Origin of the sequence: Streptomyces sp. R-07 (assembly GCF_049913175.1) — a bacterium.
Taxonomy (GTDB): Bacteria; Actinomycetota; Actinomycetes; order Streptomycetales; family Streptomycetaceae; genus Streptomyces.
This window is the reverse complement of sequence record NZ_CP183978.1, coordinates 4,917,869-4,972,839: the sequence shown is the minus strand read 5'-3', so window position 1 is coordinate 4,972,839 and position 54,971 is coordinate 4,917,869. Positions and strand designations below refer to the sequence as shown.

53 protein-coding genes and 3 pseudogenes (2 of these 56 running past the window's edge) are annotated in these 54,971 nt (G+C 71.8%); 23 read left to right on the top strand and 33 right to left on the bottom strand.

Translation table 11 applies throughout. The annotated features are described in order from the left end of the window. The 3 genes from ACN9M0_RS22880 to ACN9M0_RS22870 all read left to right on the top strand — a co-directional run. On the top strand, positions 1 to 257 hold the end of the coding sequence (locus tag ACN9M0_RS22880) for an MFS transporter (RefSeq protein ID WP_426404113.1). It extends 1,000 nt beyond the left edge of the window; the window shows 257 of its 1,257 coding nt (coding positions 1,001-1,257); its start codon lies off the left edge, out of view; its stop codon occupies positions 255 to 257. 90 nt (positions 258 to 347) lie between these two features. Then, a complete protein-coding gene (locus tag ACN9M0_RS22875; RefSeq protein ID WP_366040886.1) occupies positions 348 to 1,055 on the top strand; it encodes a L,D-transpeptidase family protein in 708 nt (235 codons plus the stop codon). Positions 1,056 to 1,139: 84 nt separating this feature from the next. Then, the gene (locus ACN9M0_RS22870) at positions 1,140 to 2,111 is read left to right on the top strand and encodes a sigma-70 family RNA polymerase sigma factor (protein ID WP_366040885.1); all 972 of its coding nucleotides are present in this window, start codon (positions 1,140 to 1,142) and stop codon (positions 2,109 to 2,111) included. Here the strand turns inward: ACN9M0_RS22870 and ACN9M0_RS22865 are convergent. Continuing rightward, positions 2,108 to 2,434, bottom strand: a complete 327-nt coding sequence (locus ACN9M0_RS22865) for an STAS domain-containing protein (protein ID WP_366040884.1) — start codon at positions 2,432 to 2,434, stop codon at positions 2,108 to 2,110. The two genes, ACN9M0_RS22870 and ACN9M0_RS22865, sit on opposite strands and share 4 nt — an antisense overlap. Between ACN9M0_RS22865 and ACN9M0_RS22860 the strand changes: the two genes are divergently transcribed. Beyond that, positions 2,433 to 3,083: an HAD family hydrolase gene (locus tag ACN9M0_RS22860; RefSeq protein ID WP_399695910.1), complete on the top strand. Its 651-nt coding sequence runs from the start codon at positions 2,433 to 2,435 to the stop codon at positions 3,081 to 3,083. The two genes, ACN9M0_RS22865 and ACN9M0_RS22860, sit on opposite strands and share 2 nt — an antisense overlap. Here the strand turns inward: ACN9M0_RS22860 and ACN9M0_RS22855 are convergent. The 13 genes from ACN9M0_RS22855 to ACN9M0_RS22795 all read right to left on the bottom strand — a co-directional run bounded on the left by ACN9M0_RS22855 (position 3,076) and on the right by ACN9M0_RS22795 (position 17,001). Further along, the gene (locus tag ACN9M0_RS22855) at positions 3,076 to 3,507 is read right to left on the bottom strand and encodes a Uma2 family endonuclease (RefSeq protein WP_426405320.1); all 432 of its coding nucleotides are present in this window, start codon (positions 3,505 to 3,507) and stop codon (positions 3,076 to 3,078) included. The two genes, ACN9M0_RS22860 and ACN9M0_RS22855, sit on opposite strands and share 8 nt — an antisense overlap. After that, positions 3,497 to 3,664 carry a hypothetical protein gene (locus ACN9M0_RS22850; RefSeq protein ID WP_399695907.1) on the bottom strand — a complete coding sequence of 56 codons (168 nt, stop codon included), beginning with the start codon at positions 3,662 to 3,664 and terminating at the stop codon, positions 3,497 to 3,499. Before ACN9M0_RS22850 ends, ACN9M0_RS22855 begins: the two co-directional genes overlap by 11 nt. Positions 3,665 to 3,769: 105 nt before the next feature. Further along, positions 3,770 to 5,047, bottom strand: a complete 1,278-nt coding sequence (locus ACN9M0_RS22845; RefSeq protein ID WP_366040880.1) for a thymidine phosphorylase — start codon at positions 5,045 to 5,047, stop codon at positions 3,770 to 3,772. A gap of 80 nt (positions 5,048 to 5,127) precedes the next feature. Next, complete coding sequence (locus tag ACN9M0_RS22840; protein WP_366040879.1) at positions 5,128 to 5,523, bottom strand: cytidine deaminase; 396 nt, start codon at positions 5,521 to 5,523, stop codon at positions 5,128 to 5,130. Then, positions 5,520 to 6,782, bottom strand: coding sequence for an ABC transporter permease (locus tag ACN9M0_RS22835; RefSeq protein WP_366040878.1), 1,263 nt, complete (start codon positions 6,780 to 6,782; stop codon positions 5,520 to 5,522). The genes ACN9M0_RS22840 and ACN9M0_RS22835 overlap by 4 nt, the downstream gene beginning before the upstream one ends. Continuing rightward, positions 6,779 to 7,894, bottom strand: coding sequence for an ABC transporter permease (locus ACN9M0_RS22830; RefSeq protein ID WP_366040877.1), 1,116 nt, complete (start codon positions 7,892 to 7,894; stop codon positions 6,779 to 6,781). Before ACN9M0_RS22830 ends, ACN9M0_RS22835 begins: the two co-directional genes overlap by 4 nt. Continuing rightward, entirely contained in the window at positions 7,891 to 9,603 is a 1,713-nt protein-coding gene (locus ACN9M0_RS22825) for an ABC transporter ATP-binding protein (RefSeq protein ID WP_366040876.1), read from the bottom strand. The genes ACN9M0_RS22830 and ACN9M0_RS22825 overlap by 4 nt, the downstream gene beginning before the upstream one ends. 117 nt (positions 9,604 to 9,720) lie before the next feature. Beyond that, complete coding sequence (locus ACN9M0_RS22820) at positions 9,721 to 10,782, bottom strand: BMP family lipoprotein (RefSeq protein WP_366040875.1); 1,062 nt, start codon at positions 10,780 to 10,782, stop codon at positions 9,721 to 9,723. Positions 10,783 to 11,119: 337 nt separating this feature from the next. Then, positions 11,120 to 12,340, bottom strand: coding sequence for an amidohydrolase (locus tag ACN9M0_RS22815; protein ID WP_399695906.1), 1,221 nt, complete (start codon positions 12,338 to 12,340; stop codon positions 11,120 to 11,122). Positions 12,341 to 12,456: 116 nt separating this feature from the next. Continuing rightward, positions 12,457 to 13,578, bottom strand: a complete 1,122-nt coding sequence (locus tag ACN9M0_RS22810; protein WP_366040873.1) for a hypothetical protein — start codon at positions 13,576 to 13,578, stop codon at positions 12,457 to 12,459. Further along, positions 13,575 to 14,468, bottom strand: a complete 894-nt coding sequence (locus tag ACN9M0_RS22805) for an N-acetylneuraminate synthase family protein (protein ID WP_366040872.1) — start codon at positions 14,466 to 14,468, stop codon at positions 13,575 to 13,577. Before ACN9M0_RS22805 ends, ACN9M0_RS22810 begins: the two co-directional genes overlap by 4 nt. Positions 14,469 to 14,476: 8 nt before the next feature. Beyond that, positions 14,477 to 15,712 (bottom strand): cytidylyltransferase domain-containing protein, encoded by a 1,236-nt coding sequence (locus ACN9M0_RS22800; protein WP_426404112.1) that lies wholly within the window; start codon positions 15,710 to 15,712, stop codon positions 14,477 to 14,479. After that, positions 15,712 to 17,001, bottom strand: coding sequence for a DUF6716 putative glycosyltransferase (locus tag ACN9M0_RS22795; protein WP_366040870.1), 1,290 nt, complete (start codon positions 16,999 to 17,001; stop codon positions 15,712 to 15,714). The genes ACN9M0_RS22800 and ACN9M0_RS22795 overlap by 1 nt, the downstream gene beginning before the upstream one ends. 219 nt (positions 17,002 to 17,220) lie before the next feature. Between ACN9M0_RS22795 and ACN9M0_RS22790 the strand changes: the two genes are divergently transcribed. Both ACN9M0_RS22790 and ACN9M0_RS22785 read left to right on the top strand, forming a co-directional pair. Next, positions 17,221 to 18,240 carry a glycosyltransferase family 2 protein gene (locus ACN9M0_RS22790; RefSeq protein ID WP_426404111.1) on the top strand — a complete coding sequence of 340 codons (1,020 nt, stop codon included), beginning with the start codon at positions 17,221 to 17,223 and terminating at the stop codon, positions 18,238 to 18,240. Then, positions 18,237 to 19,553 (top strand): polysialyltransferase family glycosyltransferase, encoded by a 1,317-nt coding sequence (locus ACN9M0_RS22785; RefSeq protein ID WP_366040868.1) that lies wholly within the window; start codon positions 18,237 to 18,239, stop codon positions 19,551 to 19,553. Before ACN9M0_RS22790 ends, ACN9M0_RS22785 begins: the two co-directional genes overlap by 4 nt. A gap of 74 nt (positions 19,554 to 19,627) precedes the next feature. Here the strand turns inward: ACN9M0_RS22785 and ACN9M0_RS22780 are convergent, their stop codons facing one another. From ACN9M0_RS22780 to ACN9M0_RS22770, 3 genes are read right to left on the bottom strand one after another with little or no spacing between them, the layout of a single operon-like run. Beyond that, entirely contained in the window at positions 19,628 to 20,449 is an 822-nt protein-coding gene (locus ACN9M0_RS22780; protein ID WP_366040867.1) for a MerR family transcriptional regulator, read from the bottom strand. Positions 20,450 to 20,501: 52 nt separating this feature from the next. Further along, a complete protein-coding gene (leuE, locus tag ACN9M0_RS22775; protein ID WP_426404110.1) occupies positions 20,502 to 21,158 on the bottom strand; it encodes a leucine efflux protein LeuE in 657 nt (218 codons plus the stop codon). A 60-nt stretch (positions 21,159 to 21,218) separates the two neighbouring features. Further along, positions 21,219 to 22,799: a methylmalonyl-CoA mutase gene (locus ACN9M0_RS22770; protein ID WP_399695900.1), complete on the bottom strand. Its 1,581-nt coding sequence runs from the start codon at positions 22,797 to 22,799 to the stop codon at positions 21,219 to 21,221. A 187-nt stretch (positions 22,800 to 22,986) separates the two neighbouring features. Between ACN9M0_RS22770 and ACN9M0_RS22765 the strand changes: the two genes are divergently transcribed. After that, on the top strand, positions 22,987 to 23,850 hold the full coding sequence (locus ACN9M0_RS22765) for a L,D-transpeptidase family protein (protein ID WP_366040864.1): 864 nt from the start codon (positions 22,987 to 22,989) through the stop codon (positions 23,848 to 23,850). A gap of 153 nt (positions 23,851 to 24,003) precedes the next feature. Here the strand turns inward: ACN9M0_RS22765 and ACN9M0_RS22760 are convergent, their stop codons facing one another. Continuing rightward, on the bottom strand, positions 24,004 to 25,173 hold the full coding sequence (locus ACN9M0_RS22760) for a hypothetical protein (protein WP_426404109.1): 1,170 nt from the start codon (positions 25,171 to 25,173) through the stop codon (positions 24,004 to 24,006). Then, a complete protein-coding gene (locus ACN9M0_RS22755; protein WP_366040862.1) occupies positions 25,173 to 25,838 on the bottom strand; it encodes an RNA polymerase sigma factor in 666 nt (221 codons plus the stop codon). The genes ACN9M0_RS22760 and ACN9M0_RS22755 overlap by 1 nt, the downstream gene beginning before the upstream one ends. Positions 25,839 to 26,230: 392 nt before the next feature. On the opposite strand from ACN9M0_RS22755, the gene ACN9M0_RS22750 reads away from it, so the two are divergent. Then, on the top strand, positions 26,231 to 26,968 hold the full coding sequence (locus ACN9M0_RS22750) for a Clp protease N-terminal domain-containing protein (protein ID WP_366040861.1): 738 nt from the start codon (positions 26,231 to 26,233) through the stop codon (positions 26,966 to 26,968). Positions 26,969 to 27,021: 53 nt separating this feature from the next. On the opposite strand, the gene ACN9M0_RS22745 is transcribed toward ACN9M0_RS22750, so the two are convergent. The 3 genes from ACN9M0_RS22745 to ACN9M0_RS22735 form a co-directional block, all read right to left on the bottom strand. Continuing rightward, complete coding sequence (locus tag ACN9M0_RS22745; protein ID WP_366040860.1) at positions 27,022 to 27,552, bottom strand: hypothetical protein; 531 nt, start codon at positions 27,550 to 27,552, stop codon at positions 27,022 to 27,024. Positions 27,553 to 27,618: 66 nt separating this feature from the next. Then, complete coding sequence (locus ACN9M0_RS22740; RefSeq protein WP_426404108.1) at positions 27,619 to 28,260, bottom strand: DUF4328 domain-containing protein; 642 nt, start codon at positions 28,258 to 28,260, stop codon at positions 27,619 to 27,621. A gap of 92 nt (positions 28,261 to 28,352) precedes the next feature. Further along, entirely contained in the window at positions 28,353 to 29,972 is a 1,620-nt protein-coding gene (locus tag ACN9M0_RS22735; protein WP_426404107.1) for a beta-N-acetylhexosaminidase, read from the bottom strand. 328 nt (positions 29,973 to 30,300) lie between these two features. Here ACN9M0_RS22735 and ACN9M0_RS22730 point away from each other — a divergent pair, with 328 nt between their 5' ends. From ACN9M0_RS22730 to ACN9M0_RS22705, 6 genes are all read left to right on the top strand, one after another. Beyond that, positions 30,301 to 30,741 carry a 2-oxo-4-hydroxy-4-carboxy-5-ureidoimidazoline decarboxylase gene (locus ACN9M0_RS22730; protein ID WP_366040857.1) on the top strand — a complete coding sequence of 147 codons (441 nt, stop codon included), beginning with the start codon at positions 30,301 to 30,303 and terminating at the stop codon, positions 30,739 to 30,741. Positions 30,742 to 30,933: 192 nt separating this feature from the next. Then, complete coding sequence (gene sdhC / locus ACN9M0_RS22725; RefSeq protein WP_015035721.1) at positions 30,934 to 31,314, top strand: succinate dehydrogenase, cytochrome b556 subunit; 381 nt, start codon at positions 30,934 to 30,936, stop codon at positions 31,312 to 31,314. A gap of 8 nt (positions 31,315 to 31,322) precedes the next feature. After that, entirely contained in the window at positions 31,323 to 31,802 is a 480-nt protein-coding gene (locus ACN9M0_RS22720; protein WP_366040856.1) for a succinate dehydrogenase hydrophobic membrane anchor subunit, read from the top strand. Between the two features lie 24 nt (positions 31,803 to 31,826). Further along, the gene (sdhA, locus tag ACN9M0_RS22715) at positions 31,827 to 33,581 is read left to right on the top strand and encodes a succinate dehydrogenase flavoprotein subunit (RefSeq protein ID WP_426404106.1); all 1,755 of its coding nucleotides are present in this window, start codon (positions 31,827 to 31,829) and stop codon (positions 33,579 to 33,581) included. Beyond that, on the top strand, positions 33,581 to 34,339 hold the full coding sequence (locus ACN9M0_RS22710; protein ID WP_041130880.1) for a succinate dehydrogenase iron-sulfur subunit: 759 nt from the start codon (positions 33,581 to 33,583) through the stop codon (positions 34,337 to 34,339). The genes sdhA and ACN9M0_RS22710 overlap by 1 nt, the downstream gene beginning before the upstream one ends. 241 nt (positions 34,340 to 34,580) lie before the next feature. Continuing rightward, the gene (locus ACN9M0_RS22705; RefSeq protein WP_366040855.1) at positions 34,581 to 35,123 is read left to right on the top strand and encodes a hypothetical protein; all 543 of its coding nucleotides are present in this window, start codon (positions 34,581 to 34,583) and stop codon (positions 35,121 to 35,123) included. A 43-nt stretch (positions 35,124 to 35,166) separates the two neighbouring features. On the opposite strand, the gene ACN9M0_RS22700 is transcribed toward ACN9M0_RS22705, so the two are convergent. Then, positions 35,167 to 35,712, bottom strand: a complete 546-nt coding sequence (locus tag ACN9M0_RS22700; RefSeq protein WP_366040854.1) for a MarR family winged helix-turn-helix transcriptional regulator — start codon at positions 35,710 to 35,712, stop codon at positions 35,167 to 35,169. 85 nt (positions 35,713 to 35,797) lie between these two features. On the opposite strand from ACN9M0_RS22700, the gene ACN9M0_RS22695 reads away from it, so the two are divergent. Both ACN9M0_RS22695 and ACN9M0_RS22690 read left to right on the top strand, forming a co-directional pair. Continuing rightward, entirely contained in the window at positions 35,798 to 37,021 is a 1,224-nt protein-coding gene (locus ACN9M0_RS22695; RefSeq protein ID WP_399695898.1) for an MFS transporter, read from the top strand. Positions 37,022 to 37,053: 32 nt separating this feature from the next. Then, positions 37,054 to 39,621 carry a DUF4132 domain-containing protein gene (locus ACN9M0_RS22690; protein WP_426404105.1) on the top strand — a complete coding sequence of 856 codons (2,568 nt, stop codon included), beginning with the start codon at positions 37,054 to 37,056 and terminating at the stop codon, positions 39,619 to 39,621. On the opposite strand, the gene ACN9M0_RS22685 is transcribed toward ACN9M0_RS22690, so the two are convergent. Then, complete coding sequence (locus tag ACN9M0_RS22685) at positions 39,596 to 40,390, bottom strand: alpha/beta fold hydrolase (RefSeq protein ID WP_426404104.1); 795 nt, start codon at positions 40,388 to 40,390, stop codon at positions 39,596 to 39,598. The genes ACN9M0_RS22690 and ACN9M0_RS22685 overlap by 26 nt on opposite strands. Positions 40,391 to 40,514: 124 nt before the next feature. Here ACN9M0_RS22685 and ACN9M0_RS22680 point away from each other — a divergent pair, with 124 nt between their 5' ends. Genes ACN9M0_RS22680 through ACN9M0_RS22670 form a run of 3 tightly spaced genes read left to right on the top strand, consistent with a single transcriptional unit; the run spans position 40,515 to position 42,196 of the window. Then, positions 40,515 to 40,949, top strand: a complete 435-nt coding sequence (locus ACN9M0_RS22680) for a hypothetical protein (RefSeq protein ID WP_366039868.1) — start codon at positions 40,515 to 40,517, stop codon at positions 40,947 to 40,949. Between the two features lie 7 nt (positions 40,950 to 40,956). Further along, positions 40,957 to 41,403 (top strand): thiol-disulfide oxidoreductase DCC family protein, encoded by a 447-nt coding sequence (locus ACN9M0_RS22675; protein WP_366039869.1) that lies wholly within the window; start codon positions 40,957 to 40,959, stop codon positions 41,401 to 41,403. Between the two features lie 10 nt (positions 41,404 to 41,413). Next, the gene (locus ACN9M0_RS22670) at positions 41,414 to 42,196 is read left to right on the top strand and encodes a TetR/AcrR family transcriptional regulator (RefSeq protein WP_366039870.1); all 783 of its coding nucleotides are present in this window, start codon (positions 41,414 to 41,416) and stop codon (positions 42,194 to 42,196) included. Positions 42,197 to 42,251: 55 nt separating this feature from the next. On the opposite strand, the gene ACN9M0_RS22665 is transcribed toward ACN9M0_RS22670, so the two are convergent. Both ACN9M0_RS22665 and ACN9M0_RS22660 read right to left on the bottom strand, forming a co-directional pair. Continuing rightward, positions 42,252 to 43,805, bottom strand: coding sequence for an ABC transporter substrate-binding protein (locus ACN9M0_RS22665; RefSeq protein WP_366039871.1), 1,554 nt, complete (start codon positions 43,803 to 43,805; stop codon positions 42,252 to 42,254). Positions 43,806 to 44,000: 195 nt separating this feature from the next. Continuing rightward, positions 44,001 to 45,296 carry a metallophosphoesterase gene (locus tag ACN9M0_RS22660; protein ID WP_426404103.1) on the bottom strand — a complete coding sequence of 432 codons (1,296 nt, stop codon included), beginning with the start codon at positions 45,294 to 45,296 and terminating at the stop codon, positions 44,001 to 44,003. A 237-nt stretch (positions 45,297 to 45,533) separates the two neighbouring features. Between ACN9M0_RS22660 and ACN9M0_RS22655 the strand changes: the two genes are divergently transcribed. Next, on the top strand, positions 45,534 to 45,770 hold the full coding sequence (locus ACN9M0_RS22655; protein ID WP_366039873.1) for an SCO4848 family membrane protein: 237 nt from the start codon (positions 45,534 to 45,536) through the stop codon (positions 45,768 to 45,770). Positions 45,771 to 46,146: 376 nt separating this feature from the next. Here the strand turns inward: ACN9M0_RS22655 and ACN9M0_RS22650 are convergent. Further along, positions 46,147 to 46,221 (bottom strand): annotated as a pseudogene (locus tag ACN9M0_RS22650) (SCO4848 family membrane protein); the annotation flags it as partial. Here ACN9M0_RS22650 and ACN9M0_RS22645 point away from each other — a divergent pair. Next, positions 46,220 to 47,182: pseudogene (locus tag ACN9M0_RS22645) on the top strand (D-alanyl-D-alanine carboxypeptidase family protein); the annotation flags it as partial. The pseudogenes ACN9M0_RS22650 and ACN9M0_RS22645 sit on opposite strands and share 2 nt — an antisense overlap. Positions 47,183 to 47,525: 343 nt before the next feature. Here the strand turns inward: ACN9M0_RS22645 and ACN9M0_RS22640 are convergent. The 3 genes and pseudogenes from ACN9M0_RS22640 to ACN9M0_RS22630 form a co-directional block, all read right to left on the bottom strand. Beyond that, on the bottom strand, positions 47,526 to 48,554 hold the full coding sequence (locus ACN9M0_RS22640; RefSeq protein WP_426404102.1) for a YihY/virulence factor BrkB family protein: 1,029 nt from the start codon (positions 48,552 to 48,554) through the stop codon (positions 47,526 to 47,528). Between the two features lie 60 nt (positions 48,555 to 48,614). Continuing rightward, positions 48,615 to 49,538: a decaprenyl-phosphate phosphoribosyltransferase gene (locus ACN9M0_RS22635; RefSeq protein ID WP_399695960.1), complete on the bottom strand. Its 924-nt coding sequence runs from the start codon at positions 49,536 to 49,538 to the stop codon at positions 48,615 to 48,617. Positions 49,539 to 49,750: 212 nt separating this feature from the next. Continuing rightward, a pseudogene (locus ACN9M0_RS22630) lies at positions 49,751 to 50,260 on the bottom strand (phosphatase PAP2 family protein); the annotation flags it as partial. Positions 50,261 to 50,782: 522 nt separating this feature from the next. Between ACN9M0_RS22630 and ACN9M0_RS22625 the strand changes: the two are divergent. Together ACN9M0_RS22625 and ACN9M0_RS22620 are read left to right on the top strand one after the other, a co-directional pair. Beyond that, the gene (locus tag ACN9M0_RS22625; protein WP_366039875.1) at positions 50,783 to 52,159 is read left to right on the top strand and encodes an FAD-binding oxidoreductase; all 1,377 of its coding nucleotides are present in this window, start codon (positions 50,783 to 50,785) and stop codon (positions 52,157 to 52,159) included. A gap of 16 nt (positions 52,160 to 52,175) precedes the next feature. Then, complete coding sequence (locus tag ACN9M0_RS22620; RefSeq protein ID WP_399695894.1) at positions 52,176 to 52,931, top strand: decaprenylphospho-beta-D-erythro-pentofuranosid-2-ulose 2-reductase; 756 nt, start codon at positions 52,176 to 52,178, stop codon at positions 52,929 to 52,931. 198 nt (positions 52,932 to 53,129) lie between these two features. Here the strand turns inward: ACN9M0_RS22620 and ACN9M0_RS22615 are convergent, their stop codons facing one another. The 3 genes from ACN9M0_RS22615 to glyA all read right to left on the bottom strand — a co-directional run. After that, positions 53,130 to 53,720: a 2'-5' RNA ligase family protein gene (locus ACN9M0_RS22615; RefSeq protein ID WP_366039877.1), complete on the bottom strand. Its 591-nt coding sequence runs from the start codon at positions 53,718 to 53,720 to the stop codon at positions 53,130 to 53,132. A gap of 102 nt (positions 53,721 to 53,822) precedes the next feature. Further along, positions 53,823 to 54,836, bottom strand: coding sequence for a tryptophan--tRNA ligase (trpS, locus tag ACN9M0_RS22610; RefSeq protein WP_366039878.1), 1,014 nt, complete (start codon positions 54,834 to 54,836; stop codon positions 53,823 to 53,825). Between the two features lie 128 nt (positions 54,837 to 54,964). Next, positions 54,965 to 54,971: the final stretch of a serine hydroxymethyltransferase gene (gene glyA, locus ACN9M0_RS22605; protein ID WP_399695893.1), read on the bottom strand. It continues 1,277 nt past the right edge of the window; the window shows 7 of its 1,284 coding nt (coding positions 1,278-1,284); the start codon falls outside the window, past its right edge; the stop codon is at positions 54,965 to 54,967.

The window sequence follows — 54,971 nt, the reverse complement described above, 5'->3', positions numbered from 1 at the left end:
CGGGCCACGCGGTCGCCTCCTCCTCGGTGAGCCGCACGGCGAAGACGGGCCGCGCGCAGGCCTCGGCGCTGTACCAGTCCGCGTACTACCTGGGCAGCAGCGCGGGCGGCACGCTCGGCGCGATCGCCTTCCACGCGGGCGGCTGGGCGGGCACGGTCCTGATCGGCCTGGTCGCGGTCCTCGGTGTCGTCTCGGTCACCCTGTACGGCTCGCACAGCGCGCGCGTCGCGGCGCGGCGCCTGCACCTGGCGGCCTGACCGGATTCGCCCTCTCCCGTAGAGGCGCTGCAACCGTCACACTCCCCCGTACGTCCTCAAATACAGGGACTCGAGGGGGAGTTGACGATCATGAAAAGAATCGCGCGACGCATAGGGAGAAGGGCGGGCATCGCCGCCGGGATCACGTCGCTCGTGGTGCCGATGACGATCGCGCTCGGTACGGCCCCGGCGCAGGCTGCGTCCTGCAACGTGACGACGGGGCCGTACCAGAAGCAGGTCGAGAAGTTCCTCGGACGGCCGGTCGACGGGCGCCAGTCGCTCGCCGACTGTCAGGCCATCCGGGCCTTCCAGGCGAAGCACGGCATCACCCCGACCGCCGGGTACGCCGGGCCGATCACCTGGCGCACCATGAACACGATGCTCCAGCAGCGGGCGGCCGGCACCAACCCCAACCGCGCGGGCACCTGCCCGACCAACCGGGGCCGGATCGCCTGCGTCGACCTGACCCGCCAGCTGAGCTGGATCCAGGACGGCGCGCGCCTCAAGTACGGACCGGTGCCGGTGCGCACGGGCAAGGACGGCACCGAGACCCGTACCGGCTCGAAGAAGATCTACTGGCGGAACATCAACCACTGGTCGACGATCTACCACGTCTCCATGCCGTACTCGCAGTTCTTCGACGGCGGCCAGGCCTTCCACTCGACCACCAAGTCCATGTGGAACCCGCCGGGTTCGGGCGGCTGCGTCAACATGCGGCCGGCGGACGCGAAGGCGTACTGGAACCTGCTCAGGAACGGTGACGACGTCTTCGTCTACGGACGCAAGCCGGGAACCTGACCCCGGCTGTCAGTCCGCTGCGGTAGCTTCCCTCTCACCGGCACCGAACGGGTGCCGGTGAGGGGTGAGTGGGGTGTGGACCCGATGAGCGACGCCGCGACCGCGACGACCGACGAACTCGACAAGTACCGCAGGGAGCTGACCGGTTACTGCTACCGGATGCTCGGATCCTCCTTCGAGGCGGAGGACGCGGTGCAGGACACGATGGTGCGCGCCTGGAAGGCCATCGACTCCTTCGAGGGCCGCTCCTCGCTGCGGTCCTGGCTGTACCGGATCGCCACCAACGTCTGCCTGGACGCGCTGAACGCCGGCAACCGGAGGGCGCGGCCGATGGATCTGACCTCCCCGACGCCGGTGGCGCAGGCGCAGCTCGTCAAGCAGCCGGAGGTCACCTGGCTGGAGCCGATGCCCGACGGGCGGGTGCTGCCCTCGGCCGGGGACCCGGCGGAGACGGCGCTGTCCCGGGAGTCCGTACGGCTCGCGTTCGTGGCCGCGCTCCAGCACCTGCCGCCCAAGCAGCGGGCCGTGCTCATCCTGCGGGAGGTGCTCGCCTGGAAGGCGAGCGAGGTCGCCGAGCTCCTCGACACCTCCGTCGCCTCGGTCAACAGCGCCCTCCAGCGGGCCCGCGCGACCCTCGCCGAGCAGGCGCCGGCCGCCTCCGACACGGCGAACCCGCTGGACGAGGAGCAGAAGGCGCTCCTGGAGCGCTATGTCGCGGCCTTCGAGGGCTACGACATGAAGGCGCTGACGGCGCTCCTCCACGAGGACGCGACGATGTCCATGCCGCCGTACGACCTGTGGCTCCAGGGCCACGACGACATCGTGGGCTGGATGCTGGGCGTCGGCGACGTGTGCCGGGGCTCGAAGCTGGTCGCGACCGTGGCGAACGGCTCGCCGGCCTTCGCCCACTACCACCCGGATCCGGCGGGCGGCTTCAGTCCGTGGGCGCTGATCGTCCTGGAGCTTCGGGACGGGAAGGTCGGCGGGATGGACTTCTTCCTGGACACCGAGCGCTGGTTCCCGCTGTTCGACCTGCCGGCGCGGCTGGAGGCCTAGCCTCCCAGGGTTGCGTCCAGGCCGGTGAGGAGGAGCAGGGCCCGGAGCTCGGGGCCTGCTCCGTGGAACCGGATCCGGTGACCGCTGCGCCCCGCGGCGAGCTTCAGCCGGGCGAGGGCGTCGACGGCGGCGAGATCGGCGTGCGCGAGGGCGCCGACCTCGCAGACGACCTGGCCGGGCGGGGCCGCGGCGATCTCGGCGGAGAGCCGGGCGACGTCCTCCCGGCCGGGCCGGGCGGGCAGGGTCACGACGAGCGGTTGACTGGTGTCCACGTCCGTACGACCGGCCGGGCGCCCGGAACTCATCGCTAGGCTCTCGATCATGACTCACGAGCCTGTCGAACTGGTGATCTTCGACTGTGACGGTGTTCTGGTGGACAGCGAGCGGATCTACTGCCGGGTGGACCGCGAGGTGTTCGCCTCCCTGGGGGCGGAGTTCACCGAGGCGGAGGTGGTCGAGCACTTCGTCGGCTCCTCCCACGAGATGCTCACCGCGATCGTGGAGGAGCGGCGCGGCCGCCCCCTGGAGCCCGGCTGGCAGGCTCCCTTCAAGCAGCGGTACGAGGACGCGCTGGACGCGGAGCTGACGGCCGTGGAGGGCGTCACGGACGTCCTGGACGCCGTGTCCGTCCCGTACTGCCTCGCCTCCAACGGCAGCCACACCAGCATCCGCAAGAACCTCGGCCGCGCCGGGCTGCTCGACCGCTTCGAGGGCCGGATGTTCAGCGCGCGTGACGTCGCCCGGGGCAAGCCGGCCCCGGACCTCTTCCTGCACGCGGCCGCCACGATGGGCGTCGCGCCGGAGCGCTGCGCGGTCGTCGAGGACAGCCCGTACGGCGTCCAGGCCGCCCGCACGGCCGGCATGCGTGCCTTCGGCTACTGCGGCGGCCTGACCCGCGCGGACCGCCTGATGGGCCCGCGGACGGTGGTCTTCGACCACATGCGGGAGCTGCCGGGGTTGCTGCTCAGCTGACGGGGAACTCGGCGGTGTCGAGGATGAGGTCGAAGGGGGCGGGGAGGTGGATCTCCCGGCCGAACTCGACCACGTCGAGGACGCGGTAGAGGCCGTTCTCCGGCTCACCGTAGAGGGTGACGGTGGGGCGGCCAGCGTGCCAGCGGTCGATGAGCAGGTAGAACGGCACTCCAGCAGTCGCATGTCCCTGGAGCTTCACGACCCTGTCGTGGTTCGCGTTCCCCTGCGAGGTGATCTCGACAACGAGTTCGGCCTCCGCGGCCGCAAGGCCGTGGCCAGCCTCACGCACGGACTTCTTGGGCGCCACAAGGACGTCCGGAACGAACATTCCCTGGCGCGGGGGAACAGCGACGGGCTGTGTCCGGTAGACGCCCCAGTCCCGCGGAATCACCGGGTACAGCGCCCGAATGATGTCATCGGCGATGTCGTTGTGGATGCCGGACGGCGACGGTGCCGCGGTGACGATCCCCGATGATCTCCACCTTGCAGCCCTCGGGCCAGTCCATCGACTTCCAGCGACGGACCAGGTCCTCCCAGCCATCGCCCTGGTCGGGCTGGGGCTCGGCAGCGAGTGCGCTCACGGCGTGCTCCCCAATCGGTCGTCACCGATCCCAGCACGCCGAACGGGACCGGTGGGGGTCCACCGGCCCCGTTCACCCGAAGGTGTCGTAGGCATATGCCTCGGCTCAGGCGATGCGGTCCAGGACGATCGGGTTCGGGGTGAACTCCGTGCCCGGGGCCGCGATGTCCCAGGCACCCGTCAGGGACGACAGCGCGTAGTCGAACTTCTCCGGGGTGTCCGTGTGGAGGGTGAGCAGCGGCTGGCCCGCCGTCACCGTGTCGCCCGGCTTCGCGTGGAGCTCGACGCCCGCGCCCGCCTGCACCGGGTCCTCCTTGCGGGCGCGGCCCGCGCCCAGGCGCCAGGCGGCGATGCCGATGTCGTACGCGTCCAGGCGGGTGAGGACACCCGTGGACGGGGCCGTGACGACGTGCTGCTCGCGGGCGACCGGGAGGGTCGCGTCCGGGTCGCCGCCCTGGGCCGCGATCATCCGGCGCCAGACGTCCATCGCCGAGCCGTCCGCGAGGGCCTTCGCCGGGTCGGCGTCCTTGATGCCGGCCGCGGTCAGCATCTCGGCCGCCAGGGCGATCGTCAGATCGACGACGTCCTTCGGGCCGCCGCCGGCCAGGACCTCGACGGACTCGCGGACTTCGAGCGCGTTGCCGGCGGTCAGGCCGAGCGGGGTGGACATGTCGGTGAGGAGGGCGACCGTCTTCACGCCGCTGTCCGTGCCGAGGCCCACCATCGTCCGCGCCAGCTCGCGCGCGTCCTCGATGTTCTTCATGAAGGCGCCGGTGCCGACCTTGACGTCCAGGACCAGGGAGCCGGTGCCCTCGGCGATCTTCTTCGACATGATGGACGAGGCGATCAGCGGGATCGCCTCGACCGTGCCCGTCACGTCGCGGAGCGCGTACAGCTTCTTGTCCGCGGGGGCCAGGCCGTCGCCCGCCGCGCAGATCACCGCGCCCGTGGTGTCGAGGACGTGCAGCATCTCCTCGTTGGAGAGCAGCGCGCGCCAGCCCGGGATCGACTCCAGCTTGTCGAGCGTGCCACCGGTGTGGCCGAGGCCGCGGCCGGAGAGCTGCGGGACGGCCGCGCCGCAGGCGGCGACGAGCGGGGCGAGCGGGAGGGTGATCTTGTCGCCGACGCCGCCGGTGGAGTGCTTGTCGGCGGTGGGGCGGGACAGCGCGTCGAAGTTCATGCGCTCGCCGGAGGCGATCATGGCCGCGGTCCAGCGGGCGATCTCCGTGCGGTTCATGCCGTTCAGCAGGATGGCCATGGCCAGGGCGGACATCTGCTCGTCGGCGACCACACCGCGGGTGTAGGCGTCGATGACCCAGTCGATCTGCTCGGGGCTCAGCTCGCCCTTGTCCCGCTTGGTGCGGATGACGGAGATGACGTCCATGGTGGTGCCTCTTTCTACGCGCATAGAGGGGGAAAGGGGGAGCGACCCTTCCATGGTGGCGGAAGGGCCGCTCGGAGGTGCTACTTGGCGAGGTGGTCCGGGCCGAAGGCCTGCGGGAGCATCTCGGCCAGGGTCAGGAACCCCGCCGGGGTCTCCAGGACGAGTTCGGGGCCCCCGAACTCGTACAGGAGCTGCCGGCAGCGCCCGCACGGGACCAGGGACTCGCCGCGGCCGTCCACGCACACGAAGTGGGTCAGCCGGCCGCCGCCCGTCGCCTGGAGCTGCGAGACGAGCCCGCACTCGGCGCACAGGCTGAGGCCGAAGGAGGCGTTCTCCACGTTGCAGCCGGAGATCACCCGCCCGTCGTCCACGAGGGCCGCCGCGCCGACCGAGAAGCCCGAGTACGGGGCGTACGCGTGCGACATCGCCTCGCGGGCGGTCTCCCGGAGGAGGTCCCAGTCGGGCGCCGTCGTCACTTGCCCTGGCCCTTCCGGTACGGCAGGCCGTCCGCCTTGGGCATCCGCAGGCGCTGCGCCGACAGGGCGAGCACCAGCAGGGTGGTGATGTACGGGGCGGCGTCGACGAACTGGCTCGGGACCTCGTCGGTGAGGAAGTACCAGAGGAAGAACGCGGCGGAGAAGGCGGCGGAGATCGCCGCGGCCACGTACTTCTTCTTGTACAGCTGCCACAGCGCGGCAAGCACCAGGAGCAGCGCGACGAGCAGCAGCAGCGCGTGGACGTTCTCGGCGCCGCCGCGGATCTTGAGGCTGTCGGTGAAGCCGAAGAGGCTCGCACCGAGCGCCATGCCGCCGGGCATCCAGTTGCCGAAGATCATCGCGGCGAGACCGATGTAACCGCGGCCGCCGGTCTGGCCCTCCTGGTAGATGCCGGTGGAAACGATCGCCAGGAACGCGCCGCCGAGGCCGGCGAGGCCGCCGGAGACGACGACGGCGATGTACTTGTACTTGTAGACGTTGACGCCCAGGGACTCGGCCGCGACCGGGTTCTCACCGCAGGAGCGCAGGCGCAGGCCGAAGGACGTGCGCCAGAGCAGCCACCAGGTGGCCGGGATGAGCAGGGCGGCCACGATCGTCAGCAGCGACAGATGGGTGACCACGCCGCCGAGGATGCCGGCGATGTCCGAGATCAGGAACCAGTGCTTCTGCTGGAGGTCGATCAGCCAGTCCGAGAGTCCCGGGATGGTGATGTCGGTGATCGGGTCGATGCGCGGGGACTGCTTGGAGGAGCCGCCCTCGGCCTCGGCGAAGGTGAAGTTCGACAGGTACTGGGTGAAGCCGACCGCCAGGATGTTGATGGCCACACCGGAGACGATGTGGTTCACGTTGAACGTGACGGTGATGATCGCGTGCAGCAGGCCGCCGATCGCGCCGCCGAGGATGCCGACGACGACACCCGTCCACGGGCCCCACTGGTAGCCGGCCCAGGCGCCGAACCAGGTGCCGAGGATCATCATGCCTTCGAGGCCGATGTTGACGACGCCCGCGCGCTCGGCCCACAGGCCGCCGAGACCGGCCATGGCGATCGGCACGGCGAGCTGGAGCGCACCGGAGATCTGGCCGACGGAGGTGAGGTCGTCGGCCCCGGAGACGACGCGGACGAGCGAGAAGAGGACGAGGCCGGCCGCGACGATCAGCAGGATCCAGGGCCAGGTCAGCTTGCGACGTCCGGCCTTCTTGGGCGCGGCGCTCGGCTTGGCAACGGTGCCGGTGCTCATGCCGTCACCTCCTTGTCGGTCTTGATGGCGCCGCCGGCGGCGAGCTCCTCGCCGACCTTCTGCTGCTGGCGGCGGAGGCCGTAACGGCGGACGAGCTCGTAGGAGACGACCACGGCGATCACGATGATGCCCTGCATGATCTGCGTGATCTCCTTCGGGTACCCCGCGATGTCCAGGCTGGAGGACGCCTTTTCGAGGAACGCGAAGAGGAGGGCGGCGAAGAGGATGCCGACCGGGTGGTTGCGGCCGAGCAGCGCGACGGTGATGGCGGTGAAGCCGACGCCGACCGGGAAGGCGAGGCTGTACGTGTGCGACTCGCCGAGCAGGATCGGCATGCCGGCCAGACCGGCGAGGCCGCCCGAGATCAGCATCGCGGTGATGATCATCTTCTTGGCGTCGACGCCGCTGGCCTGGGCCGCGGACTCGCTCTCACCGGTGGCGCGCAGGTCGAAGCCGAAGCGCGTGCGGTTGATGACGAACCAGTAGACGACGCCGAGCGCGAGGGCGACGAAGGTGAAGCCGTAGATCTGGCCGCCCTCGCCCATGTCGATGCCGGGGAACCAGCCGGACTCGGGGATCTGACCGGTGGTGAGGTCGTTGGAGCCCGCGGGCTGGACGCCGAAGTTCTTCGGCAGGATCAGCCAGGCCACCAGGGAGGTGGTGATGGCGTTGAGCATGATCGTGGAGACGACCTCGGAGACACCCCGGGTGGTCTTCAGGATGCCCGCGATGCCGGCCCAGAGGGCGCCGGTCGCGATGGCGACGAGCACGATGACCAGGATGTGCAGCGGACCGGGCAGGTCGACGGCCGCGCCGACCAGCGCCGAGACCATCGCGGCGAGGCGGTACTGGCCCTCGACGCCGATGTTGAAGAGGTTCATCCGGAAGCCGACGGACACGCCCAGGGCCGCCAGATAGAGGATCGCGGTGTAGTTGATGATCAGGACCTGGACGTCGGAGTACCCGGCGTTGTCGATCATCAGCCGGATCGGCTCGATCGGGTCGAGGCCCGTCGCGAGCAGCACCAGGACGGTGAGCACGAAGGACGAGACCAGCGCGAGCACGGGGCCTGCGGCCCCGATGATCAGCTTGTCCTTGTCGATTTTCTTCATCGGGCGTCACCGTCTTCGGGCTGCTCTTCGGTGCCTTCGAGCCGGCCGGTGGCCGCGCCGGTCATGGCGGAGCCCAGCTGCTCGGGCGTGATGGTGGCGGGGTCGGCGTCGGCGACCAGCTTGCCCCGGTACATGACCCGGAGGGTGTCGGACAGGCCGATCAGCTCGTCGAGGTCGGCGGAGATCAGCAGCACCGCGAGGCCCGCTCGGCGGGCGTCCCGGATCGCGTCCCAGATCTGCGCCTGCGCGCCGACGTCCACACCGCGGGTGGGGTGGGCGGCGATCAGGAACTTGGGGTTGTGGCTCATCTCGCGGCCGACGATCAGCTTCTGCTGGTTGCCGCCGGAGAGGGAGGACGCGGTGACCTCGATGCCGGGCGTGCGGACGTCGTACTCGCGCACGATCCGCTCGGTGTCCTTGCGGGCGGCCTTCGGGTCGAGGATGCCGCGCTTGGAGTTGGGGGCCTCGGTGACGTGGCCGAGGATGCGGTTCTCCCAGAGGGGGGCCTCCAGGAGCAGGCCGTGACGGTGGCGGTCCTCGGGGATGTAGCCGATGCCGCCCTCGCGGCGCCTGCGCACGGAGACCTTGGAGATGTCCTCGCCGTCGAGCCTGATGACGCCCCTGTCGGGGGTGGCCATGCCCATCAGCGCGTCGATGAGCTCGGTCTGGCCGTTGCCCTCGACACCGGCGATGCCGAGGATCTCGCCCTTGTGGATGGTGAGCGAGATGTCGTCGAGGAGCTTGCGCCCGGTGGCGACCTCCTCGTACACGGTGACCGCGGCGGAGGGGTCTGCGGGGGCTGCCGTGGTCAGCGGGGCGACGGCGGCGCCGCTCTCGACCAGGCTCAGGTTCTCGACCTGGAGCATCGGGACGTCGGTGACCGTCGACTCGCGGGTCTCCGGCGAGGGCAGCTCGCTGCCGACCATCAGCTCGGCGAGCTGCTTGGTGGTGGCGGTCTTCGGGTCGGCGGTGCCGACCGTGGTGCCCCGGCGGATGACGGTGATGTCGTCGGCGACCTTCAGGACCTCGCCCAGCTTGTGCGAGATGAAGATGACCGTGAGGCCCTCGGACTTGAGCTCGCGCAGGTTGTCGAAGAGCGCGTCGACCTCCTGCGGGACGAGGACGGCGGTCGGCTCGTCGAGGATGAGGATCCTGGCGCCGCGGTAGAGCACCTTGAGGATCTCCACGCGCTGCCGGTCGGCGACGCCGAGGTCCTCGACGAGGACGTCGGGGCGTACCCCGAGGCCGTACGCGTCGGAGATCTCCTTGATCTTCTTCCGCGCCTTGGCGCCGATGCCGTAGAGCTTCTCGCCGCCGAGGACGACGTTCTCCAGGACGGTGAGGTTGTCGGCGAGCATGAAGTGCTGGTGCACCATGCCGATGCCGCGGGCGATGGCGTCACCGGGGCTCGAGAAGGTGACCTGCTCGCCGTCGACCGCGATGGTGCCCTCGTCCGGCTTCTGCATGCCGTAGAGGATCTTCATGAGGGTCGACTTGCCGGCACCGTTCTCGCCGATGAGGGCGTGCACGGTGCCCTTGCGGACCGTGATGGCGATGTCCTTGTTGGCGACGACGCCGGGGAATCGCTTGGTGATGCCGTGCAGTTCTACGGCGGGGGGGCTGGACGCGTTGATGACGCACTCTCCTTGGCCGGAAGGAGTGGGAGCGGGAGGGCAGGGCGGGGCGAAGTTATCGTGCCAGGGAGACATCTACACGCGTAGCGCTGCCGAAAAATGAAAACCCGTACGGGAATGGGGCCGGGGCCCGGGTCCGGTGGGGGTGCCACCGGACGCCGGGCCCGGGCTCAGGTCGTGACCTGGGTGTCCTTACGGAGCGGTCTTGACCGTGATCTTGCCGTCGACGATGTTCTTCTTCGCCGCGTCGACCGCGGCGATGAGGTCCGTCATCTTCGTGTACGCCGGGTTGGAGTCGGCCAGGCCGACGCCGTTCGCGGCGAGACCGTAGCGGATCTCACCGGTCTGCGGCTTGCCGTCCTTGACCGACTTGATCACGTTGAAGACCGAGCCGGAGACGTCCTTGGTGACCGAGGTCAGGATGTGGTCCTTGTACGAGGCCAGACCCGCCTGGTTGTACTGGTCGGAGTCGACGCCGATGGCCCACTTGCCCGCGGTCGCGGCGGCCTCGATCGAGCCCGAGCCGGCCAGACCGGCGGCGGCGTAGATCACGTCGGCGCCCTTGTCGATCTGACCCTGCGCGGCGGCCTTGCCGAGGTCCGGCTTCGAGAAGCCGTCGAAGTTCGGCGGCTGGGTCAGGTACTGGACGAGCACCTTCGTCTTGGGGTTGGTGTCCTTGACGCCCTGGGCGAAGCCCGCCTCGAACTTCTTGATCAGCGGGACCTCGACACCACCGATGAAGCCGACCGTGCCGGTCTTGGACGCCTTGGCGGCGGCGACGCCGGCCAGGTAGGAGCCCTGCTCCTCGTTGAAGACCAGGTTGGCGATGTTCGGGGCGGTCACCGAGGTGTCGTCGATGAGGCCGAACGTGGTCTTCGGGAAGGACTTGGCGACCTTCGCGATGGCCGGGGCGTAGGAGAAGCCGACGCCGATGACCGGGTTGTTGCCGGCGCGGGCCAGCGAGGTGAGGCGCGCGACCTTGTCGGCGTCGCTCTCGCCCTGCGAGGGCTCGGCCTCGGAGCCCTTGACGCCGAGCTCGTCCTCGGCCTTCTTCAGGCCGGCGTAGGCGGCGTCGTTGAACGACTGGTCGCCGCGACCGCCGATGTCGTACGCGATGGCGACCTTGGCCGCCGAGCCCGAGGTCGAGCTGGAGCTCGAGCCCGTGTCGTTGGACGACTTGCCGCACGCGGTGGCGGACAGGGCGAGCGCCGCGGAGGCAATGCCCACGGTCGCGATCCTGGTGATCCGGCGCAAGAGGAGGGTCCCTTCAAGACTGACCGAAAGCGCCTCTTCCGGCGCTGGTTTCGCGGCGATCGTAACGCGCGTAGATGTCAGTTAAAGACCCGTTCATGAGTCGTTATCGGATCGTCGCGAACCGGCCAGCCGAGGCGACCGGGGGCGTTCGGCCCGGTACCGCCGGTTATACAGCCCGGTAAGGGCGTTGGGGAGGCCCCGGAACGAAGACACGCCGAACTCTCGGCCGGACGGCCGAGTGTGCCGTCCGGCCGGATTTCAACGCTTTCGGCGTGGCGTTGATCACCGCCGGGGCGTGGCGATGATCACTCGCCGCCACTCCCGGACGTGACCCCCGTCAGGGCTTCGGCGTGGCGTCGAGCAGGGCCGCGGCCGTGAAGAGCTCCACGCCGGCCTCGATGCACCGCTCGTCCACGTCGAAGTCGCCGGCGTGCAGGTCGCGCACCCGGCTGTCGCCGGGGGTGCGGACGCCGAGGCGGGCCATGGCGCCGGGCACGTGCTCCAGGTACCAGGAGAAGTCCTCGCCGCCGAGGCTCTGCTCGGTGTCCTCGATCGCGTGCGGTCCGCGACGGGCCGTCATGGCGTCGCGGAGCAGTTCGGTGACGCCCGGGTCGTTGACGACCGGGGGGACGCCGCGGACGTACGTGACCGTCGACTTGGCCCGGTGCAGGGAGGCGACCTCGTCGATCGCCGCGTGGACCAGGTCGGGGGCGTCCCGCCAGGCGGGCAGGTCGAGGCAGCGGACGGTGCCGGAGAGCTCGGCGTGCTGCGGGATGACGTTGGGGGCGTGGCCGGCCTCGATGCGGCCCCAGGTGACCGAGAGGCCCGAGCGGGCGTCGACGCGGCGGGCGAGGACGGCGGGGACGTCGGTGGCGACCCGGGCGGCGGCGGTGACGAGGTCGGTGGTGAGGTGCGGGCGGGCGGTGTGGCCGCCGGGGCCGTCGAGGGTGATCTCGAGGCGGTCGCAGGCGGAGGTGATGGGGCCCACCCGGAGGCCGATCTTCCCGGCGTCGACCCGGGGGTCGCAGTGGACGGCGATGATCCGGCCGACGCCCTCCAGGACCCCGGCCTCGACCGCGTCGGCGGCACCGCCGGGCAGGACCTCCTCGGCGGGCTGGAAGATCAGCCGCACGGCGTTCGGCAGGAGGCCCTGGCGGTCGAGCTCGGCGAGGACCAGTCCGGCGCCGAGGACGGTGGTGGTGTGGACATCGTGTCCGCAGGCGTGGGCGCGGTTGGCCACGGTGGAGCGGTAGGCGACGGTCTTGACGTCGGGGATGGGCAGCGCGTCGAGGTCGCCGCGGATCGCCAGCACGGGCAGGCCCTCGGTCCGGGTGCCGATGTCACAGATGAGCCCGGTGCCGGCCGGCAGGACCTTCGGCGCGAGGCCGGCCGCCTCCAGGCGGGCCTTGAGCGCGGCGGTCGTACGGAACTCCTGGTTCCCGAGCTCGGGGTGCATGTGCAAGTCCCTGCGGAAGGCGACGAGTTCGGCGCGCAGGGATTCGGACAGCGTTCCGGGCAGGGTGACGGAGCCTGGCTCACGGGACTTCAACTGGTTCACCCTTTGAAGGGTAGGCCCGTGGAGAGGTCAACTGCCCGTTGATCACGAGAATTTCAGCCCCTTAGGGGAAAGAATCTCAGTTTCGCAGGCATGAACCTCACTCCTGGTGGGTACGCTCAGCCGAATTCGAGCCGGTCGGTGGCGTTCGTCACCCGGGTGGTGAGCCGGTCGACCTCGTGGGCCGCGGTGCCCGCCACCCCGGACAGGAAGCCCTGGGCGCGCGGTGAGGCGGTCGCCCGCAGCCACTCGGGCGCTATCTCGATGACGGCGACCTTCACGCCCGTGCCGGCGAGGGCCAGCGGCAGGGTGTGCACGACCGTGGACGGGAAGCTGACGACCGTACGTCCGATGGGGCCGCGCCGGGCGATCAGCTCCAGGGGCAGATCGGGCCGGACGACCTGAAGGCCCGTCTCGACCGCGATCCGGTGCAGCTTCTCGGCGGACTCCCTGCGGTGCGCGAAGTAGCGGGTGGCGCCGTGGGCGCGGGCGAGCTCGCTCACCACGCGCGCGTAGTGGTCGGAGTCGACGACTCCCGTCTCGACCAGCGAGGTGCCGACCAGGTCCGCGCCGCCGGTGAGCAGGGGCGGGCCGAAGCGGTCCCGGGTCCAGGCGTACGCGTTCTCGGTGACCGTGACGCCCGGCGGGGCCTCCACGGGCAGCGAGGTGAAGATCTCGACCGTACGGCCCCGGGCGGGGGCGAGCCGCCGCCGGGCGAGGGTCGTCACCGGGGCGAGCACCAGCTCGCGCGGGCCCAGGCTGCCCTTGCGGTGCCAGCGCACCAGGCGCTCGCCGCGGCCGAGCTGGGCGGCGAACTCCATGGTCGCGGTGCCGTCGTCGACCACCGTCAGGTGCCGGGGGGCGAAGAGGGTCAGGAGGAGCTGGACGTACCGGGAGAACGGGTCCCCGATGATCACCCGCTCCGCCGAGCGCAGCGGCCGGGCGAGCTGCCGCAGGGTGCGGACGAGGGCGCCGCTGCCGCCGCGGGCCTCCTGCCAGCGGACGGTGAGGCCCTCGTCGCGGGCCAGCTGGGCCATCCGGCGCAGCTGGCCCCGCGACATGGGGTCGGTCGGCGAGAGGACGACGACCGTGAGGGGTGAGGTGGCGTCCGCGGGGACGGGTGCCGGGGCCGCGGGGGCCCCGGCGGAGGGCGCGTCCGGGGACGAGCCCCGGGTGTGCGCCCATTCCAGGACGTTGAGGAGCTGGACCGGGCTCTCGACGAACGCCAGCTGCCCGGTCATGCGGCGACGGTGCCCTGGACCCGGCGGAGCTTCTTCATCGGGCCGAGCTCCGACTCGTACACCTTCTTGACGCCGTCGCCGAGGGCGGTCTCGATGGTGCGGATGTCGCGGACGAGGCGCTGGAGGCCCTGCGGCTCGACGGAGGCGGCCTGGTCGGAGCCCCACATGGCGCGGTCGAGGGTGATGTGGCGCTCGACGAAGGCGGCGCCGAGGGCGACGGCGGCCAGCGTGGTCTGGAGGCCGGTCTCGTGGCCGGAGTAGCCGATCGGGACGTTCGGGTACTCCTCCTGGAGCGTCTGGATGACGCGGAGGTTGAGCTCCTCGGCCTTGGCCGGGTAGGTCGAGGTGGCGTGGCAGAGCAGGATGTTGTCCGAGCCGAGGACCTCGACGGCGTGGCGGATCTGCTTCGGCGTCGACATGCCGGTGGAGAGGATGACGGTGCGGCCGGTGGCGCGCAGCTCGCGGAGCAGCTCGTCGTCGGTGAGGGAGGCGGAGGCGACCTTGTGGGCGGGGACGTCGAACTTCTCCAGGAAGGCGACGGCCTCGGTGTCCCACGGGGAGGCGAACCAGTCGATCCCCTTCTCCTTGCAGTACTCGTCGATCTGGCGGTACTCGTCCTCGCCGAACTCCACGCGGTGGCGGTAGTCGATGTACGTCATCCGGCCCCAGGGGGTGTCGCGCTCGATGTCCCACTGGTCGCGCGGGGTGCAGATCTCGGGGGTGCGCTTCTGGAACTTGACGGCGTCGCAGCCGGCCTCGGCGGCCACGTCGATCAGCTTGAAGGCGTTGTCGAGGTCGCCGTTGTGGTTGATGCCGATCTCGCCGCAGACGTAGACGGGCTGACCCGGGCCGGCGGTCTTGGTGCCGAAGGTGCGCAGACGGGTGTTCATGGTGTTCCTTACGAGTTGGGCGAGTTGGGGGTGTCGAGCTCGGGTCCGAGGAGCCAGGCGGCGATCTCGCGGATCGCTCCGGAGCCGCCCGGGGTGACGGTGACCGCGCGGGCGGCGGCCCGTACGGAGTCGTGGGCGCTGCTCACCGCGACGGGCCAGCCGACGAGGTGGAAGCAGGGCAGGTCGTTGACGTCGTTGCCGGCGTAGAGGACGCGCTGCGGGTCGATGCCCTCGGCCTCGCACCACTCCTTGAGGGCGCGGTCCTTGCGGTCGATGCCGTGCAGGACGGGGATCTTGAGCTTGCGGGCGCGGGCGGCGACCACGGCGTTCTGCTCGGTGGAGAGGATGAGGACGGGCAGGCCGGCGCGGCGCAGGGCCGCGATGCCGAGGCCGTCGCCGCGGTGCGCGGAGACGAACTCGCGGCCCTCGGCGTCGAGATGGACCCGGTCGTCGGTCTGGGTGCCGTCGAAGTCGAGGACGACGGCGTCGACGTCGGCGAAGCCGGGCGTGACGGGCTCGTCGAGGAGCGGCGCGAGGGCCTTGGCGCGGGCGAGGTCGTGCGGGTCGTCGATCTCCAGGACCCGGGCGGGATCGGTGACGACGAGCGCGGTACGGCCGAAGAAGCGGTGCCCGTGGGTACGGAAGCCGGCCGCGTCCATCGCGTAGACGGCGCCGGTCTCCAGGTACTCGGGCTCCCGGTCCTGGCGGCGCGGGCGGTGCGCCTTGTCGTGGTTGACGCCGGTGGCCCCTTCGGGGGTCTCGCGCCAGAGGAAGCCGTGCGACGGGGCGGCCGTGAAGGCGGTGTCGGCGGCGCCCGAGGTGATCCGCTCGGCGGTCTCGGCGACCTCGGCGGGGGTGAGGAAGGGGCTCGTGCACTGGACGAGGAGGACCACGTCGGCCGGGCGGCCGTGGGTGGCCTCGAAGGCGTCCATCGCGTGCAGCACCGCGGCCTCGCTGGTGGCCGTGTCGCCCGCGATCTCTGCGGGGCGGTGGACGGCCTCGGCGCCGGCGGTGCGGGCCGCCGCCGCGATGGCGGCGTCGTCGGTGGAGACCACGACGTGGGTGACGGTGCGGGCGCCGAGGCAGGCGTGGACGGCGCGGGCGACCAGGGGGACCCCGGCCACCGGGGCGAGGTTCTTGGCGGGCACGCCCTTGGAGCCGCCCCGGGCGGGGATGACGGCGAGCACGGTCGGGGTGCCGGGCTTCGGGGCCGGGCTCGCGGGCGGCGTGGCGGTGGCGCTCATCAGAGTTCTCCCAGGCGGCGGATGACGGGTGCGACGCGCTGCACGCCGTGGCGGTACGCGCCCCGCGCGGCCTCCCGGACGACCCGGCGCAGCCCGCTCTCGCGGGGCTCGGGCGCGGTGACGTCCAGGCGGTGGCGGGCGAGGATCCCCGGCAGGTAGCCGGGGGCCGACTCCGCCGTGTAGTAGGGGGTGATCGGGGGCAGCGCGGCGAGCGCGAGGAGTTCGGCGACCCGGTCGCGCGCGGCGTCGAAGGCCTCCCCGTACGAGCCGTCGGAGGCGACGCCCTGCCGGGCGAGCCAGGTCTCGTCGGGCACCGGCACGTGCCCCTTGTCGAGCCGGTCGAAGGAGGTCAGCAGGCCGGAGCCGACGAAGTGGTGGTTGCCGAGCGCCTCGCGGACCCCGAGGTCGGTGAGGATCGCGGTGGGGATCCGGCGGTGGAGCGCTTCGAGGGCGGCCGTGGAGGAGACGGTGACGAGGAGGTCGGTGCGGTCGAGGACCTCGCCCATGTGCCCGTACACGAGCCGGAAGTTGGCCGGCGGGTCGAGCTCCCGGACCAGCTTCTGGAACGGGAACTCCTCCAGGTGCGTGGTGTGTTCGCCCGGCTTGGAGCGGAGCTTGAGGAGCACCTCGCGGCCCGGGTGGAGGCGGGCGTGCCCGATCAGCCGCTCCAGGACGTAGGCCCGTTCGGCGCGGGTGGCGGGCACGGAGGGCTGGGCGGCGAAGACCAGGGCGTCGCGGCCGTCCCGGGGGGCGTGCGGGGCGCCGCCGAGGAAGGGCAGCGCGGCCTCGACGACCGAGTCGGCGCCGGCGCCCACGCCTTCGTAGACGGCACGGAAACGCTCGGCGTCGTGGCGGGAGTTGGCGAGGACCACGTCGGCGCCGTGGCGCAGCAGGAGGCCGTCGGTCAGCTTCTCGTAGACGACGCCGACATAGCCGGTGACGATCACCGGGCGGCGCTCCAGGCCGAGGTCGGCCAGCCCCTGGAGGACGGCCCGGACGGTGCCGCCGACCAGGGCGAGCACGAGGACGTCGTATCCCTCGCCGCGCGCCTCCGCGTCCCGTACCGCACGCAGGAACTCCGCGCCCGTCACCTCGCGCGGGGTGGCCCGGGACACCCCGGTCTCGGCGAGCTGGCGCGCGGTGGGCGTGGCCCGTCCGCGCAGGACGAACCCGGTGGGTTCGGCGGTCGCCGTGGTGATGCGGCGCGCCGTGAGGGCGCCCCATTTCCACCGGGTGTCGGAGTCGGCGAGTACGGCGACCCGTACCGCTTCACTGTTACTTCCTTGCACGTCGAGGACGCTAGAAGGGCATTCCGCTTTCCGGCCCAACTGAGCCACAACAAACGGTGAACAGAGCCTCTCCGCCCGTTGAAGTGGGTCGCCGTCCGGACGCGGAGAGGCGGATTTCCCCTGCAGGGAAAGGCGGTTAATCGGCCCGCCGCTTGGTGTTCACCGAAAAGCTGCCCGGCGGTCGGTGGGAATGCCGGGGCGGCGCCTAGCGTCGGCCGCGTGGTCAAGCTCTCCGTCGTCGTGCCGTTCTTCAACGTGCAGACATACGCCCCCGACACCCTCACGAGCCTGCGGGCCAACGCCCGAGAGGACTTCGAGTTCCTGCTGGTCGACGACTGCTCGTCGGACGGGACTCCGGAGCTCCTCGAACGGGCCGCGCGCGAGATCCCGGGTGCCGTCCTGATCAGGCACGAGCAGAACGAGGGCCTCGCCACGGCCCGGAACACCGGCCTGGACGCCGCCCGCGGCGCGTACATCGCCTTCCTCGACGGGGACGACTGGCTCGCCCCCGGCTACTACGGCCGGCTCGTCGACGCCGCCGAGTCGCTGCGCTGCGACTTCCTGCGCACCGACCACGTCTCGGTCACCGGCCGGAACCGCGCGGTGCGCCGGGTGCCGGTCCCCCGCCGCGGCGAGGTGCTGCGCCCGCGGGACGCGATCCTGCCGGCGCACCGGACGACCTCGGTCGACTACCCGTACGCCTGGGCCGGGATCTACCACCGGCGGCTCCTGGACCGGGGTCTGCTGCACTTCCCGCACGGGCTGCGGACGGCCGAGGACCGGCCGTGGATCTGGAAACTCCACCGCGAGGCGGAATCGTTCGCCGCGATCGGGGAACTCGGTGTGTTCTACCGGCGCGGAGTGGCGACCTCGCTCACTCAGATCGGTGATGTCCGGCAATTGGATTTCATCCGCGCGTTCGACCAGGTGATCGAGGAAACGGCGAAGGACGCGGACGCGGATCTTCTTCTCCCGAAGGCGGTCCGTACGTATTGCGCGGTGATTTCCCATCACGTCGGTTCGATCGAACGGTTCGAACCCGAGGTGGCGCGCCGGCTGAAGGCGATGAGCGCGGGCGCGCTGCGGCGGATGCCTCAGGACGTCCTCGACGAGGCCCTGACCTCGATGGGCGGGGACCGCGCGACGATGCTCCGCCGGCTGCGCAGGCGCCGCCCCGCACCCCCGCCGACCGCCCCCGCGCGCGAGGCCGGCGCGAACTCCCCGGAGGTGGCCGCGTGAGCGCCCGCCGGACCACCCAGATCTTCTGCGCCTCCACCCTCTACGGCGCCGTGACGCTCGCCGCCGCCCTCGACAGCGGCAGCTTCGCCGCCGCCGACCGGCGGATCCTCCTGGTCACCAACAACGCGGCCGTGCCGGAGACGACCCCCGCCCTGGACGAGGCCGAGGGCTTCGAGCGGCTGCGCGGCCGCTTCGACTCCGTCCTGTCCTGGAACGAGACGATCTCCCCGCTCCACCCGGCCGGCTGGACCCCGCGCCCGAGCGACCTGCCGCTCCTCCAGCGCCATCTGCGCACGCTGTGGAACCTCGGCGACGACCACGTCGAACTCGCCCTGGAATCCCTCCAGGTGACACCCGCGCTCGCCATCGCCCAGCTGCTCCCCGACGCGCCGATCACGGTGTACGCGGACGGTCTGATGAGCTACGGGCCGACCCGTAACAAGATCGACCCGCTCATCGGCGGGCGCGTGGGCCGGCTGCTCCACCTGGACCTCGTCCCGGGGCTCGCGCCGCTGCTGCTCGCCGAGTTCGGGGCGGTGCCGGAGCCGGTGCCGACGGAGGCCTTCACGAAGGTCGTCGAGGAGCTGTCGGGGCCGGGCGCGGAGGCCTCCGGGGAAGGGCCCGCGCTGCTCCTCGGCCAGTACCTGGCCGCGCTGAACCTGCTGACGGCCTCCGAGGAGGAGGAGCTGCACCTGCGGATGGTCCGGGGCGCGATCGCCCGCGGCCACCGGCGGCTCGTCTTCAAGCCGCACCCGACGGCCCCGGACGCCTGGACCCGAACCCTTGCGGAGGCGGCCGAGGAGCTCGGAGCCGTACTGACCGTCGAGGACCGGCCGGTGCTCGCCGAGGTGCTCTACCGCGAGCTGCGGCCCGCGCTCGTCGTCGGCTGCTTCTCGACGGCGCTGCTCACGGCGGCGACCTTCTACGGGCTGCCGGTCGCCCGGGTCGGCACGCGCCCCCTCCTGGAACGGCTCACCCCGTTCCAGAACAGCAACCGGATCCCGCTCACGGTCGTCGACGCGGTCGTCCCGCCCCTGGAGGCGGAGGGCGGCGGCACCGGGGTCGGTACGGAGGAGCTGAACGACCTGGTCGCGGCGGTCGGCTTCGCGATGCAGCCGAAGATACGCCCGGAGCTGCGGGAGGCGGCGGTGCGGCACCTGTCGGGCCCGCTCGCCGAGCGCACCCGGCACCACTTCACCCGGCGCCGCCTCACGGTCCTGAACCTGCCCGGCGGCCTGCCGATCCCCCGCCACCCGAAGGTCCGCCGGCTCGCGCGCCGCGCGCTGCGGCTGCGCAAGGCGCTGAAGAGGTAAGGCCCCGGAAGGACCCACCGAAAGGGCGGGCCCGGGAACCCGTGCGGGGGTCCCGGGCCCGCAGCGCCGTGCGATCAGGCGCGGACGATCGGCTCCTGGAGCTCGGTCACCCACCGCGCCTTGTCCTCCGGGCATTCCAGGTACAGCTCACGGGCGTACCCGGCGGAGGCGTAGCCGTTGGTGTCGATCCAGGTGGCGAGGGTCTGCGCGGTCGGCAGGATCTCGTCCATCGCCCCGCGGTGGACGACGGTCGCCGCCTCTTCGATGCCGGGCAGGACGAGCACCTGGACGCCCTCCGCGGCCGTGCCCTCGGGGACGGTCATGGCGGCGTGCACGAGGACGGAGCCGTCCCCCTCGCCCGCGTCCGTGTAGTACGCGATGCCCGGGCCGAAGCCGGTGACGCCCGCGGCCTCCAGGCGGCCGCACAGCTCCTCGTACAGCGGCCCGATGACCGGGGTGATGTCCTCGGGGCCGAAGCTCGCGGCGACCGCGCTCAGCTCGGCGACCCGGACGGCGGGAACCTTCTTGACGACGACGTCCTGCGTGGACATGTGTCCCTCGCTCTCGATGGCTCGGAGCCGCGCGCCGACCTGGGCGAGCCGTGCCCGCGCCGCCTCCAGGGCCGCTTCCAGCTCGGCCCGGCGCAGGCGCAGCATCCCGCGCAGCTCCTCCGCGCCGATCTCGTCCCGGAGGATCGCCCCCACCTGTTCGAGGGTGAAGCCGAGGTCCTTGAGCGCGATGACGCGGTTGAGCAGGGCGAGCTGGTCCGCCGAGTAGAAGCGGTAGCCGCTGTGCGGGTCGACGTGGGCCGGGCGCAGCAGTCCGATGGCGTCGTAGTGGCGCAGCATCCGGACCGACACCCGCCCGTGTCGGGCGAAGTCTCCGATGGTGAACATGACGCCCCCTACGGAACGGCCTCACACGGTGTGAGGGTCAAGCCCTTCCGGGTCAGGCGGCGCTGCTGAGCGAGAGCTTCGCCGCGAAGCCGAGGAAGAGGGCGCCGGCGGCGGAGGTCGCTCCGGCCGAGAGGCGCTTGCGGCGGCGGAAGGCCTCGGCGAGCCGGGTGCCGCCGAATATCAGGGTCGTCAGGTAGAGGAAGCTGCCGAGCTGGAGCAGGGTGCCGAGGACCAGGAAGGAGAGCGCCGGGTAGGCGTATCCGGGGTCGACGAACTGCACGAAGAAGGAGATCAGGAAGAGGATCGCCTTCGGGTTGAAGAGGCTGATGATCAGCGCCCGGCGGTAGGGGCGCTCGGACGACCCGGCGTCGGGCTCGGCGTCGGCCTCGGCGGCGGCCTCGTGCCGGGTGCGCCACATGGCGAGGGCGGCCCGCAGCATGCCGATCGCCATCCAGGTCAGATAGCCCGCGCCCGCGTACTTCACGATCATGAAGAGCAGCGGGGTGGTCTGGAGCAGCGAGGCGGCGCCGAGCGCGGCCAGCGTCATCAGGACCGCGTCGCCGGTGAACACCCCGGCTGCGGCCTTGTAGCCGGTCCGGGCGCCCTTGCGGGCGGCGACGGACAGCACGTACAGCGAGTTCGGCCCCGGGAGGAGGATGATGAGGACGAGCCCGGCGAGATAGGTCGGAAGATCGGTGACACCCAGCATGAAGCGGAGTGTCGCACACCGGTACGACACTCCGCTTTAAGTTTCAACGGGTGGAATGGGTCAGAACGCGTCGGTCGGGACGTAGGTGCCCCAGACCTCCCGGAGCGCGTTGCAGACCTCGCCGACCGTGGCCCGCGCCTTGAGGGCGTCCTTCATCGGGTACAGGACGTTGTCCGTGCCCTCGGCGGCCTTCTTCAGCTCGGCGAGCGCCGCCTCCACGGCCGACCGGTCGCGCTCGGACCGCAGCCTGGCCAGGCGCTCGGCCTGCTGGGCCTCGATGGCCGGGTCGACGCGGAGCGGCTCGTAGGGCTCCTCGACGTCGACGGTGTAGCGGTTGACGCCGACGACGACCCGCTCGCCGCTGTCGGTCTCCTGCGCGATCCGGTAGGCGGAGCGCTCGATCTCGTTCTTCTGGAAGCCGCGCTCGATCGCGCTGACCGCGCCGCCCATCTCCTCGACCCGGCCCATCAGCTCCAGGGCGGCGGCCTCGACGTCGTCGGTCATCTTCTCGACGACGTACGAGCCGGCGAAGGGGTCGACGGTGGCGGTGACGTCCGTCTCGTACGCCAGGACCTGCTGGGTGCGCAGGGCGAGGCGGGCGGACTTGTCCGTCGGCAGGGCGATGGCCTCGTCGAAGGAGTTGGTGTGCAGCGACTGCGTGCCGCCGAGGACGGCCGCGAGGCCCTGGACGGCGACGCGCACCAGGTTGACCTCGGGCTGCTGGGCGGTGAGCTGCACGCCGGCGGTCTGGGTGTGGAAGCGGAGCATCAGCGACTTCGGGTTCTTCGCGCCGAACTCCTCCTTCATCACCCGCGCCCAGATCCGGCGGGCCGCCCGGAACTTGGCGACCTCCTCCAGGATCGTCGTGCGGGCCACGAAGAAGAAGGAGAGGCGGGGCGCGAAGTCGTCGACGTCCATGCCGGCGGCGACGGCGGTGCGGACGTACTCGATGCCGTCGGCGAGGGTGAAGGCGATCTCCTGCGCGGGCGAGGCGCCGGCCTCGGCCATGTGGTAGCCGGAGATCGAGATGGTGTTCCACTTGGGGATCTCGGTCCGGCAGTACTTGAAGATGTCCGCGATCAGCCGCAGCGAGGGCTTCGGCGGGAAGATGTACGTGCCGCGGGCGATGTACTCCTTGAGGACGTCGTTCTGGATCGTGCCGGTCAGCCTGTCCGCCGGGACGCCCTGCTCCTCGCCGACGAGCTGGTAGAGGAGCAGCAGGAGGGCGCCGGGCGCGTTGATCGTCATCGACGTGGAGACCTTGTCCAGCGGGATCCCGTCGAACAGGACGCGCATGTCGTCGATCGAGTCGATGGCGACGCCGACCTTGCCGACCTCGCCGTGCGCGATGGGGGCGTCGGAGTCGTGGCCCATCTGGGTCGGCAGGTCGAAGGCGACCGACAGGCCCATGGTGCCGTTGGCGATGAGCTGCTTGTAGCGGGCGTTGGACTCGACGGCGGTGCCGAAGCCGGCGTACTGCCGCATGGTCCAGGGCCGCCCGGTGTACATCGAGGGGTACACGCCGCGCGTGAAGGGGTACGAGCCCGGCTCGCCCAGCTTCTCCGCGGGATCCCATCCGTCCAGGGCGTCCGGTCCGTAGACCGGCTCGATGGGCAGCCCCGACTCCGACTCGCGCGCCATGCGTTGTGCCTCCCGGTAGACCTGTGACTCAGCGGCAGCGACCCTCGCGACGGACTGTAGCGGCGGGGCGGAGGGCGGCGCGCTGGGACCTTCCTCACAAGGATGCGCGGTTCGCGCCACGGGTGCGCAACCGCACGCGCCTGGGAAGCATCCCTACGTACACACGACACACCTCGGGGGAGCAACGATGAAGCGGTCCACGTCGGTCATACGCAGAGTGGTGCTGGCAGCGGCGGCGGTGGCGCTCGCCGCAGGCTGTACGCCCGACGCGTCGGGTACGGGTCCGGGCACGCCGTCCGCGCCGTCCTCGGCCGCGCCCGGGACCACCGCCCCCGGCGCCACGCCCTCCTCCGCCCCGCCGGCCACGGACGACAAGCCGCCGTCCCCCTCGGCCTCCTCCCCCACCGGGAAGCCCGCGCCGAAGCCCCTGATGGGCGACGGGGACGAGAACGAGCAGGTGCGCGAGCTCCAGGCGCGGCTGCGTCAGCTCGACTTCTTCGACCGTGCACCCACCGGTTTCTACGGGACGATGACGGCGGGCGCGGTCAGGAAGTTCCAGGCGCGCCGGGGGCTGCCGGAGACGGGTTCCGTCGACGAGACGACCTGGCGGCAGCTGCTCGCCGTGACCCGGAAGCCGACCGCCGACGAGCTGAAGCCGTCGACGACGAACAAGCTGGACACCCCGGACCCGAGGTGCATGACCGGCCGGGTGCTGTGCATCAGCAAGGAGAGCCGGACCCTCGCCTGGATGATCGACGGCAAGGTCGTCTCGTCGATGGACGTCCGCTTCGGCTCGGAGAACACGCCGACCCGTGAGGGCCTCTTCAAGGTCGAGTGGAAGGCGAAGGACTGGACGTCGACGATCTACCACACGCCCATGCCGTACGCGATGTTCTTCAGCCGCGGCCAGGCCGTGCACTACTCGGCGGACTTCGCGGCCCGCGGCTACGCCGGGGCCTCGCACGGCTGCGTCAACGTCCGGGACCGGGTCAAGCTCTCGGCCCTCTTCGACCAGGTGAAGGTCGGCGACAAGGTCGTCGTCCACTGGTAGGGGCGACAGGAGAGGAAGGGGCGCGGGTGGGACCGGGGGAACGTGTCCCACCCGCGCCGGGTGCGCGGAGCCGTAGGTACGGGGGGAACCCCGGCTCTCTGCGCGGCCGATGACCAGTCGGCATTACGTACTGCGTCGGCGGGTCCAGAAGTGTTACACCGCGAGCGGGAGGCGTGCCTCGGCGGTGACGGTGACGGGCAGTGCGGCGGTGACTGCGAGCTGGGGCCGGGCGTCCGGAAGGCCGCTTCCGGCCTGGTTCCCGGTGTCGGCGCCGCGCTTGTCGCCGTTCCCGCCGCCGTTCGCGGACCCGCCGTCGGAGCCGTTGTCGGAGCCGTCCTTCGCGCCGCCGTCGGACCCGCCCTTCGAGCCGCCCTTGCGGTCCGCGTCGGAGGTGTCTTCGGAGTCGTCCTTGCCGTCGCCCTTGCCGCCGCCGCCGGACTCGGCCTGGCCGTCGTCCGCGGGCGTGCCGGCGGTGTCGCCGGAGAGGATCCGGTCGCAGTAGCGGCGCAGGGTCTCGCCGTTGCGCAGGGTGTTCGTGAGCTGCTGCCGGCCGGCGGCGTCGAGCTTGCCCGTCCGGTAGTCCCGGCAGGCCCTGAGGGCCTTCTCCCGGGCGTCCGCCGAACCGGTGCCGTCCGTGCCGACCTTGCCTCCGGCCGTCCTGCCAGGTGTCGGGGTGCCGGGACCCGAAGTGACCGTGCCGCGCCCGTCCGGGACGCGGGGGGTCGGGGCGTGGGACCCGGAGTCGGCCGAGGGGGACGAGCCGGGCGTGGGGTCGCCCGCGCCCGGTTCCGTCGGCGGCGTCTCGGGGTCCTGGCGTATTCCGGGCTCCTCGGAGACGCGGGGGTCCGTCGTCTCGGCCGCCGTGACGGAGCTGGCGGGCGACGGGCCGACCAGCGGCAGCACACCCGTGCCGGCGGCGACGGCGACGCCGCCGACCGTGACGGCGGCGACCGCGGCGGCGAGTCCGTACCGAACGGAACGTCCCCAGCGACGCGCGGGGGCGGTCACGGGCGCGAGCCGGACCCGGCCGAGGTCGCCGACGGCGGTGCGGCCGACGGACGCGGCGGGTGCGGACACGGCGGAGGCGGCGGCAGCCGCGGCGCGCTCGGCGGTGGCCTTGCGGAAGGCGGCGAGTGCCGCGGCCTCTCCCGGCAGTTCGGTGTGCGCGGCCGACGGGACGGCGGGGGTACGGGCCGTGCCGAGCGCCTCGGCGAGCCGCTCGGCCTGGGCGCGCACACGGTCGTCGAAGGCCTCGACCGGCTCACCGCGGAGCAGCCGCTCCGCGGCCTCCTGATCGAGCCACTGGTACCGCTCGTCGGCCATCACATGTCCTTCTGCGTACGCGGACGTGATTGCGTCACACCGCCGGGGGCCACGGACCCCGGTGTCCGGCCGCGTTGCGGAGGGACGCCGTCCAGGGGGACGACGGTTCCCGCGCCGTCCGCTCCGAGGAGTTCGGCGAGCTTCTTGAGACCCCGGTGCGCGGCGGTGCGCACGGCGCCGGGGCGTTTCCCCAGGGTGTCGGCGGCGCTCTTGGCGTCGAGGCCGACGACGACGCGCAGGACGACGGCCTCGGCCTGGTCCTGCGGGAGCTGGGCGATCAGGTGCATGGTGTCGCCCGTGGCGAGGGCCTCCAGGGCCTCGCCTGCCGTGTCCGAGTCGGCGGGCTTGTCGGCGAGTTCGGTCTCGTCGGCGCCCGTGGCGGGGCGCCGGCCGCGCATCCGGATGTGGTCGAGGGCGCGGTTGCGGGCGATCCGTGCCGCCCAGCCCCGGAAGCGGTCCGCGTCGCCGTCGAAGCGGTCGAGGTCACGGGCTATCTGGAGCCAGGCCTCGGAGGCGACGTCCTCGGCGTCCGCGTCGCCGACCAGTGTGCGTATGTAGCCGAGCAGCCGGGGTTGCACGGCGCGGTACACAGTACGGAAGGCGTCTTCGTCCCCGTCCTGCGCAGCGAGCACCGCGGCGGTCAGCTCCGCGTCGTCCCCCAGCACTCCCCAAACCCTGTTCGTCGGTGACGTGGCCGCGCCTTCGCGTGATCGCGGCTGGTCACCACCGCCACGCTGCCTCGCGCACCTGCACGCTACGTCGTGTCGCGGCGTCACGTCCACGCGGTCCGGGGTCTTTGTGCAACTTGCAACCTTCGGGTGGCCCGGGAGGGTGTGACAGAAACCGCACGACTGGCGCTGATAGGAATACGGAGCCGTGCTGCGGCTCCGTGGACGACGACCGGGGCCTCTCCTGTGGGGGGTGGCGGCCCCGGTCGTCTCCCATTTCCCCCTCTTCTCACTCTTTCTCGCGACCTTTCGCGCGCCCGGGGCGGATTACACCCTTCGAGTGTCAACCGCCCGTTGACAGTGGAGGGGTGTCAACCTAAGGTTGCCTCATGACGAATCCAGTCGGCCTGAATGTCCCTGTCCGTCTCGACGAGCTCATCGAAGCCATCAAGAAGGTCCACCCGGACGCCCTGGAGCAACTCTCCGGCGCGGTCATCGCGGCGGACCACCTCGGCGACGTCGCCGACCACCTCATCGGCCACTTCGTGGACCAGGCCCGGCGCTCCGGCGCCTCCTGGACCGACATCGGCCGCAGCATGGGCGTCACCCGCCAGGCGGCCCAGAAGCGCTTCGTCCCCAAGGAGCCGGACGCGGAGAAGATGGACCCCAACGCCGGGTTCAGCCGCTTCACCCCCCGGGCCCGGAACGTGGTCATGGCCGCCCAGAACGAGGCCACCGCCGCCCGGAACGCCGAGACCCTCCCCGCCCATCTGGCGCTCGGCCTGCTCGCCGAACCCGAGGGGCTCGCGGCGCACTGGATCACCTCGCGGGGCGTCACCCTCGACCAGGTCCGCGAGGCGGTCACGGCGACCCTGCCGCCGGCCGCCGACGAGGTGCCCGCGCTCGTCCCGTACGACGCGGCGGCGAAGAAGGTACTGGAGCTGACGTTCCGCGAGGCCCTGCGCCTCGGCCACAACTACGTCGGCACCGAGCACATCCTGCTGGCCCTCCTGGAGCACGAGGACGGGCGGGGCGTGCTGAGCGGGCTCGGCCTGGACAAGGCCACGGCGGAGCGGGAGATCGCCGAGACGATCGCCTCGGTCACGATCCAGCAGCCGGAGGCGTAGGTCCGACCCGGGGTTCCGTACGAAGCGAGGGGTGCCCCCTCGCTTCGTACGGCTCAGGCGGTGCGCGCCCGGCGCGAGACGACCGCGCGCAGTACCCGGCCGCCCTCGATGGACAGCTCGCGTGCCCGGCGCAGACCGGTCGGTCCGTGCGCGACGGCTTCCAGGACGGCCTGCTGGCGGCGGAGTTCGCCGGCGTGGAGCGGGCCGGCCTCGGTCGCGTCGTGCAGGCGGTGCACGGTGAGGGCCACCGCCGAGCACCGTTCGGCCCAGGCCCGCAGGGACTCCTCGGCCCACTCGGCGGGAACTCCGTCGAGCATCACCCGCACCATCGTGACGATCCCGCCCGCGTCCGCCTGCTCGCCGCCCGCGCCGGCCAGCTCGACCCGCGTCTTGCCGACGGCCTCGGCCCACGCCCCGCCGTCCCCGCGCGCCACCGCGGCCCACACCGGCCGCAGCACCTCGGAGCGCTCGGGAGCGAGCAGGGGCAGACAGCGGTCCAGGCACGCGAGCCCGGCGGCCGCGAGGCCCCGCGCGTCGGCGCGGTCGATCAGCTCCTGCAGGCTCGTGCTCGTCACGGACGTCATGGACGCCTCCTCGCCAACCGATGCGGACGCAGTACTTCCACTACTGCGCCGAGGGGCGCTTTTTCGTCACTGCGCGGCCGGAATCATGCCAGTGGCCTTGGCGTGCTGCATAGAGGTCAGACGCTGGACGACGAGGATCGCGAGGACGGCGGCGACGGCGTCCAGGACGTAGCCCGCGAGGGACCACCAGGTCGCCGTGGTCCAGGCTTCGATGGTCTCCGCGAACTTGTACTGCATCGTGGCGATCATCTCCGCCACGATGCCGATGTTCCAGCACGCCCACCAGCTGTTGAGCAGCGCCAGCTCCCGCTTGCCGTCGGCGGCGTACGGCTCCCGGCGGCTGGCCCGCCAGATGTCGGCGGCGATCACCTGCGGGATCCAGAAGTTGGCGATCGGGATGAACCAGCTGCCGATGGCCCATCCAGGCGTCCGGCTCTGCAGGTCGCGTGCCCATATCTCGGCGTTCTTCCGCAGTCGGTAGAACCAGATGATGAAGACGATCCCGGTCGCCCAGTACAGCAGGCGCGACAAGCTGTAGGCCACGTTCAGGTTGATCGGACCGAATGCGGCCGGGTCATAGAAGTCCGTCTCGTCGGCCGCCAGGTTACGGACGTCGATCAGGCCGAGCAGGACGTCGAAGACGATGTTGCCGGCCAGCAGTGCCACGACGGCCCACGCGAGGCCGATCGGGTTCTTGAGCGTGCGCATGTGGTGGTTCCCCCCAAGGAACGAACGGCGGCCACTCGGCCGCCGCCGGGGGAACGTACGCGATCCGGCTCGATCGCGTCCACGACGAAGACTCAGGTCACCTTCGCCGCGAGCGCCTTGAACTGCTCCCAGGTCAGCGACGGTTTCGCCGGGTCCCAGACCTTCTGCGCGAGGGCCGCGAGCGGCAGCCGGATGCCGTCCGCCACCTGTGCCGGCGTCTGGGCCCGCGACACGTCGCACCAGACCGCGAGGCGGCCGCCGAGGATCTGGGGGTCGTACCGCGCGGGCACGGGGGTGGAGCCGCGCAGGACGCGCGGGGTCCACTGCTCGTAGATGCGGCGGCCGGTGGGGTACGGGAAGTGGTTGGGCTGGCCGAGGATGTAGTAGAGGTAGTCGTCGTTGAGGTTGACCAGCTTGCGGCCCGCGCTCAGGTACGAGACGGGCTGCCGGGCGCCGATCTCCCTGCCCGTCCAGTACTCGACCTCGAGGTCCCCGGCCGGGCTCACCACCCCGCCCGTGAAGAAGCCGTCGTTCCACGCCTTGAGGGTCTTGCCGGTGGGCCGGACGACGGCCGCGCGGTCGTTGAGCCAGCCGGTGGCGAGGTCCTGGACGCGGCCGGAGGGCCCGTACTTCGCGACCGCGGCCCGCGCCAGCTTCGGGTAGCTCGCCTCGGGGTTCTTGGACATGAGGGCGACGTATTCGTCGCCGCCGAGGTGCCAGTACGCCCCCGGGAAGAGCTGCGTGTACTCGCGCAGCAGCTCGTCGACGATCTTCGCCGAGTCCGGGTTCGAGATGTCGACGGTCCCGCGCGGGGTCCGGCCGCTCGCGCTGACGAGCTGGAGCCCGGGGTGCGCGGCGATGACGGCGCCGAGGTGTCCCGGCGAGTCGATCTCGGGGATGACGGTGATGTGGCGGCTGGCCGCGAGGGCGAGGATCCGGCGGACCTCGGCCTTGGTGAGGTGCTCCGCCGACACGACCTCGGGGTGGCTGTCGGACTGGATCCGGAAGCCCTGGTCGTCGGAGAAGTGCAGTCCGAGCTGGTTGAGCTTGAGGTCGCCCATCTCGCGGACGCGGTCCTCGATCCAGGCGGCGGTGAAGTGCTTGCGGGCGATGTCGAGCATGAGTCCGCGCTGCGGTTTCGCGGGCCGGTCGGTGACGGTCCCCTCGGGCATCGCGCCGGTGGCCCTGACCGACTGCTTGAGGGTGCGGGTGCCGTAGAAGACGCCGGCCTCGTCGGGGCCGGCGATCCGGACGCGGCCGCCCGTGACCGTCAGGGTGTACGACTCGGGGGCGCCGCTCCCGCCCAGGGCCAGTTCGACGTCCCCGGGTCCGGCCGCGACGGCGCCGCGGTACGGGATGCCGAGCTCCCCGGCGAGCAGCTGCCCCTCGTCGGCGAGGCCCGCGCTGTTCGCGGCGAGGACGACCCCGCCGGTGGGCGCGGGTTTCCAGCCGGGTCCGCGGGCGGCCTCGTGGGCGCGGACGGCGGGGACGGTGCGCGGGGCGGTGGAGAGCGGGTAGTTCTTCGTGGGCGTCGGTGTCGGGGTGGGCGACGGGGCGCTCGTGGGCGCGGCGCTCGCGGACGCGCCCGTGGAGGACGGGCCGGCCGGACCTGACGGAGAACCGTTCGAGCAGGCCGCCACGGTGACCAGCGCCACCGCGGTCGCCAGGACGGCGGGGCCCCGGCGAGGCGCCCGTATGGAGTACCGCATCATTCGGAATCCTCCCGTACGAATGGCGGACCGGCCAATCGGGGGAACCCCGGGCCGGTCGGAACGCGTTCGTCCATCACGTGTTCCGAAACTCTCCCTTCCGGGTGAAATTCGCGCATCCGTCGGACACTTCCCCCGTCCCGTCGATAACGTTGCGTCACACCCACCCCTGCCCCTTCCTCCCGTCCCGGAGTCCACGCTGACCAGCGACACCCATGCCCCCTGCCGGAAGCCGGGCTCCACGGACACGCCTGCCATACCTGCCCAGCAGGCCCACTCCCGGCACCCGGGCGGTCTCCTCGGATTCAACGCGGCATCGCCGGCGGAGGCCGTGGCCCTGCTGCTCTCCTGCTGCCACAGCGCGCGCTGGGCCGAACGAGTGGCGGCGCACCGCCCGTACCCGACCGTGGACGCCCTGCTCGCCGCCGCCGACGAGGCCGGGTACGACCTGTCCCGGGCCGATCTCGACGAGGCCCTGGCCGCCGAGTCCTCCGCGCTGCCGCACCCGGACGCCCCGCCGGCCGCCCGGACCGCGCTGCGGGCCGCCCACGCCGCGTACGAGAGCAGCTTCGGGCACGCGTTCGTGATCAGCCTCGACGGAGTGCGCCCCGGAGAGCGTCTCGACCAGGTATTGGCAGGCATCCGGTCACGTCTCGGCAACGAAGCGGAGGAAGAGCGGGTGATCGCCGCCGACGAACTGAGGCGGCTCGCCCGCGCCCGGCTGGCCTTCCGGCTGGCCGAGGGGCTCACACCGCGACACTCCGCACCGTGAATCCGTCCGGAATACGGCGATTCCGGCCTGTGCGATAGTCCGTCCGTGCCTGTTTGATCACACCGATGGACCCCGCGCGAGCGAACCGACAAGTCGTCGCTACGATGACCGGGGCCGGTGGACCGTACCCGGCCGGGTCAGACCGACAGAGAAGCCGGCCGACCCTGATCCCCGCTCCCGGAGGGTTTTTCCGTGCCGGCTGGAACGCTGTACCGCGGCCGGGAAGGAATGTGGAGCTGGGTGGCTCATCGAGTCACCGGCGTCCTCATCTTCTTCTTCCTGTTCGTACACGTGCTGGACACCGCTCTCGTCCGCGTCTCCCCCGAGGCGTACGACGAGGTCGTCGCGACCTACAAGACGCCGATCGTCGCTCTTCTGGAGTACGGCCTCGTCGCAGCCATCCTCTTCCACGCGCTGAACGGCCTCCGGGTCATCGCCGTGGACTTCTGGTCCAAGGGCCCGCGCTACCAGAAGCAGATGCTCTGGACCGTCGTGGGCATCTGGGTCGTGCTGATGGCGGGCTCGCTGTACCCCGTCCTCGGCCACGCCGCACGTGAACTGTTCGGGAGCTGACGCCACTCATGTCTGCTGACACGACCTCCGCCGCGATCGGCCCCGTCGAGGGCGGCGCGCACTACGACGTGGACAACCCCGCGCCGTACATCGAGGCCCCCCGCAAGCGCACGGGCAAGACCCCGCGCGCGACCCGCGGCAACTTCGAGATGGCCGCATGGCTCTTCATGCGCCTCTCCGGTGTGGTCCTCGTCGTCCTGGTCCTCGGCCACCTGCTGATCCAGCTCTTCCTGGACGGCGGCGTCACCAAGGTCGGCTTCGCCTTCGTGGCCGGCCGCTGGGCGTCCCCGTTCTGGCAGGTCTGGGACCTGCTGATGCTCTGGCTCGCCATGCTGCACGGCGCCAACGGTCTCCGTACGGTCATCAACGACTACGCGGAGCGGGCGAACACGCGCCTGTGGCTCAAGGGCCTGCTGTACACCGCCACGGTGTTCACCATCCTTCTGGGCACGCTGGTGATCTTCACCTTCGACCCGAACATCCGCTAGGCACGGGGCTGAGGTAATCCACTCATGAAGATCCACAAGTACGACACCGTCATCGTCGGCGCCGGTGGCGCCGGCATGCGCGCCGCCATCGAGTCGACGAAGCGCAGCCGCACCGCCGTGCTGACGAAGCTCTACCCCACCCGCTCCCACACGGGCGCCGCGCAGGGCGGCATGGCCGCCGCGCTGGCGAACGTGGAGGAGGACAACTGGGAGTGGCACACCTTCGACACGGTCAAGGGCGGTGACTACCTGGTCGACCAGGACGCCGCCGAGATCCTGGCGAAGGAGGCCATCGACGCCGTCCTCGACCTGGAGAAGATGGGCCTGCCGTTCAACCGGACGCCCAACGGGACGATCGACCAGCGCCGCTTCGGCGGTCACTCCCGCAACCACGGCGAGGCCCCGGTCCGCCGGTCCTGCTACGCCGCGGACCGCACCGGCCACATGATCCTCCAGACGCTGTACCAGAACTGCGTCAAGGAGGGCGTGGAGTTCTTCAACGAGTTCTACGTCCTGGACCAGCTGATCACCGAGGTCGACGGTGTGAAGCACTCCGCGGGCGTCGTCGCCTACGAGCTGGCCACCGGCGAGATCCACATCTTCCAGGCCAAGGCCGTGATCTACGCGTCCGGCGGCACCGGCAAGTTCTTCAAGGTGACCTCCAACGCGCACACCCTGACCGGTGACGGCCAGGCCGCCTGCTACCGCCGCGGTCTGCCCCTGGAGGACATGGAGTTCTTCCAGTTCCACCCGACGGGCATCTGGCGCATGGGCATCCTGCTGACGGAGGGCGCCCGCGGTGAGGGCGGCATCCTCCGCAACAAGGACGGCGAGCGCTTCATGGAGAAGTACGCGCCGGTCATGAAGGACCTCGCGTCCCGTGACGTCGTCTCCCGCTCCATCTACACGGAGATCCGCGAGGGCCGCGGCTGCGGTCCCGAGGGCGACCACGTCTACCTGGACCTGACGCACCTCCCGCCGGAGCAGCTCGACGCCAAGCTCCCGGACATCACCGAGTTCGCCCGTACGTACCTCGGCATCGAGCCGTACACGGACCCGATCCCGATCCAGCCCACCGCGCACTACGCCATGGGCGGCATCCCGACGAACGTCGAGGGTGAGGTCCTCTCGGACAACACCACCGTCGTCCCGGGCCTGTACGCGGCCGGCGAGGTCGCCTGTGTCTCCGTGCACGGCGCCAACCGCCTCGGCACCAACTCGCTGCTCGACATCAACGTCTTCGGCAAGCGTTCCGGCATCGCCGCGGCCGAGTACTCCGCGAAGCACGACTACGTCGAGCTGCCGGAGAACCCGGAGGCGCTCGTCGTCGCGACGATCGAGAAGCTCCGCAACTCCACGGGTCACGAGCGGGTCGCCGACATCCGCCGTGAGCTCCAGGAGACGATGGACGCCAACGTGATGGTGTTCCGTACGGAGCAGACCATCAAGACGGCCGTCGAGAAGATCGCCGAGCTGCGCGAGCGCTACGAGAACGTGTCCATCCAGGACAAGGGCAAGCGCTTCAACACGGACCTCCTGGAGGCCATCGAGCTGGGCAACCTGCTCGAACTGGCCGAGGTCATGGCCGTCTCGGCCCTGGCGCGCAAGGAGTCCCGCGGCGGTCACTACCGCGAGGACTACCCGAACCGCGACGACGTCAACTTCATGCGCCACACCATGGCGTACCGCGAGGTCGGCGAGGACGGCTCCGAGACCGTCCGTCTCGACTACAAGCCGGTCGTCCAGACCCGCTACCAGCCGATGGAGCGTAAGTACTGATGGCTACCCCCGTACTGGACAAGGTCGAGGCGGAGTCCGCCGCCTCCCCGTACATCACGGTCACGATGCGGATCCGCCGCTTCAACCCCGAGGTGTCGGACGCCGCGGTCTGGGAGGACTTCCAGATCGAGATCGACCCGAAGGAGCGTGTGCTCGACGCCCTCCACAAGATCAAGTGGGACGTCGACGGCACGCTGACCTTCCGTCGCTCGTGCGCGCACGGCATCTGCGGCTCGGACGCGATGCGGATCAACGGCAAGAACAGGCTCGCCTGCAAGACGCTGATCAAGGACATCAACCCCGAGAAGCCGATCACGGTCGAGGCCATCAAGGGCCTGACGGTCCTGAAGGACCTGGTCGTGGACATGGAGCCGTTCTTCCAGGCGTACCGGGACGTCATGCCGTTCCTGGTCACCAAGGGGAACGAGCCGACGCGCGAGCGTCTGCAGTCCGCCGAGGACCGCGAGCGCTTCGACGACACCACCAAGTGCATCCTGTGCGCCGCGTGCACGTCGTCCTGCCCGGTCTTCTGGAACGACGGCCAGTACTTCGGTCCGGCCGCGATCGTCAACGCGCACCGCTTCATCTTCGACTCGCGTGACGAGGCGGGCGAGCAGCGCCTGGAGATCCTGAACGACAAGGACGGCGTGTGGCGCTGCCGCACGACGTTCAACTGCACGGACGCGTGCCCGCGTGGCATCGAGGTCACGAAGGCCATCCAGGAAGTGAAGCGCGCGCTCATCACCCGCCGTTTCTAGCCTTCTCGACGCGCCCCTCGCACCACTCGGCGCCGGGGGCGCCTCACGGCCACGCGGCGGAGCCGCATATGTCACTGCGGGCCGCTGCGGCGGCCTCCGACCGCCGGTGCGCGGCTGGGCCCCGTCTCCCTCTGGGGGACGGGGCCCTTCGCATGTCCAAGGGGCCACCGGGCGCACCAGAGGGTGCGCGCATGTGCCAGGATCTGGGGCAGCGTTGACGGGCAAGGAAGGACGGGGACTGATGAGCGAGCCGAACCCTTACGCGGACGGTGAGTACAAGTGGGGGCCGGGGCAGCAGGGCGGGGCGCCCGGGACGCCGGCGTACGGGTATCCGCAGGACGCGACGCCCGGGTACGGGTACCCGCAGTCGCCGCCGCCCTACCAGCCGACCCTGCCGGGCGGCGTGCCGGTGCCGCCGCAGCACGCTCCGGCCGGCATGGGGGCGCCGGTGCTGAGCCTCGGTGACATCACCGTGGTCGGCGACCAGATCATCACGCCGGCGGGCAACATGCCCCTCAAGGGCGCCGTGTGGAACGCGATGGACATGTCGCGGACCGAGGAGAAGATGCCCACCGTGGCGATCGTCCTCGCGGTCATCTTCTTCCTCTTCTGCCTGCTCGGCCTGCTGTTCCTGCTGATGAAGGAGAAGACCACGACCGGCTTCATCCAGGTCACGGTGACCAGCGGCGGCCGCCACCACGCGACGATGATCCCGGCGACCGGCCCGGACACCATCCACCACATCATGGGCCAGCTCAACTACGCGCGCTCGCTCAGCATGTGAGCCCCGGGGAGGCGACCCTCGGCCCGACGGCCGCCCACCCGGTTCAGGCGTGCCAGGACTGGGTGGGGCCGGCCGACTCCGCCTCGACCATGATCCGGCGCAGCATGCCGTTGAGCAGGTCGCGCTCCTCGGGGGTGAGGACGCCGAGGAGGCGGTACTCCTCGTGTCCGAGGACGTCCATCGCGCCCAGCCACGTCTCGCGGCCGGCTGCGGTGAGTTCGACGACGACCCGGCGGCGGTCGGTCGTGGACTGGGTGCGGCGGACGAAGCCGCGTTTCTCCAGGGCGTCGAGGCGGCCGGAGACGGAGGCGGGGGCCAGGTCGAGGTCCTGGGCGAGTTCGGAGGGGGCGGCGCTGCCGCCGCGCCCCGCGAGCTTGTGGAGGGTGTCGAACTCGTGGCGTTCCAGGTCGAAGTCGACGAGGGACTGCTCCCTGACCCGGCGCAGATGGACCGAGAGCTTCTTCATCCGGGTGACCGCGCCTTCGACGACGGGGTCGAGGCCGGGCAGCACGGGCTGCCAGCGGTCGACGTGGTCGTCGGTCCAGTCGCGCGGTGCGTGGGGGGCACGCGGTTCCTCGGGAAGCGCCATGGGGTGATCGTACGTCGGCGGGGCACTCCCCTCCCGAGAAGTATTTCGTTGACGAACTATTCGGAACCGAAATACTCTGCCTCCCATGCCCGCGACCCCGGTACGCACCGCCGCGCCCTCACCCGTCCCCCACCCCCTGCGCACCCGCTCCTTCCGCCTCCTCTTCACCGGCCGCGCCCTCTCCCTCCTGGGCGACGCCGCCATCCCCGCCGCCCTCGCCCTCGCCGTCCTGGAAGCCACCGGCTCCACCTCGGCACTCGCCCTGGTCCTCGGCTGCGCCATGGTCCCCAAGCTGCTCCTGCTGCCGCTGGGCGGCGTCGTCGGCGACCGCTTCGACGCGCGTACGGTCGCCCTCACCACGGACCTCGTACGCTGCGCCACCCAGCTCCTCGTCGGCCTCCAGCTGCTCGGCGGCGCCCCCAGCCTCGCCGTCCTCGCAGTCGCCGAGGCGCTCGGCGGCGCGGCCGGAGCCTTCGCGATGCCGACCGGCTCCCCGCTGGTGAAGGGCACGGTGCCGACGGAGTCGCTGCACCGGGCCAACGCGGCGATGGGCGTCGCCCAGAGCGCCACCCGCCTCGCCGGACCCGCCCTCGCCGGCACCCTCGTCCTGACCGTGGGCCCCGGCTGGGCGTTCGTCCTGGACGCGGCCACGTTCGCCGTCAGCGCCCTGCTCCTGACCGCCGTACGGGTGAAGCGGGTCCCGATCCCGCGCCGTTCGCTCCGCGCCGACCTCACCGAGGGCTGGCAGGAGGTCCGCTCCCGGGACTGGTACTGGACCAGCCTCATCGGCCACAGCGCCTGGAACGGCGCCGCCGCCGTCCTGATGACCCTCGGGCCCGCGATCGCCGTGCAGCGACTCGGCGGCGGCACCACCTGGGTCGTCCTCCTCCAGGTCGGCGCCGTCGGCTTCCTCCTCGGGGCGCTGCTCGCCGACCGGGCCCGCCCCCGGCGCCCGGTCCTGACCGCGAACCTCGGCCTCGCCACGTACGCGCTGCCGCTGGTCCTGCTCGCGCTCGCCGCGCCCGCGCCGCTGACGATCGCGGCGTACGGGCTCGCGCAGGCGGGGCTCGGCTTCCTCTCCCCCGTGTGGCAGACCGCCGTCCAGCGGGCCGTCCCGGAACACGCCCTGGCCCGCGTCACCTCGTACGACTGGCTGCTCTCCCTCGCCGCCATGCCCCTGGGCTACACCCTGGCCCCGCTCGCGGCCACCGCCTGGGGCCCCGAAGTGCCGCTCCTGGCCGCGGCGGTGGTGGTGGGCGGGTGCTGCGCGGGGACGGCGCTCGTGCCGGGGGTGAGGCGGTTCGGCTAGGGCTGTCAGTGGGGTCCTCTACCGTCGTGAGCATGGTGGGGATCACGGTCCTGGAGACCGGGCTGGACGAGGCGCTTACGGAAGGGCCGGAGGTGGTCGGTGAGTTGATCGCCTCCCTGGGGACGGAGGAGCGACGGGAGTGGGCGCTCGCGCTTCATCTGAGGGCCTGCGGAAGGAGGCCCGGCCAGGTGTCGGCGGCCCTCGACGCCTTGTCCCGCCAGGAGTTGGCCTGGAGCACCGAGGAGTCCGACGAACTCCTCGCGCGGCTCGTCGGCCAGGACGCGAAGGTCGCCCCGCACGAACTGCGGCACTCGTTCATGAACCTGGTGCCGATCGCTCTTTCGGCGGCCGAGCAGGCCCAGGAGTTCGACCGGGCCCGGGTCCGGGCACTGCGCCGGACGGCCGAGTCGCTGCGCACCTACGAGAGCGTCGAGTTCGCCGCGATACGGGACCGGATGGACGTCCTGCTGCGCCGCGAGACGACGGCACCGCCTGGCAGGCTCCCCCGCAATCTCCTCGACGGGCTCGACGAGTACGGCCCTGCGATGCGGGCCGCCCACAGTGAGCTGCTCGCGGGGGCGGGCGTGGCGGACTTCCTCGGGCACTGCGTGCTCCTGGACAAGCCCCGGGCGACGCGCGTCTGGCGCCGGACGGCGGCGGCCCTCCTCGGGGAGGCCGAGCAGGGAGCGGAGGTGGTGCGGCGGCTGTTGGAGGGGATCGCCGCACAGCCCGAGCACCGGGTGACCGACCTCAGCAGTTGGGGCATGGTCTTCTCGCATCTCGCGGGCGACACCAACACCTGCCTCGTCCGCGGCCTGATGTGGGCCGCGCTCGACCTCGACGCCGACTGGGTCGTGCCGCTCGTCGGGGCCGTCGCCCTGCACGCGGGGACCGGGCTCGGGGGGTCCGGTGGGTTCTGCCGGAGTCAGCCGCTGGCCACGGCGGCGGTCGCGGTGCTCGGGGAGTGCGGGGGCGCCCGGGGCGAGGAGGCCGTGCAGTGGCTCGGGCGGCTGCCGAAGAAGGTGAAGAACCGGACGGTGGCCAAGGGGATCGCCAAGGCCCTGGGGGCCGTCGCCGCGCGCTCGGGCGTGACGCCGTCGATGCTCCGCGAGCGCGGGGTGGCGACGCTCGGCCTGGACGGGCGCGGGGTCCGGGAGGTGCCGCTCGGGGCGTACACGGCGGAGTTCTCGGTACGGGAGCCGGGTGCGGTCGCGCTGGCCTTCAGGGGCCCGGAGGGGAGGGTCCTGAAGACGGCGCCGAAGGAGGTCCGTGAGACGCGCGCGGAGGAGTTGAAGGGGGTCAGGGCGGGGCTGAAGGAGCTGAGGGGGCTGCTCGCCGCCGAGCGGGCCCGCCTCGAGGAGCACCTCGCGGCGGGGACGGTCTGGCCCGCGGAGGACTGGCAGCGGCACTACGTCGACCACCCGGTGACGGGGACGGTGGCCCGGGCGCTGCTCTGGGAGGTCACGGAGGACGACGGGGACGCCGAGGAGCGGTGGACCGCGGGGCTTCCGGAGCGCACCGGGGGCGGCTGGGCCCTGGCGGCCGCGGACGGGACGGCGCGTCCGGTCGGTCCCGGCGCCCGGCTGCGGCTGTGGCATCCGCTGCGGGCCGGTGGCGAGGAGGTCGCGGAGTGGCGGGCCGCGCTGGCGGAGCGGGAGGAGCGCCAGCCGTTCAAGCAGGTCTTCCGCGAGGTGTACCCGCTGACCCCGGCGGAGCTCACGACCGGCTCGTACTCCAACCGCTTCGCGGGGCACGTCCTGCGGTACGGGCAGGCGCGGGCGCTGATGGCCGAGCGCGGCTGGACGGGGAACCATCTGGGGTACTTCTCGGACGGCTGGTCCTCGGAGCTGGTGAAGGAGCTGCCCGTGCCGGGCGAGCTGCCGGCCGGTGAGGGGACGCGCTGGCGGGCCCGGTTCTTCGTGGAGCTGGTCGACGAGGGGGCGCGCGGGGACGGGGTGGCCAGGCTCTGCTCCACGGACCAGGTGCGCTTCGAGCGGCGGGCGGGTGCGGCGGCGGGTGGGCGGACCCGATCGGCAGGCGCGCGGGACGGTTCGGCGGGGGCGCGGGGAGCCCGGGAGGCGGGTACGCGGGGCGCCTGGGAGGCGGCCGCGCTGGCCGACGTACCGCCGCTCGTGCTGTCCGAGGCGCTGCGGGACGTCGATCTGTTCGTGGGGGTGGCGTCGATCGGGGCGGACCCGCACTGGCGGGACCGTGGGGAGGACCGCGCCTACGACGGGTACTGGGAGAGTTGGTCGTTCGGCGCGCTGACGGAGTCGGCGCTGATCCGGCGCGAGACGCTGGCCCGGCTGCTGCCCCGGACGCGGATCGCGGACCGGGTGGAGCTGACCGACCGCTTCCTGCGGGTGCGGGGCGAGCTGCGGGCGTACCGGATCCACCTGGGCTCGGGGAACGTGCTGATGGAGCCGGACGACACGTACCTGTGCGTCGTGGAGGACCGCGTGCGGGACCGGGGGACGGTGTTCCTGCCGTTCGAGGAGGACGGCGGGCTGCTGTCGGTGATCCTGTCGAAGGCGCTGCTGCTGGCCGCCGACGACCGGATCACCGACGCGACGATCACCGCGCGGATACGCCGGGGCTGAGCTCGGCGGCCGTCTCCGCGAGGAAGGCGACGAGCAGCCGGGCGGTCTCCTCCGGGCGTTCCAGGGCGGGGAGGTGGCCGGCCCAGTCGAGGTCGACGCGGCGGGCGGCGGGCAGGAGGCGTCCGAGCTCGTCGGCGAAGGCCCGGAAGTCGGGGAGGTCGTGGGCGCCGACGGCCACGAGGGCGGGGGCCTGGATCCGGGCGAGGTCCTCGCGGGTGACCTCGGGTGCGACCGGGTGGTGCTCCTCGGGGGCGGCGAGCTGGAGGTCGAAGGCGCGCCGCTGGGCGTCCCGGACGAGGGCGCGGGCGGCCTCTCCGGCTTCGGGGCCGAGCCAGGTGCCGACGTTGAGTTCGACGGCGGCGTCGATTTCGCCGGCGTCGAGGAGGGCCTCCTCGCGGGCGTCCCAGGCGCGCAGTTCGTCGCTGGGCTCCATGCCGGGGACGGCGGAGCCGAGCAGGGCGAGGGCCGAGACGCGTCCGGGGTGGGCGGCGGCGAGTTCGAGGGCGACCCGGCCGCCGAAGGAAGAGCCGACGACGGCGGCCCGCTCGGCGCCGAGGTGGTCGAGGAGCTCGCGCACGTCCTCGGCGTGGGTGTGCGGGGCGTCGATCGGGCTGCCGCCGAAGCCGCGGAGGTCGCAGCGGACGACCCGGTGTCCCGCCGCGGCCAGCGCGGGGAACTGCCCGTCCCACATGCGGCGGTCGCAGACGCCGGAGTGCAGCAGGACGACGGTCGAGGGGCCGGTGCCGGCCAGGTCATGAGAGAGCGTCACCCGCGCGACCCTAGCGGCCGGGTGCCGCGCGGAGACCACTTCCCCCACGCGACTTGAACACGTTCAAGAGGAGGTCTACAGTCATGACTGCCAGCTTTTGAACGCGTTCAAGGGAGGGTGGGGCATGGACCTCACTGTCGTCGCGTACATCGTCTACCTGCTGATCAGCGTGGGCCTCACCATCTGGGTCGCCCGCACCCTCAGCCGCAACGGAAGGATCTTCCTCTCCGACGTCCTGCACGGGAACGAGAAGCTCGCGGACGCCGTCAACCACCTCCTGGTGGTCGGCTTCTACCTCGTGAACTTCGGCTTCGTCGCCCTCTACCTGAGCCAGGACGACGCCGTCCTCGACGCCCGGGCACTCTTCGAGGCCCTCTCCGTCAAGCTCGGAGTGGTCCTGCTCGTCCTCGGCGTGATGCACCTCGGGAACGTGTACGTACTCAACAAGATCCGCCGCCGCGGGGTCATGGAGCGCGAGCAGGTGCCGCCGGTCGGTCCGCAGGGCTGGACCGCGACCCCCAAGGGCGGCCCCTGGGCCCCGCCCGCGCCCCAGGTCTGAACCGGCCGTGCCCGGCCCGACCGCGGCGAGCACGCCGACGACCCCCGTGGGACGCCTGACCGTGCTGTACGACGCCGACTGCCCGCTCTGCGTGCACCTCAGGCACTGGCTGCTGCGCCAGCGGCAGCTCGTCCCGCTCGACTTCGTACCGGCCGGCTCGCAGCAGGCCCGGCGCCTCTTCCCGGCCCTCGACCACACCGCCACCCTGCGGGAGATCACCGTGATCGGGGACCGGGGCCAGGTCTACCGGGAGGCCTCCGCCTGGATCGTCTGCCTCTGGGCGCTGGCCGACCACCGGGCCAGGGCCCACTGGCTGGCCACCCCCGCGGGACTGCCCTTCGCCCGGGTGACCGTCCTGGCGGCCGCGAAGTGGCGCGAGGCCCTCAAGGGAACGGGACCGGACGACCGGTCCTGCGGGGACGGGCACTGCGAGGTGCCCGGTCCGCCCGGTTAGGCTCGGCCCTGTGAAGGACGTGAAGGAAGAGAAGAAGGCCGACCTGAAGCCGGCCGACGAGAAGAAGGCCCCCAAGAGCGAGCAGACCCGCACGCTCATCCTCGAAACCGCGCTCCGGCTGTTCAAGGAGCGCGGTTACGACAAGACGACGATGCGGGCCATCGCCCAGGAGGCCGGGGTCTCCGTCGGCAACGCGTACTACTACTTCTCCTCCAAGGAGCACCTCGTCCAGGGCTTCTACGACCGGATCGCCGAGGAGCACCAGGCGGCCGTCGAGGGGATCCTGACCGGCCCCGAGAAGGACCTCACGGCACGGATCCGCGGGGTCTACCTCGGCTGGCTCGACATCGCGGAGCCGTACCACGAGTTCGCGGCCCAGTTCTTCAAGAACGCCGCCGACCCGGACAGCCCGCTCAGCCCGTTCTCCCCCGAGTCGGAGGGCCCGCGCGAGGCCGCCATCGAGGTGCACCGGCGGGTCATCTCCGGTGCCTCGGTCAAGGTCGACCCGGAACTGAAGGAAGCGCTCCCGCAGTTGCTGTGGCTCCAGCAGATGGGCCTGGTGCTGTTCTGGGTGTACGACCGCTCGGAGGGCGCGGCGAACAGCCGGCGCCTGGTGGAGCGCCTCGCGCCGGTCACCGCCCGCGCGATCTCGCTCTCCCGCTTCCGGATCCTGCGCCCGCTGGTCAAGGAGACGCACGAGCTGCTCTCCGACTTCATGCCGACGGCGGCCGGGATGGCGGCCTCGGGCAAGCCCAAGAAGAGGACGAGCCCGAAGCCGTCGGAGAACGACTAGCTCCGGCTGGAGCCGGCTGGATCCAGCCGGCTCCAGCCGGTCCAGCCGGATCCGGCTAGATCCAGCTGAGCTCCCACAGGCGCCAGATGCCGGTGCCGTCCGTCAGGTACTGGGAGCCGGCGACCGCCTCCGTGGAGAGGACGTAGTCCTTCTTCTGCCACAGCGGGACGAGCGGGACGTCGGAGGCGACCTCGTTCTGGATCTCCTTGAAGTCGTTCGTCGCGCGGCCACGGTCGCTGAACTGCTGCGTCGAGGCGATCAGGCTGTCGATCCGCTTGCTGGAGAAGCCGTTGTGCAGGGTGTTCTGGGTGCCGACGAGCGGGGCGGTGAAGCTGTCGGAGTCCGGGAAGTCGGGGAGCCAGCCGACGGGGTAGGCGTCGTAGCTGCCCTTCGCGTACCCCTTCTGGAAGCTCTGCCAGTCGGCCTCGACGAGCTTGACCTTGAAGAGGCCGGTCTCCTCCAGCTGCCGCTTGACCTCGGCGGCCTCGGCGCCGTACGTGGCGTCCTTGCGGTAGCCGTACGTGAACTTCACCGGCGTCTTGACCCCGGCGTCCTTCAGGAGCGCCTTGGCCTCCTTCGCGCTCGGCTCCGGGTAGACGTCGAAGAAGGCGGTGCTGTGGCCGACGAAGCCCTGCGGGATGAGGGAGTAGAGCGGCTCGACCGTGCCCTTGTAGGCGCCCTCGGTGATCGCCGGGCGGTCGAGGACGGCGGCGACGGCCTGCCGTACGGCCTTGTTCGCCATCGGCGAGCCGGACCGGACGTTGAAGTTGAGGTTGCGGATCTCGGCGCTCTCGGCCTCGGTGACGCGGGTCCCGTCCTTGGTGTCCAGGGTCGCGAGGAAGTTCGGCGGCAGCTGCCGGTGCGTCACCTGGACGTCCTTCGCCTTCCAGGCGGTGGCGAGGTCCGCGGACTGGCCGTAGTACTTCACGAGGACCGTGTGACCGGCCTTGGTGATGGCGCCCTTGTACTTCGGGTTGGGCTCCAGGAGCGCGGACTCGCCCTCCTTGTACTCCTTGAGGACGTACGGCCCCGAGCCGTCGACCGCGGAGCCCGTCCGCAGGTTGCCGGCCGGGTACTGGTCCTTGTCCACGATCGAGCCGGCGCCCGTGGCCACCTTCAGCGGGAACGTGGCGTCCCGGCCGCTCAGGTGGAAGGTGACGGTCCGGCCCTCGGCCGAGACGTTCTTCAGGGTCGGGAAGAGCGGCTGCGGGCCGACGTCCGTCTTGATGTGCAGCATCCGCTCGAAGGAGTACTTGACGTCCTCGGCGGTGATCTTGCGCCCGTTGGCGAAGGTGAGGTCGTCGCGGAGCGTGCACTGGTACGTGGTGAGCTTGGTCCCCACGAACTTGCAGCTCTCGGCGGCGTCCGGCACCGGCTGGCTCAGGCCCGGCTTGAAGGTGAGCAGCGACTGGAAGACGTTGCTGTACATGGCCCAGGAACCGGCGTCGTACGCGCCGGCCGGGTCGAGTGAAGTGACCTCGTCGGTGGTGCCGACGGTGATCGGATCGGTCCGGACGCCGTCGGAGGGCAGGAGTTGCCAGCCCCCCACTCCGGCGGCCACCAGTACTCCACAAGTGATGAGGATCCGCAGACGGACCGTCGACCGCATTGCCGTGCTTCCTTTTTTTGGTACCACCCCAGATGCGACGGCCCCCAAAAAACGTCGCGATGGCCTGCATCCCATCACACGGGTTTCACATGGGGAAGGGAAAACTTTCACACGACAGGTATATGTCCGGGATATGAGAATTTAAGTCGATGAGCAGCACGTATCGACCCCGATGCAGGGAGTGACAATGTCCGATCAGGCCCGTTTCGAGGCGAGTTCGACGATCGTGATGTCGGAGGGCGCACCGACCCGGACCGGGGGTCCCCAGGCGCCCGCGCCCCGCGAGACGTACAGCTGGGTGTCGCCGTACCGTTCGAGCCCGGCGACGGTCGGGTTGGCCAGTTCGGCGAGGTGGTTTCCGGGCCACAGCTGGCCGCCGTGGGTGTGGCCGGAGAGCTGGAGGTCCACGCCGTGGCGTACGGCGTCGTGGACGACGATCGGCTGGTGCGCGAGGAGCACCGCGGCGCGGGCCCGGTCGCGGTCGCCGAGGGCCCGCGCGAAGTCGGGGCCCTCGCCCTCACTCTCCCCCGCGACGTCGTCGACGCCGGCGAGATCGAAGCCCGCCGGGATCTCCACGCGCGCGTTGCGCAGCGGGCGGAGGCCGAGTTCGCGGACGTGGTCGACCCAGGCGTCGGCACCCGAGAAGTACTCGTGGTTGCCGGTCACGAAGAAGGAGCCGTGGCGGGCACGGAGCCGGGCGAGCGGCTCGGCGGCCGGGCCGAGGTTCTCGACGGTGCCGTCGACGAGGTCGCCGACGACCGCGATCAGGTCGGGCTGGGTGGCGTTGATCGAATCGACGATCCGCTGGGTGTGGGCCCGGCCCAGGATCGGCCCGAGGTGGATGTCGGACACGACGGCGATCCGGTAACCGTGCGCGGCGCGCGGGATCTTGGCGAGCGGGACGGTGACCCGCTTGACGCGGGGGCCGCGCAGCACGCCGTACGTGCCGTATCCGACGGTCCCGACGGCGACGGCGGCGGCGGAACCACCGACGACGCGCGAGACGAACAGCCGCCGGGAGACGTCGGGGGCGGCGGGCTCAGCCGGTGCGGTCACGGCGGCGGGTGCGGGCTCGGGTGCGGCGGGCTCAGCCGGGGCGGTCACGGCGGCGGATACGGGCTCCGCAGGGGTGGTCACGGCCGCCGGTACGGGCTCCGCAGGGGTGGCGGCGGCGCGGCGGTCGAGCCAGGCGCGCAGGAGCGGGCGGACGGCCTCGCCGGCCAGCAGGGCCAGGACCAGGTACAGGAGCACGGCGAGCCAGAGGAAGCCCGGCCAGGCGACCGCCTGCTGGAGCCGGAAGGGGGCATCGGCCCGGCCGGACACCAGGGCGGCGAGCGACAGCACCGGCAGGACGATCACGGCGGCCGTACCGAGCGGGCGCGGCAGGCTCCCGGGCACCGTCACGTCGCGCACCAGGCGCCGCCACACGTACCAGTGGACCGCGCCGAGCAGCGCGAGGACCACGACCAGGACCAGCAGAAAGACGACCACGCCCCCGGAACCCCTCTTCTAGACGTCCGCGCGACGCACGGCACGCACCCCACGCAACCCGATCACGCCGATCACGCCGATCACGTCCCCAAGACAACGGAGGTGACGGCGAGGCCGCTCCCGTTCCAGAGCTTCTTGACGCAGCCGACCACCAACGTACAGAGACCCTGCCGAAAGATCGCGGCGGGCCCGTTCGATACTGGCAGGGCACGGCCACCCCACTCCGAAGGACACCCCATGAAGCTCAGCCGCCGCGTCTCCTGGTTCCTGCTCGCGTTCGGCGTCTGGTCCTGGGTGATCTGGGTGACCTTCGCGAAGAACCTCTGGAAGGACGGGAGCGGCCTCGCCTTCGACGACGCGGGAAACCCGACGGCGTACTTCTGGGTCCACCTCGCCCTCGCCGTCACGTCGTTCATCCTAGGGACGGCAGTCGGCGTGATCGGCTTCCGGGGCGTCCGCGCGACCAAGAAGTAAGGCCCCGCGGGACGCACGGTCCAGCGGCCGCAGTTCGAACTTCGCCGCGGTGGACTGCACTTGACCGTGCAGCGCGTCCCGCCATGGCTCGTCGCCCTGATCACCACCGACGGCGGGGCAGCGGTGAAGGTGGGCACAGCGTGGGCACAGCGCTGAGCCGCGCGCCCGTCATACCGTCATGGCTCCGCCCGCTGGTCGGCCCCACTGCGGGCACAGCAAGGCCCGCTCGGACGAGTCGGGGCGTGCCGTGGACTTCCGGGCGCAGACGGCCTCCCGCACCGTGTCCAGCTGCTCGGCCCCCGCGGGCGAAATGGAGGGGGCAAGCCTCTCACCTGCTCTTCTCTGTCGTTGAAGCGCTACCGGTCAGCTACACGTAGAAAGTGATCCAGATGAACCAGCTCCACATCCCGAACGCGAGCGGGAACCAGGAGACGCGGCAGCTGAGTTTCATGACCCCAGCCTCACCGTCCGCCCCTCGGCCCCCGCGTCCGGGTGGACGAGCGCGGGTGGACCGCCTGCCGGGGTTCGGATCGGTCTTCCGTACATGTACGTTCTCGACCGTGTCTGCTTCGAAGAAGACCGCTTGGGCGGTCGCCGCTGCTGTGTTCCTGCCGCTCGTCCTCGCCGCGCCCGCGGCCCACGCGGACGGAAAGGACGGGAAGGACAAGCAGCCCAAGCCTCCCGCCGTGATGTCCAAGGTCGGCGGCGCCCTGCTCAGCAAGCCGGGGACGCAGGTGCAGCTCGGGCCCGGCGCCCCGGTGCTGCCCAAGGAGCTGTCCGGGCGTTCCTGGATCGTCGCGGACGCGGAGAGCGGCCAGATCCTCGCCGCGCACAACGCGCACTGGCGGCTCGCCCCGGCCTCCACCCTCAAGATGCTCTTCGCGGACACCCTGCTGCCCAAGTTCACCAGAACCGAGAACCACCTGGTCACGAACCAGGACCTGGCCGGCATCGGCGCCGGCTCCAGCCTGGTCGGCATCAAGGAGAAGCAGACCTACAGCGTCCACGACCTGTGGCTCGGTGTCTTCCTCCGCTCCGGCAACGACGCCGTGCACGTGCTGACCAGCATGAACGGCGGTCTCATCCAGACCGTCGCGGACATGAACGACCACGCGGTCGACCTCCAGGCCCTCGACACCTTCGTGGTCTCCCCGGACGGCTACGACGCCCCCCGCCAGGTCTCCTCCGCGTACGACCTGACGCTCATCGCCCGCAACGGCATGAAGAACCAGGACTTCCGCGAGTACGCCGCCACGCCACGCGCCGCCTTCCCCGGCGAGGCAAAGCCGGGCAAGAAGCGCGAGACCTTCGAGATCCAGAACACCAACCGGCTCCTCACCGGCGACATCGGCGTCGCCCCGTACCAGGGCATCGCCGGGGTCAAGAACGGCAACACCACGCACGCGGGTGCCACCTTCACGGGCGTCGCCGAGCGAAACGGCAGGGTCCTGCTCGTCACCGTCATGAACCCCTCCTCGAAGGAGCAGCACGCGGTCTACCGCGAGGCCGCCCGGCTGCTCGACTGGGGCTTCGCGGCCTCCGGGAAGGTGACGCCGGTGGGTGAGCTGGTGCCGCCGCGCTCGGCTCGTACGACGCCCACCGCCCCGGACGACGGCACGGCCCCGGCGCCCGGCAAGAACGCCCCGCACGAGCCGGTCCACTCGGCCGCCACCGCCGACAGGTCCGGCGGGATCGGGATCGCGCTCGCCGTGGCGGGCGGCGTCCTCGTCCTCCTGGCCGCGGGCGTCTTCCTGGTCAACCGCCGCTGGCCGCTGGCCGCGTCGGCGGCGCGTCGTCGCCGTTCGCAGTCCCCGGACCAGACTCCGGACCACTCTCCGGAGCAGTCTCAGGAGGAGTCCCCGGACCGGTCGGACCGGTCTCCGGAAAAGTCCCCGGACCGGTCTCCGGAGGAGTCCCCGGCTCTGAAGGACTCCCCCGACGTGACTCCGTAGCCGTCCACGCCGCGCAGAACAGCAGCAGCTTCGCGGTGAAGTTGATCCAGAGGAGCAGGGCGACCGGGACGCCGAACGCCCCGTACATCGACTTCGCCGCGACCCCCTTCATGTAGCCGCCGAGCAGCAGCTTGAGCAGCTCGAAGCCGACCGCGCCCATCAGCGCCGCCACCACGAGGTCCCGGCGGCGCGGTTCGACGCCCGGCAGCAGCGTCAGCACGTACAGCAGGATCAGGAAGTCGGCGACGACGCCGACGAGGACGGCCGCTCCCTGGAGCAGGAAGCCGCCCGCCCCCTCGCCCGAGATGCCGAGCCGGTCGGCGCTCCAGCCGACGGCGGTGGAGCCGAGCCAGGACGCGGCGAGCGAGGCGAGCGCGACCCCGCCGAGGCCGACCAGGATCAGCGCGTCCTTTCCCTTGAGCAGGATCGGGTTGCCCTCGACGGCGTCGAGCCCCCAGACCGCGCGCAGGCACTCCCGCATGGAGCCGATCCAGCTGATGCCGGTGACGAGCAGGACGGCGCCGGCGACGAGTCCGATGGTCCCGGCGTTGTCGACCAGCCCGCCGATGTCGAGCTGGTCGGAGATGCCGGGCACCTGGTCGCTGATCTTCTTCTCGATCCGGTCGAGCTGGTCGTCGGTGAGCAGCGCGGCGCCGATCGCGGCGGCGAACGTGATCAGCGGGAACAGGGCGATGAAGGAGACGAAGGTGATCGCGGCGGCGAGCCGCGTCCAGTGCGCCGCGTCGAGGGTCTCGTACGCGTGCCAGCCGTGGGTCCGCATGAGGCGCGTCACCCACGGCCCGATGACGGGAAGCCTCTTCAGCCAGTCCATGTCGTACGTCCACTCCTCGCGCCGTCGGATCGCCCGGGTACGAGAATCCCCCACCGGGGCTCACACACCCGCGACCGACATCCCGTACAGCGCGGCCCATGCCAGCCCGATGACGGCGAGCGGCCGGTCGCGCAGCACGACGTCCTCGGGCGCGCCCGCCGCTCCCCGGTCGGCGAAGACCGCGTACCGCAGGACGCCGAGGACGAAGGCGACCACGGAGAGCTGCCGCCACGGCAGCGACGTCTCCACCGGGCCCGCCTCCAGGGCCCACAGGCAGTACCCGAGCACGGCGACGCCGGCGGCCAACTGCCAGACGAACCGCAGGTATCCGGTCGTGTACTGGGTGAGCAGCGCCCGCGTCGCGCCCTCGGCGCCCTCCATCTGGACGGCCTCGGAGTACCGCTTGGCGGCGACCATGAAGAGCGCCCCGAACCCGGTCGTGATGAGGAACCAGCGGGACAGCGGGATGCCGAGCGCCACCCCGCCGACCATCGCCCGCATCAGGAAGCCGGTGGCGACGACGGCGAGGTCGACGACGAGGACGTGCTTGAGGCGCACGCAGTACGCGACCTGCATGACGAGGTACGCGACGAGCAGTGCGGCGGTCAGCGGGCCGCAGAGCAGCGCGGCGGCGACGGCGGACCCGAGGCCGAGCAGGATCCCGGCGCCGGTCGCGAGCGCGACGGGGACCTGCCCCGAGGCCACGGGGCGGCGGCACTTGGCGGGGTGGGCGCGGTCGGCCTCGGCGTCGCGCGCGTCGTTGAGGAGGTAGACGGCGGAGGCGGCGGCCGTGAACAGGACGAAGACCAGGGCGAGTCGGGCCCCGGTCTGCCAGGAACCGAGCCGCCCGGCGGCGGCGGGCGCGGCGAGCACGAGGACGTTCTTCACCCACTGCCGGGGCCGGGCGGTCCTGACCAGCCCGAGGACCCACCCACCACGCGCCGGCAGGGGCGTGTCCGGTACGGCGGCGGGGGCGGCGAGCACGGCGGTCCCACCCCGTTCGCTCACGACAGGACCGCCTTACGCGCGCGCGTGGCGACGACGGCCGCGGCGGGGGCGAGGAGACGGCCCACGGCCGTGGCGGCGGGGGCGAGGAGGTGACCCGCGTCGGCCGGGGCCGGGGTCAGGAGGTGGCCCGCGACGGTCACGGCCGGGGCCAGGAGACGGCTCGCGTCGGTCCTGGCCGGGGTCAGGAGGCGGTGGCCCGCCGCGGCCGTGGCGGCGCCGAGCAGGGCGCCGGCGGCGACGTCGCTCGGGTAGTGGACGCCGACGACCAGGCGGGACAGACACATCGCACCGGCCAGCGGGGCGGCGATCCGACCGGCCGTCGGGTGGAGGACGCCGAAGGCGACCACCGCGGCGGCGGAGGAGGTGGCGTGGGAGCTGGGGAAGGAGTGCCGGCCGGCCGTGCGCACCAGGGGCTCGTACGTGTCCGGGGCCGGCCGGGGACGCCGTACGAGCCGCTTGACGCCCATGCTCGCGAGGTGCGCGGTGGCGACCAGGGCCGTGGCCCGCAGCCAGCCGTTCCGGCGAGGGCGGTCGCAGGCGGCGGCGGTGAGTCCGGCGGCCAGCCAGAGGGCGCCGTGCTCGCCGCCGAGGGAGAGGACCCGGGCGGCGGCGGCCACACCGGGCCGGTGCCCGCAGGCGCGCAGGGCGACCAGGACGCGCCGCTCGGCCGCACCCCAGCCGGGCTCGCGCCCGCGCAAGGCCGTAGCGCCACCCGCACCGCGAGGCCGCCCGGCAGCGGTGCTCCCCGTCTCACCGGCCCGCTCGGCCGTGGCCGATCGAGCCGCGCCGGGCGGCTCGGCCACGTCACTCCCCGGCTCGCCGACCGGGCCGGTCGTGGCGGGTCGGGCCGCACCGTCCCGCCGGAGGACGGCAGGCCCAGCTCCGTCAGACGGCTCCGACGCATCCGGCCCATCACACCCCACAGACACAGCCGCTTCCGCCCCGCCACGCCCCACAGGCGCAGTCGGTTCCGCCCGGCCGTGCCCCCCAGACACAGCCGGTTCCGGCCCGTCAGAGCGTGTTCGCACGGTCGGTCTCGCCTCGCGCATGCGTCTTCGTCTCCCTGTCGGGCCCGCCGTTCCACTCGGTCACCGCGACTCTGGCGCGGCCCGTGGCCGAGGGCACGAGGTCTCTTTCCTGACACTCCTTTAATCACCCATTTCGACGAACCGCCATCCAATACCGGCATACCAGACAGACCCGGCTATACGGTCACCCTCATGGCTGTCGAGACCCACGTCCTGGACGACGACTGCGAAGCGATCACCGGCTGGGGCCGCACCGCCCCCACCCTCGCGCGCGTGCACCGGCCCCGCGGGACCGCCGAGGTCGCCGAGGCCCTCCGGGCCTGCGGCTCCCGGGGCGCCGTCGCCCGCGGTCTCGGCCGCGCGTACGGCGACGCCGCGCAGAACGCCGGCGGCACCGTCCTCGACATGACCGGCCTCGACCGGATCCTGGCCTTCGACACCACCGCCGGGCTCGTCGTCTGCGAGGCCGGCGTCAGCCTGCACCGGCTGATGGAGGCGCTGCTGCCGCTCGGCTGGTTCGTCCCGGTCACCCCCGGCACCCGGTACGTGACCGTCGGCGGCGCGATCGGCGCCGACATCCACGGCAAGAACCACCACGTCTCGGGCTCCTTCGGCCGGCACGTGACCGCGCTCGAACTCCTCACCGCCGACGGTGAGATCCGGACCGTGCTGCCCGGGACCCCGCTCTTCGACGCCACCACCGGCGGCATGGGCCTGACCGGTGTGATCCTCTCCGCCACCCTGCGGCTGCTGCCCGTCGAGACCTCCCTCATGCGCGTGGACACCGAGCGCGTCCCGGGCCTCGACGAGCTGATGGCGCGGCTCACCGCCACCGACCACCGGTACCGCTACTCCGTCGCCTGGATCGACCTGCTGGCGCGGGGCGCCGCCACCGGCCGCGCCGTCCTGACGCGCGGCGACCACGCCCCGTACGACGCGCTGCCCCGCCGCCACCGGGCCCGCCGCGCACCGCTCGGCTTCCGGCCGGGCCGGCTGCCCGCCCCGCCGCCGTACGTCCCGGGCGGGCTGCTCGGCCGCACGTCCGTCGGGCTCTTCAACGAGCTCTGGTACCGCAAGGCCCCACGCGCGAGCCGGGCCGGGCTCCAGCCGCTCACGTCCTTCTTCCACCCCCTCGACGGCGTCCCGCACTGGAACCGGATCTACGGGCCCGGGGGCTTCGTCCAGTACCAGTTCGTCGTCCCGTACGGGCAGGAGGAGACCCTCCGGCGGATCGTGCGGCGGATCGCGGACCGGGGCTGCCCCTCCTTCCTCGCCGTCCTGAAACGGTTCGGCGCGGGCGATCCCGGCTGGCTCTCCTTCCCCCTCCCCGGCTGGACCCTCGCCCTCGACCTGCCCACCGGCCTCCCCGGCCTCGGCCGCTTCCTCGACGCGCTCGACGAGGAGGTCGTGGGCGCCGGCGGCCGGGTCTACCTCGCCAAGGACTCCCGGGTCCGGCCGGAGACCCTGGCCGCGATGTATCCCCGGCTCGACGAGTTCCGGGCGCTGCGCGCCGCGCTCGACCCCCGGTCCGTCTTCACCTCGGACCTCGCCCGCCGTCTCAGTCTCTAGAGTTCCAGGAGTTCCCGTGAAGGACGCCTTCGGTGCCCCGCAGTCCCTGCTCGTCCTCGGCGGCACCTCCGAGATCGGGCTCGCCACCGCCCGCCGGCTGATCGCCCGCCGCACCCGCGTCGTCTGGCTGGCCGGCCGCCCCTCCCCCGCGCTCACGGCCGCCGCCGACTCGCTGCGCGCGCTCGGGGCGGAGGTGCGCACCGTGCCCTTCGACGCGCTCGACACCGAGTCGCACGAGGAGCGGCTCGGGAAGATCTTCACCGAGGGCGACATCGACATGGTGCTGCTCGCCTTCGGGGTGCTCGGCGACCAGGCGCGTGACGAGTCCGACCCGGTCGCCGCCGTCCGGGTCGCGCAGACCAACTACACGGGCGCCGTCTCGGCCGGTCTGGTGTGCGCGGGCGCGCTCCAGGCGCAGGGCCACGGGTCCCTGGTGGTGCTCTCCTCGGTGGCGGGCGAGCGGGCCCGCCGCGCCAACTTCATCTACGGCTCGTCGAAGGCGGGGCTCGACGCCTTCGCCCAGGGGCTGGGTGACGCGCTGCACGGCACGGGGGTGCACGTCATGGTCGTACGGCCCGGGTTCGTGCGCTCGAAGATGACGGCCGGGCTGGCGGAGGCGCCGCTGGCGACGACTCCGGAGGCGGTCGCGGGCGCGATCGAGCTGGGGCTGCGGCGGCGCTCGGAGACGGTGTGGGTGCCGGGGGCGCTGCGGATGGTGATGGCGGCGGTACGGCACGTCCCGAGGCCGCTGTTCCGGCGCCTGCCGGTGTGACGGTACGGCTCAGGCGCTGTTCCCCGCGCCTGCCGGTACGACGGGTACGGCTCAGGCGCTGTTCCCCGCGCCTGCCGGTACGACGGGTACGGCTCAGGCGCTGTTCCCCGCGCCTGCAGGTATGACGGGTACGGCTCAGGCGCTGTTCCCGGCGCCTGCCGGTGTGACGTACGGCTCTACGGCTACGGCTCTACGCCTCTACGCCGTCGGCGCCGGCGTGTCGACGGGGCTGCCGCCCTGCGCGGGGACCGCGGCGATCGGGCGCCCGCTGCCGAACTCGTAGTCGTACAGCTTCCGCCAGACCCCGTCCGGGCCCTGCTCGTACAACGCGAAGGACCGGCAGGTCCAGGCCGCCTCGTACCCGGCGAGCTCGGCGAACGCCCGGTCCATCCCCTCCTCGGAGATGCCGTGCGCCACGGTGACGTGCGGGTGGTACGGGAACTGGAGCTCGCGCACGAGGGGGCCCGCCTCGTCCCGGATCCGCTGCTGGAGCCTGTTGCAGAGCGGCACGCCCTCCGCCAGCTTCACGAAGACGACCGGGGACATCGGGCGGAAGGTCCCGGTGCCTTCCAGCCGCACGGGGAACGGCTGGTGGTCGGCGGCGACACCCGCGAGGTGCGCCTCGATCTCCGGCAGCCGCTCCTCGGGGACCTCGGTCGGCGGGACCAGGGTGACGTGCGTGGGGATGCCGTACGCGGCCGGGTCCCCGAAGCCGGCGCGCCGCTCCTGGAGCAGGCTGCCGTAGGGCTCCGGGACCGCGATCGAAACGCCGAGCGTTACGGTCCCCACGTCGTTCTCCTCCGTCGTGCGTCGAAATGTGTACGGGTGGTGCAGCGCCAGTGTGCGGCCTGCACCACCCTTTCGGCCAGGGTCCTTGGACTCGGTGCCGTCTCAGTGCTTCGCGGGCAGGAAGCCGATGCGCTCGTACGTCTGCGCCAGCGTCTCCGCGGCGACCGCGCGGGCCTTCTCCGCGCCCTTGGCCAGGACCGAGTCCAGCGTCTCCGGGTCGTCCAGGTATTCCTGGGTGCGGTCCCGGAACGGCGTGACGAAGTCCACCATGACCTCGGCGAGATCCGTCTTCAGTGCGCCGTACATCTTGCCCTCGTAGCTCTTCTCCAGGTCCTCCACGGACGTGGAGGTGAGCGTGGACATGATGCTGAGCAGGTTGGAGACGCCGGCCTTGTTCTCCGGGTCGAAGCGGATCACCGTGTCGGTGTCGGTGACGGCGCTCTTGACCTTCTTCGCGGTGACCTTCGGGTCGTCCAGGAGGTTGATGAGCCCCTTCGGCGAGGACGCCGACTTGCTCATCTTGATCGTCGGGTCCTGGAGGTCGTAGATCTTCCCCGTCTCCTTGAGGATGTACGGCTTGGGGATCGTGAACGTCTCGCCGAAGCGGCCGTTGAAGCGCTCCGCGAGGTCGCGGGTCAGCTCGATGTGCTGGCGCTGGTCCTCGCCGACCGGGACCTCGTGGGCCTGGTAGAGGAGGATGTCCGCGACCTGGAGGATCGGGTACGTGAAGAGGCCGACGCTCGCGTTGCCGGCGCCCTGCTTCGCGGACTTGTCCTTGAACTGGGTCATGCGGGAGGCCTCGCCGAAGCCGGTGAGGCAGTTCATGACCCAGGCGAGCTGTGCGTGCTCGGGGACGTGGCTCTGGACGAAGAGGGTGCAGCGCTCCGGGTCGAGACCGGCGGCGAGCAGCTGGGCGACGGCGAGCCGGGTGTTGGCGCGCAGCTCGGCGGGGTCCTGCGGAACCGTGATCGCGTGCAGGTCGACGACCATGTAGAACGCGTCGTGGGTCTCCTGCAGGGCGACCCACTGGCGGACGGCGCCGAGGTAGTTGCCGAGGTGGAACGAGCCTGCGGTGGGCTGGATTCCGGAGAGCACACGGGGACTGTCAGAGGCCATGCACATCATTCTCTCAGGTGCGGGAAGTGATCCCCGACTACCGGTGGGTGAGACCAGGAACACAGCGTGCCCGGCGGGCGGCCCCGTGCTCCTGGGACCAGGAGCACGGGGGGTCCGAGTGACAGGCCCTAGACC

Bases quoted from the DNA above. Each gene is read 5' to 3' on its own strand.
- ACN9M0_RS22875 (WP_366040886.1), top strand. From the start codon at position 348: ATGAAAAGAATCGCGCGACGCATAGGGAGAAGGGCGGGCATCGCCGCC.
- ACN9M0_RS22870 (WP_366040885.1), top strand. From the start codon at position 1,140: ATGAGCGACGCCGCGACCGCGACGACCGACGAACTCGACAAGTACCGC.
- ACN9M0_RS22860 (WP_399695910.1), top strand. From the start codon at position 2,433: ATGACTCACGAGCCTGTCGAACTGGTGATCTTCGACTGTGACGGTGTT.
- ACN9M0_RS22865 (WP_366040884.1), bottom strand. From the start codon at position 2,434: ATGATCGAGAGCCTAGCGATGAGTTCCGGGCGCCCGGCCGGTCGTACG.
- ACN9M0_RS22845 (WP_366040880.1), bottom strand. From the start codon at position 5,047: ATGGACGTCATCTCCGTCATCCGCACCAAGCGGGACAAGGGCGAGCTG.
- ACN9M0_RS22835 (WP_366040878.1), bottom strand. From the start codon at position 6,782: ATGAGCACCGGCACCGTTGCCAAGCCGAGCGCCGCGCCCAAGAAGGCC.
- ACN9M0_RS22830 (WP_366040877.1), bottom strand. From the start codon at position 7,894: ATGAAGAAAATCGACAAGGACAAGCTGATCATCGGGGCCGCAGGCCCC.
- ACN9M0_RS22825 (WP_366040876.1), bottom strand. From the start codon at position 9,603: ATGTCTCCCTGGCACGATAACTTCGCCCCGCCCTGCCCTCCCGCTCCC.
- ACN9M0_RS22810 (WP_366040873.1), bottom strand. From the start codon at position 13,578: ATGACCGGGCAGCTGGCGTTCGTCGAGAGCCCGGTCCAGCTCCTCAAC.
- ACN9M0_RS22805 (WP_366040872.1), bottom strand. From the start codon at position 14,468: ATGAACACCCGTCTGCGCACCTTCGGCACCAAGACCGCCGGCCCGGGT.
- ACN9M0_RS22800 (WP_426404112.1), bottom strand. From the start codon at position 15,712: ATGAGCGCCACCGCCACGCCGCCCGCGAGCCCGGCCCCGAAGCCCGGC.
- ACN9M0_RS22780 (WP_366040867.1), bottom strand. From the start codon at position 20,449: ATGTTCACCATCGGAGACTTCGCCCGACACGGGCGGGTGTCGGTCCGG.
- leuE (WP_426404110.1), bottom strand. From the start codon at position 21,158: ATGCTGGGTGTCACCGATCTTCCGACCTATCTCGCCGGGCTCGTCCTC.
- ACN9M0_RS22770 (WP_399695900.1), bottom strand. From the start codon at position 22,799: ATGGCGCGCGAGTCGGAGTCGGGGCTGCCCATCGAGCCGGTCTACGGA.
- ACN9M0_RS22765 (WP_366040864.1), top strand. From the start codon at position 22,987: ATGAAGCGGTCCACGTCGGTCATACGCAGAGTGGTGCTGGCAGCGGCG.
- ACN9M0_RS22760 (WP_426404109.1), bottom strand. From the start codon at position 25,173: ATGGCCGACGAGCGGTACCAGTGGCTCGATCAGGAGGCCGCGGAGCGG.
- ACN9M0_RS22750 (WP_366040861.1), top strand. From the start codon at position 26,231: ATGACGAATCCAGTCGGCCTGAATGTCCCTGTCCGTCTCGACGAGCTC.
- ACN9M0_RS22745 (WP_366040860.1), bottom strand. From the start codon at position 27,552: ATGACGTCCGTGACGAGCACGAGCCTGCAGGAGCTGATCGACCGCGCC.
- ACN9M0_RS22740 (WP_426404108.1), bottom strand. From the start codon at position 28,260: ATGCGCACGCTCAAGAACCCGATCGGCCTCGCGTGGGCCGTCGTGGCA.
- ACN9M0_RS22735 (WP_426404107.1), bottom strand. From the start codon at position 29,972: ATGATGCGGTACTCCATACGGGCGCCTCGCCGGGGCCCCGCCGTCCTG.
- ACN9M0_RS22720 (WP_366040856.1), top strand. From the start codon at position 31,323: ATGTCTGCTGACACGACCTCCGCCGCGATCGGCCCCGTCGAGGGCGGC.
- sdhA (WP_426404106.1), top strand. From the start codon at position 31,827: ATGAAGATCCACAAGTACGACACCGTCATCGTCGGCGCCGGTGGCGCC.
- ACN9M0_RS22710 (WP_041130880.1), top strand. From the start codon at position 33,581: ATGGCTACCCCCGTACTGGACAAGGTCGAGGCGGAGTCCGCCGCCTCC.
- ACN9M0_RS22705 (WP_366040855.1), top strand. From the start codon at position 34,581: ATGAGCGAGCCGAACCCTTACGCGGACGGTGAGTACAAGTGGGGGCCG.
- ACN9M0_RS22700 (WP_366040854.1), bottom strand. From the start codon at position 35,712: ATGGCGCTTCCCGAGGAACCGCGTGCCCCCCACGCACCGCGCGACTGG.
- ACN9M0_RS22695 (WP_399695898.1), top strand. From the start codon at position 35,798: ATGCCCGCGACCCCGGTACGCACCGCCGCGCCCTCACCCGTCCCCCAC.
- ACN9M0_RS22690 (WP_426404105.1), top strand. From the start codon at position 37,054: ATGGTGGGGATCACGGTCCTGGAGACCGGGCTGGACGAGGCGCTTACG.
- ACN9M0_RS22680 (WP_366039868.1), top strand. From the start codon at position 40,515: ATGGACCTCACTGTCGTCGCGTACATCGTCTACCTGCTGATCAGCGTG.
- ACN9M0_RS22665 (WP_366039871.1), bottom strand. From the start codon at position 43,805: ATGCGGTCGACGGTCCGTCTGCGGATCCTCATCACTTGTGGAGTACTG.
- ACN9M0_RS22655 (WP_366039873.1), top strand. From the start codon at position 45,534: ATGAAGCTCAGCCGCCGCGTCTCCTGGTTCCTGCTCGCGTTCGGCGTC.
- ACN9M0_RS22640 (WP_426404102.1), bottom strand. From the start codon at position 48,554: ATGGACTGGCTGAAGAGGCTTCCCGTCATCGGGCCGTGGGTGACGCGC.
- ACN9M0_RS22625 (WP_366039875.1), top strand. From the start codon at position 50,783: ATGGCTGTCGAGACCCACGTCCTGGACGACGACTGCGAAGCGATCACC.
- trpS (WP_366039878.1), bottom strand. From the start codon at position 54,836: ATGGCCTCTGACAGTCCCCGTGTGCTCTCCGGAATCCAGCCCACCGCA.